Below are 50,635 nucleotides of genomic sequence, written 5' to 3'. Positions count from 1 at the left end.
TCTTCCGATCTGAGCAATCCGCTCCCCGAGGACCTTGCCGATCCCGTGTTCCTCTCGCCCGACGCCGGCGCAGTTGCACTCGCCGAGACGGTCCGTGATACCTACGGCGAGGGCGAGATCGACTACTTCGAGAAGGTGCGTCACTCCGGCACCGAGGTCGAGATTTCGCCGAGCGACGTGGACGTGACCGACCGGGATGTCGTCGTCACAGACGACATCATCGCGACGGGATCGACGATGAGCGAGGCCGTCGGCGTCCTGCAGGACCGTGGCGTCGGCCGGGTCTTTGTCACGTGTGTCCATCCGCTCCTTGCCAGTAACGCGGTCACGAAGCTCGCGCGGGCCGGCGTCGAAGCGATTTACGGCACGGATACGATCGAGCGCCAGCAGAGTACCGTCTCGGTCGCGCCGGCGATCGCAGAGCACCTGTAGTCAGCGTTTCTTGTGCGGATTCTTCGGAAGGAAAGCGTGAGAGAGATCGACAGCGGCGGCGACGAGCGATACTAGCGACGCTTCGAGCACAGAAGAACGGAAGGACGGAAGAACGGAAGAACAGAAAAACGGTCAGTCCGACGGTTCCGGCGCTGCTAGCGACTCGATCGCGATCTCCATCGCGACGCCGTCGACGTCCCACTCCTTGCGGTGGCCGTCCTCGACCGCGCCGAGTTCATCCGCACGAACCTCCTCGCGGATGAGGGCTTTGCGGTCGTCGACGAGCGAGGCGACGCGGTCGTCTTTGATTTCGAGGTCGAGCGCGATCCGTTCCTCGACATCGAGATCGAGATCCTTTCGCATCTCCTGCACCCGGCGGATAACCTCGCGGGCGTAGCCCTCGCTCTCGATGTCGTCGGTGAGCGAGGCGTCGACGTAGGCGACGCCGCGGTCGTCGCCGTTGAGGCCGAAGGCGGTGCCGGCGACACCCTCGGGCGTTTCGGTGACGAACGAGACCATCGATTCCTCGAGTTCGTCGTCCGCCTCGAGGGCGTCGTCGACGGCCGCCGCGAGCGCCTCGAGGGATGGGTCGTCGATCCGGGCCTCGTTGAGCGCGTTCATAACCTCTCCGGCGCGGTCGCCGAAGGCGGGGCCGAGTTCGCTCATGTCGGCCTCGGCGCTGTAGTTGAGTTCGCCCCAGCGGTCCTCGGGCGAGACGAGTTCGATCTCGCGGGCGTTGAGTCGCTCGGCGAGCAGGTCGGTGTGGCGTTCGACCGCGTCGACGACGCGCTGGTCGTCGGCGGCGACGACGACGCGCGGGACGGGCCAGCGGAGTTTGCGGCCGGCCTGTTGGCGGGCGTTCGCGCCGGCTTCCTCGATGGCGCGCAGGAACGCCACGTCCTCCTCGAGTTGCTCGTCGACGAACGCCTCGTCGACGGCGGGCCAGTCGCACATGTGGACGGTATCGTGCTCCGCGTCGCCGGTGAGGGTGCCGTAGATCGTCTCACTGATGAATGGCGCGTAGGGAGCAAGCAGCGCGACGGTCTCGCGGAGGACGCGGTAGATCGTCGCATAGGCCGCCTCCTTGGAGGCGCTGTCTTCCTCCTCCCACATACGCTCGCGGACCGCCTGAACGTAGAACCGGGAGACGTCCTCGACGACGAACTCGATGAGGGCGTCGATCGCCTTGTCCTGGCGGCGGTCCTCGAAGTGGTCGGTCATCGTCTGCTTCGTCGACTGCAGGCGGGCGAGGACCCACTCGTCGACGAGTTCGAGGTCATCCGCGACAGCATCGACGGTCGTCTCCTGCGGATCGAACTCGTCCAGCCGCATGTATGGCAACGGGAACCGGAAGACGTTCCACAGCGTTCGGAGGTGATTCTCCATCGTCTGCATGCCGTCCCAGGAGAAGCGCATGTCCTCGCCCTGCGGGTTGTTCGACAGCAGGAAGGAGCGCATCACGTCCCGTCCGTGGCGGTCGATGGCCTCGTGGGGGTCGATCAGGATGTCCTTGGACTTGGACATTGCGCGCCCGTCGGGCATGAGCGCGTGGCCGTGCATGAGCACCTCTTTGTAGGGGCTCTCGCCGAGTGCGGCGGTTCCCATGCCGAGCTGTGACCAGAACCAGCCCCGCGTCTGGTCGTGGGCCTCGAGAATGAAGTCCGCGGGCCAGAGGTCGTCGAACCGACTGTCGTCCGAGGGGTAGTTCAGGGTGCCCCAGGAGGCGACCGAGGAGTCGAGCCAGACGTCGAACACGTCCGGCACGCGCGTGTAGGTGGTGCCGTTCTCGGTGATGGTGAGGTCGTCGACCGTGTCCTTGTGGAGGTCGACGGTTGCGGCGTCGATGTCCTGATCGACGCGCTCGACGAGTTCATCACGGTCGCCGACGACGATCATGTCCTCGTCATCGTCGCGATCCTCGGGCGTCCAGACCGGCAGCGGAATGCCCCAGTAGCGCTGGCGCGAGACGTTCCAGTCGGGGGCCTCCTCGACGAAGTCACGGAAGCGGTTGTCCCGCGCCCAGTCGGGGTGCCAGTCGCTGTCCTCGATGTTGTCCAACAGTTCGTCCTTGACGTCGGTGATCGTGATGAACCACTGGTCGGTGACGATCTGGATGATGCCGGTATCGCAGCGCCAGCAGTGCCCGTAGCTGTGGGTGACCGTCTCGGAGGCGAGCAACGCGCCCGCCGCTTCGAGATCGCTCGTGATTTCGGGGTCGGCGTCCTTGACGAACTCGCCTTTGTACTTGCCTGCTTCCTCGGTGTAGACGCCGTCGCCGCCGACGGGACAGAAGATCGGGAAGCCGAGTTCGCGGCCGCGCTCGAAGTCCTCTTCACCGTGGCCGGGGGCGGAGTGGACGAGACCGGTGCCGTCGCCGTGGGTGTCGACGTAATCGGCGGGGTAGACCTCGTGGGTGCCCTCGGCGTCGACGCGGTCCGGGACTTCCTCGGCGAGCGGGTGGTCGTAGGCCCAGCCGAGCATCTCCTCGCCGGAGAGTTCTTCGACGACCTCGTAGTCGTCGTACCGACCCGCCTTCAGGACCGCCTCGTGTTTGGCGTCGGCGACGTACAGCAGTTCTTCCTCGCCGTCTTTCTCCGCGCGGACGCCGACGTAGTCGCCCTCCTCGTCGACCGCGACGAAGGTGTTCGCCGGGATGGTCCACGGGGTCGTCGTCCAGATGACGATCGAGCCCTCGCGGTCCTGTAGGTCGAATTTAACGTAGATCGAGGGGTCCTCGACATCCTCGTACTCGACCTCGTTGTTCGCGATTGCGGTCTCACACCGGGGACACTGCGAAATCGAGCGGTGCCCCTTCTCGACGAGCCCTCGTTCGGCGGCCTTCGAAAAGCCCCACCAGGCGGCTTCCATGTACTCGGGGGTGACGGTCCGGTAGGGGTCCTCCCAGTCCATCCAGACGCCGAAGTCCTGGAAGTCCGACTGCAGGCCTTCGAGTTGCTCGTCGGCGTACTCCTTACAGGCCTCGATGAAGTTTTCCTCGCCGTACTCCTCGATGTCCTTCTTGTTCTCGAAGCCAAGTTGCTCCTCGACGCGGGTTTCGATCGGAAGCCCGTGCATGTCGTAACCCGGGCGGTCGGTCACGTCGTACCCCTGCATCCGGAAGAAGCGAAGGTAGACGTCCTTGAGGGACTTGTTCCAGGTCGTCCCCATGTGCGCCGAGCCCGACGTGTACGGCGGGCCGTCGACGAAGAAGAACGATTCACCGTCCGATCGGTGCTCGACCGTTTGTTCGTAGGCGTCGACGTCGTCCCAGTACTCGAATACCCGTTGCTCGAGCGCGTGGGGATCGTACTGGTCGTCGACCTCGCCAAACCGGCTCATACGTGACGTGATTCGCTCCGACATTAAAGGGGAATCGGTCCTGCAGGCGTGACTGGACGCGGTGATCGATCGGTCGAACGACGACTATCCGCTCAGTTGGTCGGAGAAAACAATTTCTGGTAACCGATTCCGTAGACGCCCGCATAGAGCATCACACAGCCGATCGCGGCGAGCCAGAGGGCAACGGTCGCCTCACCGGCACCGAAGTGCTGCAGGCTCGCGTACTCTGCAGCAGCGCCGACGACGGTCAGTAGGCCACCGATAACGGTATAGAGAAGTAACGGGAGTACTTCGGCGAGTAATTCCAGGCTGAACGTAACCATATACCCCCCATAGAAAGGCCACCAAGGTAAATTTGTTCACTTACGCAGCGATATGACACACCACGAGACACACCCATTGGTAGCATCAACATCACCGCTGTGAACCGCGCATCCAAACCGACCGGGCTAACCGCCTGTAGACGTACACCCATCTGTGCCAGCAGCCAACCCTGATTCGAATTCGAGTTCGAATTCGGACGACGCCAATTCGGACGACCCCGAGTTCCCCGACTCGCGACACGTCTTCGAGGCGAACTGTACGCGCTGTCAAGCACTCAGCGAGAGCCGCGAGTGCATCTCGTGGGGCACCGGCTCCCTCGACGCCAGCGTCTTGGTCGTCGGCGAAGCCCCCGGCCACGGCCATCCCGACGCCGACCGCTGGCGCGGCGGCAACTGGACCGGCAAGGCCTACACCTCGAGACACTCCGGCCGACGCGTCCGCCGGATGGTCGAGCGGGTCGGCTACGGCGACGACGCGTACTACACGAACGCGGTGAAGTGTTTTCCCGCGAGCGAGGAGCCACGCTCCTCGACAGCGAGCGGTGAAACCGGGAGCGCCGACGACCGCGCCACGAACCGCGAACCCACCGCCGAGGAGCGCGCGAACTGCCGGCCCCATCTGCTGAGCGAACTCGAGACGGTCGATCCGACGGTCGTGCTCGCGACTGGCAAGCACGCGACGAAGACCGTGTTAGCGGCCGAAGGGCGGGACCTCGAGGGATTCATCGATAGCGTGCTCGAGCCGATTTACTGTGAGGAACTCGGGATCTGGTTGGTGCCGATACTACACCCGTCGTACCAAGATATCTGGATCGGCCGACTCGGCTACGAGCCTGCGGACTATCTCGAGGGGATTCGAGAGACGATCGAGGGCGTGCTCGAGTGAAGATGCGGACGTACCACCCGTGTTTATTCTGGCTGACCGCGGCACCGGCAACCGCGATGTGCCGCCAGCGGAAGCCGCCGACAGATCGATGATTCACTCCTTCTGGCCGACCGCAAAGAGAGTCGTTATCCGTCTACACCGACGTATTTCGGGTGTGTCAACAACTCCGACCTCAAGGGTCGGGGCTTGTCAGTGAACTCCTGCTCTGCCGCTAGGCAGCGGAGGCGTTGAAATCGCCGTTCGCATTCACGGTTCCTGACTTCAGGGCTAGTTGACTGTTGACATCCTCCCCGCCCTGAAGGGCGAGGATTCCCACGTTGGGATATTGTGGTTTACGACGTTACGTGTTCTTGAGGCGCGAACGCACCAGTTTCCTTGTCAAACAAGAACGTCGATGGCTGTGCCAACCAGCCGTTACTCCTATTCACCGACAGATTCGGTGAACTCGGAGATACTTTCTGTCGAATGTTCTCGGCACCGTTCACGTCCGCGTTCGCCGTCGTTTCACAGCCGTCACACACGTACAACCCGCGCTCGACACGGTTCGCATCCCGCTTGCGACCACAATACGAACACGACTTCGAGGTATCGCGTTCGGACACCTGCTCGACTGTAATGCCTTCCATCTCGGCCTTGTAGGTGAGCATCTCCGTGAATCGGTCGAAAGCCCACGAGTGCAAGTCGAGGTTGCCGTGCGTGCCCCAGTTCTTCGACTGGTCATTCTCCTCATCCTCACGGATGCCAGAGAGATCGCCGATCACGATGGTTCCAACATCTTCCTCAACACACCGCTGAACGATGTGTTTCGAGAGCGTGTGGAAGTAGTAGATGCGGCGCTCCGACTTCTTCTGGTTCAACCGCGTGGCTTGCTCAGAATCGGAGTCGTCACACCGCGCGATATGCTTGCTGAAGTAGTAGTCGTCCTGCTTCAGACAATTGAGTGGGTACAGTTCGCTGTGGCCGTCCTCGTAGGCGAGCGCGGCGAAGTTGTTGATTCCGAGATCAACACCGACGGTTTTCTCGCCGGGAGATTCGGCCACCTCTATCTCGACTTTGCACACGAAGTGCAACTCCCATTCCCCGCCAGTCCAGACGGCCCTGACTTGCTGAACGTTCTCTACGCTGGAGAGGTCAACATCGGGCCGCGTCTGGTATTCACAGAGGATGAAGTCCGACCAATACTCCTTGAGGTTTGAGCCTTGGGAGAGTCGGACACGATTGTATGTGGTGTCGAGTTTGAAGCCAGCGGCTTTGAACGTGACCGTTGAACGCGGGTGTTCGTCGCCTTGTTTGCGGTAGCCGGGCGGGTTTGCGTTCGTATCTCCGTTGCGTCGTTTGCCGTACCAGCCATTGAACGCTTCAGCGAGTTCTTGAAGGACTCGCTGACTTGACTGAGAATGTAGGTCATCGTAGCGTTCGTGAGACTTCAGGTAGGCGGTGAGTTCGTTGTGGTTTGGGATGTGACCGATTTCATCCCAGACCCGGCTGCATGTCCACCGTCCGACGTTCCAGAGTTTTGAGGCTGCGAACCCGAGGGCGTCAAGGTCGTCTTGCACCCGTGGCTGATTCCTGATGGAAGCAGTATAGGTGCGGATTACGACCTGTTTCGCCATACGTAACCTATGTAGACAAACCTACTTGTAGGTATGGATACGAACGTGGAATATCCTGCCGTGCCATCGAACAGTAGATTGTGTCAGAGGGGTCGGATTCATCCCCGCGCTAAAGCACGGGGCTTTCTCCTTGCACTTCCGTAACCCGTCCAGAACCAGACTTGCGCCAGTTCTGGACAAGACGCCACGCCACGTTCCGCGCAGCGTTGTAATCTGCGTGCAGTTCCTTCTCACAATCCAAGCACTCGAACTCGTCACCATCACGATTGTCTTCGTGCGTAAATCCACACTCACCGTGACTATACCGTTGCGACGAAGCGATAGAAAAAGGGGCAAAAACAATCCTCGAAACTGTGCGATGGTTCACTAACAATCTACGCCACAAGAGCGAAAAGAATAATATCCAGCGCCTAAATGTCAATTCATATATGGTATTTCCACCTTCACACCTGCTTTCCCTTCCCGTCCTCGATGTCGGGTCGCTGACCCTCTTCGTTCTCCCGTTGCTCGTCGAACTTGCGGTACTTGCCCGAGGGATGTACACCCGTGAGCCCACTGACATCGTGCTCGCTGCCGTCGCGGTGCCCTGCCTCTTTGTCTCAATGTGGGCCGCCGTGGAGGGCCTGAACTCGTCCGGTGGTGTCGACTGGAGCGGCTTGTTCGGCCTTTTATCTGCGGCCGTCGGTGGGCTTCTGCTGTTCCTCGTCGTGATAGATGCAGTCATGGGGTTCGCTGTCCGGGCACGCACGATGGAATGACGAGTTCATCCCAGAGTGACTCTCCCTGTACCGTTTATCTGCAGGGTGAAACGCACCTGCGTTCGTACGACGCTGTGAAGCGTTCGGTAACGACGCTATCTACGAACACACCGATAGACGCGTATTACCTCGAGTTACCGACCGAGAGACCGACGGTGATGCAATACGTCCTCGCTGCGATCCACCATCCACTCTACATAATCGGAACGTGCGTGGTCAGATGCTCTACGGTCCGATCTACGCGATTTGATCCAGGAGACAGTGTGCCGTCGAAGTGTCCGCTGTCACGGACTTCGCGTCGGAGACGTCGACACCGTCCGAACAAATCGACACCCACCCTTCAGTACTCGTCCCGAAACTCTCGTCTCTCTGGACAGTGCTCTCCTGGACCGGGATCGGGATGTTCGCGTTCTTCGCACCGATCGCTACCGGGCGCACCGTCGTGATACTCCTATTCATCACAGCGATCACGGTCGCAATATTCCGACGACAATCGACGTTCGAAAGAACGCTCTCCCCTCTCCTCGGCTGGGGAGGACTGATACTCCTAATCGTAACGGGGCTCGTTCCGACCGCAATTGTAATCGTCGGGTTGGCTACCCACGGACTTGTGCTCCGACAAACTCTCGAGCGACGAAACCAAGATATGGTGGCCAGGACGGTCGAGGACGTGGCCGAGCACGGCTACCGGAACGTCTGTGTCGTCGTGGGCGCGAAACACCTGCAGGGAATGGTCCCCGAGTTCGAAGTTCGCGGCCTCGAGGTGGCCGTCGCGGACTTCTCCTGACACCGTGACTGCGGGCAGCGCGAAGTTGATTCCCGCCGAACCAGTATCACAGACTCTGGGTTTTCTATAGTAGCCGAGTAACCCCGATGTCGAACGACCTCTGGATGCCCGGTCGGTAACCTTCATACGGCAAGCCGACACACACTCGAGCATGAGTACGATCTTCAGCCAGATCGTGGAGGGGGAGATCCCCGCGCGAATCGTGTACGAAGACGAGACGACGATCGCCTTCCTGGACGCCAACCCGCTGGCACCGGGCCACACGCTGGTGATCCCCAAAGACGAGTACGAGCGGCTGAACGACGTTCCCGAAGACGTCGCGACGGATCTCTACGCGACGGTTCATCGCATGGTCCCCGCCGTCGAGGAGAGCGTCGACGCCGACGCGACCACCGTCGCGTTCAACAACGGCGAGGAGGCCGGCCAGGAGGTCCCGCACGTCCACTGTCACATCGTCCCGCGCTTCCAGGGCGACGGCGGCGGCCCCATCCACGGACTGTTCGGCGGGCCAGCCGACCTCGCCGACGACAAACTTGACGACATCGCGGCGGATATCGAATCCCGAGCGTGAGTTTCGGATGGGCAATCCGCTTGGCAAAGCAGTTCGCTCGCTTCCCATCGCCGCGGCGCTCGAACTCGGGAGCGTCCTGGTCTGTGTTGGGTTGTTCGTGGGGACGTTCGTCGTTCTCGTGGGCGGGCCACCGGCAGTAACGGGTACCGCCAGCGGGGCAGGTGCGGGAAATCAGGTACCGCTGCCCTGGCTCGCGATCATCGGGACGGGTACCGCCTTCGTCGTCTTCTGGACCGCGCTCGTTCCGCTGTTTCAACGCGTACAGAGCGTCCGGNGCGGGAAATCAGGTACCGCTGCCCTGGCTCGCGATCATCGGGACGGGTACCGCCTTCGTCGTCTTCTGGACCGCGCTCGTTCCGCTGTTTCAACGCGTACAGAGCGTCCGGAGCTAGAAGACTAGAAGAAGCCGAGCAGGCCAAAGAGGAGGTCGCCGTAACCGAGTGCGATCACCAGCCCGGCAAATATCGGCACCAGGAACGGCGTTCCGGGCGAAATCCAGACCGTCTCGTTCGTCGTAATCGCCTCCAGTCCGGCGCGCAACTGTTCGGGAGCGGTCCCGTAGGCCGTGCCCTCGATATCGTCGAGGAAGGCGTCGGCACCCCACGGATCGTCGTAGTCGCCCGCCTGATCCGTCGACACAGTATCCCCGTCGCCGTGTTCTCGCGGCGATGCATCGTCGGTCGTCCGGTTCGCTGCAGAAGTCACGGTAGTCCCGCCGTCCGCTCGAACGGCGGCCGCCACGGCACCGTCAGTCGGCGGATTCGGCTCCTCGGGCAGCGTCGCCGGATCACGATACCGAGCCGGCGACTCGCGAATATCCGCGAGCGTCAGACCGCGCCAGCGCAAATACATCCGTAACGCATCGAGGTCGAGCCCGCTCGTCGAGCGCCCGGCCGGTCCCTCGAGCAACTGACCGTGTGTTTCGGGCAGGCGCTCCCAGGAAACCGGCCAGCCAAGCGCCATCACCGACGTAAACCGCCCCGCCGCGGCGTTTCGAATCGCGAGGAGAATCGGGATCGCGAGCGCGACCAGCACGGCGTTCGTCAGGATCGTAAACGAGAACGTCCCGATCGGCGTCGGTACCGTCGGCGTCGTCCACGATCCGATCACGTAGATCGGCTGCGTCGGAAACACCACCGCCAAAACGAGCAACGCCTTCGCATCGGCACCCCCGAAGCCGCCGGCCCACCAGAACAGATACGCAAGCGGCACGACCACCCCCAAACTCACCGTCGCCGGAACGATGAACTCGTGGATCCAGGCCGTCCCGCCGGCGCGCCAGGCGAGCACTCCCTCCCAGAGAAGCGTTCCCGCACCGAGCAGCGAGAGTGGAACCCAGACGTGACTCGAAACGCGCCTGGTCTTGATATCCCGAACGGCGGTCCAGGCGAAGACGGGAAGCGCGAGGAGCCGGAGGAGATCCGGCCCGGTCGCAGAGACGAACGCGAGTAACACACCAGGTGCTGGGAAGCGCGGTACCGTTATGGTTTCGGCCTCCGGCGACGATGAGTGCGATGTCGTGAACTCTTACTCGAAGGCCCGCTGCAGCGCTTCCCAGCGCGGCTGCGTACGTCGGTCGCCGCCTCGAGATCGGGAAACGGCGCTGTAAGCCGACGCATATCGGCGAAATCACGGATCACGTCGATAGTCGGAGTGCCTTGAAAATTGGAGTGACTAGAACAGTGATAGAAACTACCAAACAGCTATCGAGCGAACGGGAACATATGACACTCGATGTCGAAATTCCAGACCCACCGGCGCTCGATAATCCACTCGATCCGGGTGAGTACGACGCCGTCGTCGAACCGGAATCCCGATCAGGCGATAATGTACCGCACGAAGCGTTAGCGACGTTCCTCCGGGAGGGTGCGTGGGAGGACGGCTTCAACGAGTGGCGCGACGATACGTATCTGACAGTCGAGGAGTTCCGACTCGTGCGCGACCGCGGGCTGATAGACGAGTTCGATTTTTATTGGAACATGGCCACGGAAGACGTCGGCTACCAAGCCCCGACTGTCCCCACCGATCTGGCACCGCCGTCCGGTGACCCGCTCGAACGGGGCGAACGGCAAGGTATCGAAGAAGAACTCGACGACCTCGGACGGACCGTCAGCGACGTACTGGAAACCGAGTACATCGATCGGAGCGGCGAAGAGTTCGGATTCTTCAGCGATTACTGACCGCTCTCCGAGCCGGGTGCCGGAACTGCACGCGGCATCGACCGACTGCTCGACAGGCGATATCGGACTTGACAGGCGTCGTCTGTCAAAAATCGGACCCGACAAACGACACCGGACTCGGCAGGCGATACCACACCGAGAGCGACGGGCGGAAAGAATATCCGTCCAGCGCGGCCACTACACGACACAGTATGAGTCACGTTCGTATCGCCGTCCTGAACGCGGCCCACGAGGACGCGAACACGACGCGAAACTTCCGCCGCGAACTCGACGCCTCGCTGGCCGAGTTCGATGTCACCGACGGCGAGCTCCCCTCACACTACGAATTCGACGGGCTCGTCGTCACCGGCTCGCGGTCGTCCGTCTACTGGGACGAGGAGTGGATCGATGCTACCAAAGAATGGGTCACAGGGGCCCTGGAGCGAGGGGTTCCCGCGCTCGGCATCTGTTGGGGTCACCAACTCCTGGCCGACGTACTCGGCGGTACCGTCGAGGACATGGGAGCCTACGAGGTCGGCTACAGCGAAATCGACCACCACGGGAACTCCCGACTGTTCGACGGCATCGCCCAGTCGTTCACGGCCTTTACGAGCCACGCCGACGCGGTTGCCGAACTGCCACCCGGCGCAACCCCGCTCGCCGAAAACGAGTACTCGAATCACGGCTTCTGCAAGGGCCGGGTTTTCGGCGTCCAGTTCCACCCCGAGTACGATACGAAGACCGCCCGCGAACTCGTCCACCGCAAGGACCTCGACGCGGACCGCCGCGACGCCGTCCTCGCCGAAATCACCGACGAGAACTACGCTGCCGCCTGCGAGGCGAAACTCGTCTTCGAGAACTTCATCGAGTTCGTCCGCGAAACCGCAGCCGACACGGCGGCGGGTGCAATGGACGGACAATCGGAATCAGTCGGTCGTTCCGACTGAACTCGGGTTGCATACTCCGAATGCCCCGGCCAGGTTAGCGCCACCGGTCGAGTATTCGTTGAACGAGGCGTTTGGTCCGAGTTCGTCGCGATTGGCGTGACTGGTCTGCTTGTCCCGACTGCGCGACGGGAGAGTGATCTGTCCGATCGGACCGGGCAGACCGATCAGACCGATCGTCCTCATCGTCTCGACCGCGTTGTGCATGCGTATGCTCTCGATCTCGACTTCGGCCCCGATAATACTCCTGCTGGGCCTCGAGTTCACGTTCGTACTGCGTGATCAACTCCCGGCGCTGACGGTCACGGATCGTCAGTTCACGTTCGAGTGCGGCGACCCGGGCGCGGAGGTGAACTCGTTCGATTCGAGCGGGAAGCGGGTGTCTCGTGTTCGGGGACGATCGTATCGAGAGCGATGATGACTTCCGGTGAGGGGCGTGACTGGCGTGAGGGGCGTTGGCGATCTCTGAACGGGGATTTCGAGTGTATTCGTCGGGGTCGATAGCGGTGATGGCGGGCTGTTCGAGGGGCCGATACTCGACGGACATGGCAACTCAGACGGTACATCGCTCCCGCGGAAAAAGGTCAGTCAGTCGGGCGTCAGACGCGTCTACTGTAGATTGTGTGGCTGTGAGAAGTGAGAAAGTGCAGATTGAGGGTCAGTGCTCGAGATGCTCGAGCACGCCCGCCGTTTCGGCCGGCACCGGCTCCGGCTCGCTTCCCGCGGCGGCTGCCGCGTCGGGGTCTTTGAGTAGGTGACCCGTCGTCAAGCAGGCGACGCGTTCGTCTTCGGTGACGACCCCCTCGGCGCGGAGCTTTCGCAGTCCTGCAACGGATGCGGCGGAGGCCGGTTCGACGCCGATCCCTTCGCCGGCGAGGTCGCGCTGTGCGGCGGTGATCTCCTCGTCGGTGACCGAGATCGCGGTGCCGCCGGTCTCGCGAATGCCCGGCAACGCCTTCGGTGCGTTGACCGGGTTGCCGATTCTGATCGCCGTCGCGCGCGTCTCGATCTCGTCCCAGCGCCGGACCTCGTCCGCGCCGTTCTCGACGGCTTCGACCATCGGAGCCGCGCCCTCGGCCTGCACGCCGACGAGTTTCGGGACCTCGTCGCGGGAGAGCGCGCCCGCTTGCACGAGTTCACGAAAGGCTTTGTACAGCGCGGCGGTGTTGCCGGCGTTGCCGACCGGGAGGACGATCCGGTCGGGGACGGTGTCGTAGTCCGCGAGAAAGCCCTCCAGGATTTCGAGGCCGATCGTCTTCTGCCCCTCGAGTCGGAAGGGGTTCAGCGAGTTCAGCAGGTAGGCTTCGCCCTGGCCGGCGAGTTCCTGGACGATATCGAGGCAGGCGTCGAAGTTGCCGTCGACCTCCAGGATGCGGGCACCGTGGAGGCTGGCCTGGGCGATTTTGCCGGCGGCGACCTTGCCGGCGGGGAGGAGCACGAGCGTTTCCATGCCGCCGCGGGAGCCGTAGGCGGCGAGCGCGGCGCTCGTGTTGCCGGTCGAGGCGCAGGCGAGGCGGTCGACGCCGAGTTCGTTCGCGACGGCGACGCCGACGGTCATGCCGCGGTCCTTGAACGAGCCGGTGGGATTCATCCCTTCGTGTTTGATCCGCAGGGCTTCGAGCCCGATATCGTCCTCGAGGTCGGGGACATCGTACAGCGGCGTGGCACCCTCCTGAATCGAGACGCCCGCATCGAGCGGGAGGGTGTCGGCGTAGCGCCAGACGCCCTGGCCTTCGCCCGCGAAGTCTTCGAGCGTCGGCAGGTCGTCGTAGCGAACCTCGAGCAGGCTCTCGCACTCGTCGCAGGTGTAGCGGATGTCCGCGAACGGGGCGAACGTCTCGCCGCACGCGATGCACTCGAGCCAGACGCCGTCGTCGGCGTCGGCGGGTGCTGCCGGTTGGTCGGCAGAGAGACTGAGACTCATTATTGTTCTGTCCTCGGGGAGGGGAGCGACCGGCAAAAAGCACGTGGATTCGGCAGATACCCCCATCCCGTTTTCCCGTTTCCATGTCCGCGCGTGCTCGTTCCCGCGAGCGCCGGTGTGATCGCTCACCCGTTGCAAGGTGTGATCGGCAAAAAGCGTCCCGGAAAGCCGAGTGGTGTGTCATCGGGACTGGGTGGTGTGCCCGGATTCGCTCGCGATTCCACCGTCCTACATCACGATGAGCCCCACCAGCACCGCAGGGCCCAGGAGCATGATGAACAGGGCAAACAGCAGTCTGAACGACATGCCACTCCGGGGAGATCACGCACACATATATAACTGTTCTAGATTGTTCTTCTCGTTGACTTCTTTCGGGGATGGGACAACGGCATATTGACTCACGAAAACGGCGATTTACCGGGACGAAATGACCGGCAGCGTCGGCCTCAATCGAGCAGCCACTGGAGTAACGCCTTCTGGGCGTGGAGACGGTTTTCGGCCTGGTCGAAGACGATCGAGCGGTCGCTTTCGATGACCTCGTCGGTGATTTCCTCGCCGCGGTGAGCTGGCAGACAGTGCATGACCGACGCCTCGGGGGCGTGTTCGAGCAGGTCCGAACAGACCTGGAAGCCCTCGAAGGCCTCCATGCGCACGTCGCGTTCGTCCTCCTGGCCCATACTGATCCAGACATCGGTGTAGATAATGTCAGCATCAGTGGCCGCCTCGATCGGATCGGTCGTGATCGTCGGATCGCCGCCGAGTTCCTGCGCACGGTCGATGACGCCGTCGTCGATACCGTAGCCCTCGGGTGTCGCCACCGTCAGGTCCATATCGGTCATCGCGGCACCGATCACGAACGACTGCCCGACGTTGTTGCCGTCGCCGATCCAGGCGACGGAAACGTCGTCGAAGCCCCCCTCCTGTTCGCGGATCGTCAGCAGATCGGCGAGCGTCTGGCAGGGGTGAGCGTCGTCGGTGAGTCCGTTGACTATCGGCACCGACGAGTTCGCCGCGAGCACCTCGACGTTGTCGTGTTTGAACAGCCGCGCCATCACGACGTCGACGTACCGTGAGAGGGTCCGCGAAGTATCCTTTAGGGGTTCGCCGCGGCCCAGTTGGATGTCGTCCGCACCGAGGAAGATTGCGTGACCGCCGAGTTGGGTCATTCCCGTTTCGAACGAGACGCGGGTACGCGTGCTCGGCTTCTGAAAGATCATTCCGAGCGTCCGTCCGTCGAGCGCTTCGTGTGGCTCGCCGGTTTGCTGTGCGTGCTTGAGGTCGTCCGCCAGATCGAGGATTTCGAGCAACTCCTCGTGTGAGACGTCGTCGATCTCGAGGAAGTGCCGCGGTTCCGGGTCGGACGGAGACGGGGACTGGGATTGGGATTGAGACATTAGTCGTTACCTCCTGTAAGCGTCGTCGCGACGCGGGTGAGCACCGCGACGGACTGGTCGAACTCGTCGAGCGAGAGGCGTTCGTCGGGAGCGTGATCGAGTTCTGAGTTGCCGGGGCCGTAGGTCGCCATCGGGCAGTCCCACGCGCCGGCGAAGAGGTTCATGTCGCTGGTGCCGGTCTTGCGCAGCAACCGCGGCTCGCCGTCTTCGTTCCGGATCGCCGCGCGGAACGCGCGGGCGACCTCGGTGCGCGGACTTTCCATCACCGGCGGGATCGGGTCGGCCCAGGTGACGGTGCCGATTTCGAGCGGTGCCTCGGCGGTCTCGCGAACCGTCTCGACGTCGAGCGTCGGTGGCACGCGCAGTTGCACGTCGAGCGTGGCTTCGACGGAGAGGCCGTCGTCGGTGATGCCGCCGTCGATGGCGACGGGTTTGGTCGTCACGCGCTCGAAGACTGGCTGGTACTCGTCTTGTTCGAACGATTCCTCGACGCTCGTCCACCAGCTCGTCGCGTGCTGGATCGCGTTGGGTTCGGGGCGGGAGGTGTGGCCGGACTCGCTGGTCGCGACGTACGTTCCCGAGAGGAAGCCGCGGTAGCCGAGGGTGATCCCCGTCGCGCCGCTGGGTTCGCCGTTGACGACGGCGTCCGGTTCCTCACGGTCGTCGACCAGGTGGCGCGCGCCACGGGAGTTCGTCTCCTCGCCGACGACGCCGACGAACGAGACGCCGGTGCGGACCGCGGCCGCGGCCATCGCGGCCAGCGGCCCGGTCGCGTCGACGCTACCGCGTCCGCGGAGCACGTCATCCCCCTCGGCAGCGATGTCGTCTTCCTCGTCCGCTTCGTCCGCCGGTTCGACTTCGACCGGAATCTCACCGGGGACGGTATCGATGTGCGAGGTCAACAGCACCGAATCGTCCGCCGGCGCGCGGACGTTGCCGACCTCGTCGATCCGGACCTCGCGGTCGTGGGCCTTGAAGAATGCGGCGAGGCGCTCTGCCGCGTCGCGTTCCTCACCCGACGGCGAGGGGATCGAGACGAGGTCGACCAGCAGTTCGCGAGCGTCCGCAAGCGATATCGCGTCGGGATCGGTCATCGTCGTACTCATGATTGTGATTCGGCTTTGGGCGCGAGTACGTCCGCGAGCGCCGTCACGACCTGATCGGCGTGCTCCTCCTCGAGCACCAGCGGCGGCAGCAGGCGGACGACGCTCCGGCCGGCCGGCAGGGCGAGCACCTGGTGTTCGAGTGCGAGGTCCCGCAGCACCCGATTAGCTCCGCGCTTCACTTCGACGCCGATCATCAACCCCTCGCCGCGAACGTCGCGAATCGGCACGTCGAGCGCGGTCAGTTCGTCCTGCAAGTAGCCGCCGACGTCGGCGGCGTTACCCGGCAGGTCCTCGTCGACGACCGCGTCGAGCGTGGCGTTCGCTGCAGCCGAAACGAGGGGGTTGCCGGAGAACGTCGAGCCATGCGGCCCCGCCGCCTCGGCGACCCAGTCCCGACAGAGCGTCGCCCCCATCGGCAGACCGCTCGCGATCCCCTTCGCGGTCGTCAGGATGTCGGGCGTCACGCCGTAGCCTTCGCAAGCCCACAGATTCCCTGTGCGGCCGATCCCGGTCTGGATCTCGTCGAAGATCAGCGCGGTGTCGGTCGCCTCGGTACACTCGCGGGCCGCCTCGAGATAGCCCGCCGGCGCGGGGTGAATGCCACCCTCGCCCTGGATGGGTTCGAGGATAACGGCCGCCGTTTCGTCGTCGACCGCGTCCTCGAGTTCAGCCGTGTCGCCGTAGGTGACGAACTCGATCTGGTCCTCGAGCAGCGGCTCGAAGGGTTTCTTGTACTTTGGTTTCCAGGTCGCCGACAGGGTGCCGGCGGTGCGGCCGTGGAAGGCGCGCTTGGCGGCGACGATCTTCGTCCCGTCGGTCGCGCTCCGGGCGAACTTCAGGGCGGCCTCGTTGGCCTCGGTTCCGGAGTTACAGAGCCAGACGTTCTCGATCCCGCCAGGAGCGAGCGTCCCCAGTTTCTCGTGGAGATCGGTCCGCGACTGGACCGGGTACGAGCCCTGGACGTACAGCAACTCGGCGGCCTGTTCCTGAATCGCGTCGACCACGTCGGGATGACAGTGGCCGGTCGGCGTGCAGGCGTAGCTCGCGCCGAAGTCGAGGTATTCGGTGCCGTTCTCGGCGGTGAGCGTCGCACCCTCGCCGGATTCGATGCTGATCGGTTTCTCGGAGAAGACGAATCCGCTCATTGTGTGACCTCCGTATTCGCTGTTTCCTCTGCTTCCGCATCGGCGAGCGCGCCGGGTTCGAGCGTCGTGCCCGCACCCGCGAGCGCACTCGTAATCGGCTCGTCCGCGTTCGCCGACGCGACGGTGACCGAGGCTGCCCCTCCCTCCAGGGCCTCTTCGGCCGCCATGACCTTCTTCGTCATGAAGCCCTCCGCCGCGTCTTCGACCGCGCTGAACTCGGCGGGCGTCGCGGCCGAGTCGATCTTCGTCGACTCGTCGTCGGGATCCTCATAGATTCCCGACACGTCGGTGAGCACGACCAGGTCGGCCTCGAGAGCACCCGCAATCGCAGCGGCGGCGCGGTCGGCGTCGGCGTTGACGGCGGTGTAGCCGCCCTCTTTTTCCCGTCCGAGTACCGGGACGGAGACGACCGGCGTGTAGCCGCCCGCGAGGACCGTCTCGAGCAGGTCCGCGTTGACCGAGTCGATCGTTCCCGAGTGGTCGCCGCGCAAAATCTTCTTCTTGCCGTCCTCTTTGACGCGGACGGCGGACTTGCGCTTGCCCTCCAGCAGCTTGCCGTCGGTGCCCGAGAGACCGACCGCGTTCACGCCCTCGTTCTGGAGCGACTCCACGAGGTCCGTGTTGAGCTTGCCGGGCATCACCATCTTAAAGACGTCCATCGTGTCCTCATCGGTGAACCGACCGACGACGCCGCCGGGCGTCTCGACGTAGGTAGGTTCCTCGCCGAGTTCCGCAAGGGTCTCGTCGACGGCCGTCGAACCGCCGTGGGTGAGTACCACGTTTTCGTCCGCTTCGACGAGGCTCGCGACATCCGCGAGCGCGCCTTCCGGATTAACGGCACGTGCGCCGCCGACCTTGACGACGGTCGTCATTATGGTGCCCCCACGGGATGTAGCCCCGTGAACTCGAGTCCGGCCGTCTCCTCGAAGCCGAGCGCCACGTTAGCGGCGTGGACCGCCTGGCCGGCCGACCCCTTCATCATGTTGTCGATCGCTGAAAAGACGACGACACGCTTGTTACTCGGGTCAAGTTCGAAGCCGACCTCGGCGAGGTTCGTTCCCGCAACCGACTTCGGCTCGGGATAGCGGTAGACGCCGGAGCCGCCCGCGGCCATGCGGACGAACGGCTCGTCCTCGTAGCAGCCGCGATACGCCTGCCAGAGGTCGCCCTTCGAGACGGGACTCGAGGGGAAGACGTGGCTCGTCGCGCTCGCGCCGCGAACCATGTCCACGGCGTGGCAGGTGAACGCCACGGAGGTACCGAGGAACTGCTCGATCTCGGCCTCGTGGCGGTGGCCCGTCGGCGCGTAGGGGCGAACGACGCCCGAGCGCTCCGGATGGGAGGAGGCTTCGCCGCCGCCCGCGCCGCCCTCGGAAGAGCCGACCTTCACGTCGACCACGACTTGCTCGCTGCCGTCGAGAATGTCGTGCTCGAACAGCGGATACAGGCCGAGAATGGTGGCGGTAGCGTTGCAGCCGCCGCCCGCAATGAGGTCGGCCCCGTCGAGGTTCTCGCGGTTGATCTCGGGCAGAGCGTACTCGGCCTTCTCTAAGTACTCGGGCGCGTCGTGGCCGTCGTACCACTCGACGTACTGCTCCTCGGTGTCGAGGCGGAAATCCGCCGAGAGATCCACGACGGTGTCGGCAATCTCGAAGAACTCGTCTACCTGTCCCATCGAAACGCCGTGTGGCGTCGCGGCAAACAGCACGTCGACGCTCTCTAAGTCGTCGGGCTCGGTAAAGCGCAGGTCCGCCCCCCGAAGCGGCGGGTGCACGGAGCCAACGCTCTTGCCGGCTTTCGACCGGCTGGTGACCTCCGCGAGTTCAACGTTCGGATGGCCGGCGAGCAACCGCAGGAGTTCGCCGCCGGTGAACCCGCTGCCGCCGATGACGGTCGCGGTGACGGTCTCGGCGGATTCGTCTGTGCTCGCTGTGTTCGCGTCCGCGTCGGTACCGACCGCCATCAGAGGGTCACCTCGACCTCTTGCATGTCGTTCTCGGCGGCCTTCTCCTCGAGCCAGTCGACGACGGTGCCGGCAACGTCGGTCTCGACGGCGTCGTTGAGCGCCTTGAACTCGACGGTGTGGTTGACCTCGTGGACGGTGTAGGAGTCGCCGGTTTCCATCAGGTCGACACCGAGGAGTCCGCCGCCGACGGCGTCGCTGGCCGTCTGGACGAGATCCTCGGCCTCATCGTCGAGTTCGAAGACATCGGTCTCCGCTCCCTTCGCGGCGTTCGTGATCCAGTGGTCCGACGAGCGGACCATGCCGGCGATCGGCTCGCCGTCGATGGCGAGCACGCGGATATCGCGGCCGGGTTTCTCGACGAACTCCTGGACGTAGAACACCTTGTGCTCGTAGTGTCCGAGTGTCGCTTTGTGCTCTAAGATCGCCTCCGCGGCGTCGGGCGAATCGATCTTGGCCATCAAGCGCCCCCACGAGCCGACGACGGGCTTGAGAACGCAGGGGTAGCCGAAGTCCTCGATGGCCTCCATCGCCGTCTCCTTCGTGAAGGCGACTTTCGTTTCGGGCGTGGGGACGCCCGCCCGTTCGAGCGCGAGGCTGTTCTTCGCCTTGTCCGCACAGATATCGGCCGTCTCGTGGCTGTTGACCACGGGAATCCCGTACGCCTCGAAGAACTGCGTGGCGTACAGGCTCCGACTCGTGGCGAGACAGCGATCGACGACGAGATCGAGGTCGGCGAACGCGTCGGGTACCTCGCCAACGGTGAACTCGTGCTTGCGGACGTCGATCTTCGTGATCTCGTGGTCGCGCTCGCGAAGCTCTGCGAGGAGGAGCTTCTCGTCCTTGCGGATCCGGGAGTAGAGGATTCCTATCTGCAAGGTCACTCACCCCAGTCCTCTTCGAGCTCGGGGGCTCGCTCGAGGACTGGCGGCTCAGTGTCGACGACTTCCAGCTCGGCTCCGCAGGTCGTACAGTCAACGATCTCTCCGACTTCCAGAGTGTCGTGCAGGGACACTTCGGCCCCACATTCGACGCATTCTGTCATTGTACTCCCACCTGGGAGCCACATCACCTTAAGTCCACCGGATCTATAATAGAAATTATATGATGATACTTCCCACTAACGGTATAAAAGAGCTACAATACGACCAGTTTCGTTTTTGTATGTCACGTATAGTGTATATTGTCCCCTCAAGGGGACGGCGGTCGCGGGGGCGAAACTGGCGACGACGGGTGTGACTCAGACATAGTCGTTCACCTCCTCACGCAGCGCCGTGTGTGCCGTCTCGAGTTCGGCGGCGAGTTCCGAGTGGGTCGACTCGTCAGCACCGAGCGCATCGTGGCCCGATTCGAGCTGTGGTGTCGTCGCTTCGGGGGCCGGCCCACCCTGTGAGTTGCGGCTCGCAACGCTTTCGGCGGGATCGAGCGCGTCCACGACGGCATCAGGGTCGACGTGGGACTCGAGCGGTTCGCCGAGAATGTCTTCGGCGGCAGCGTCGAGTGCATCGTAGTCCGCGGAACCGTGTTCCGCGCTATTTTCGGCAGCGGTAGCGACCAGTTCGTGAGCTGTCCTGAACGGCAGGCCGTTCGCAGCGAGCAGGTCCGCGACGCCGGTAGCCGTCGAGAAGCCCGCACCGGCCTCGGCTGCGAGGGCATCCGCGTTCCACTCGGCCGTTGCGATCGCGCCGGCTGCGATCTCGCTCGCCTCGACCGCTGCATCGACGGTTTCCCACGCGTGGGTCGTCGCGCGCTGCAGGTCGCGATTGTAGGCGCGAGGCAGTCCCTTCAGCGTCGTCGTCAGCCCCTGAACGTTCCCGGCCGCATCGCCCGCGACCGCGCGGACGAGTTCGAGCGTGTCGGGATTTTTCTTCTGTGGCATGATCGACGAGGTCGAGGAATAATCGTCCGCGAGGGAAACGAAACCGCGGTTCGCGAAGATAATCAGATCCTCCGCGAGGCCGGATAGCGTCGTCGCATGGGTCGACAACGCCTGCGTCGTCTCGAGCAGGAAATCCCGGCTCGAGGCAGCGTCCATCGAGTTCACAACCACGCCGTCGAACCCGAGCAGGGACGCGGTGAACTCGCGGTCGATGTCGAAGGTCGTCCCCGCGAAGGCCGCGCCGCCGAGGGGGGACTCGTTGATCCGGGCGTAGGCCTCGAGTAGCCGTTCGGTGTCGCGGCGGACAGCTCCCTCGTAGGAGAGCGCCCAGTGAGCGACGGTGGTCGGCTGGGCCGGCTGCAGATGGGTGTATCCCGGCATGATCGTTTCCGCGTGCGTGTCCGCAACGTCGAGGAGCGACCCGCGGAGCGCAAGCGTCGTCTCGATCGCATCGAGCACGTCCTCGCGCAGGCGGTAGCGAATGCAGGTCGCGACCTCGTCGTTGCGCGAGCGCGCGGTGTGCATCTTGCCGCCGTCAGCACCGACGCGTTCGATGACGGCCGTTTCGATGGCCTCGTGAACGTCCTCGCCGTCGGGCAGCGAGTCGTGGCCGGCGACTTCGATCGCATCGAGCGCGGTCAGAATCGATCCCGCCGTCTCCTCGTCGATAATCCCTTGCTCCGCGAGCATGAGGGTGTGTGCGCGATCGACCTCGAGATCGGCCTCGAAGATCCGTTCGTCGGCCGCAAGCGAGGAGAGGAAACTCCGGGCGGGGCCGCCGCTAAAGCGGTCTCGCCGGACGACGCCCGACTCGTCGCCGTCGGCTCCGCCGCGAGCGCTCTCCTCGGTCATGACTACTCCTCGCCTCCGTCGGTGGCGAGTTCGACCGTCTCGGTGTCCGCGTCAGCGTCGTCGGTCACCGCGTTCGCGAGGCGGCGCTGGAAGCCGTGGTACTTCGCGACGCCGGTGGCGTCCTCCTGTGTGATCTTGCCGACCGTTTCCGTGTCGAAGGACGCGTGTTCGGCCGAGTAGGCCGCGAACTCGCTATCGCGGGCGACCGGGCGAGCCGTGCCGCCCTCGAAGCGAACCGTGACGGTACCGGTGACGCGCTGTTGGGTCTGGGCGATGAAGCCCTCGAGCGCACCGACGAGCGGCGCGTCGACCAGCCCTTCGTAGCCCTTCTTCGACCAGCGCTGATCGATCAGCTGCTTGAACTCGCGTTCTTCCTGGGTGAGCACGAGCCCCTCCAGGGCTTCGTGGGCGTTGAGCAGCGTCGTGGCGGCGGGGTGCTCGTAGTTCTCGCGGACTTTCAGCCCGAGCATGCGGTCTTCCATCGAGTCCGTGCGACCGACGCCGTGGGAGCCGGCGAGTTCGTTCAGGTGCTCGATGAGCGAGACGGAATCGTACTCCTCGCCGTCGACGGCGACGGGGTAGCCCTTCTCGAAAGTGATCTCGATTTCCTCGCTCTCGCCGGACGGTTCGTCCGTCCAGTCGTAGATGTCCGTGGGCGGGACGTAGCTCGGGTCCTCGAGTTCGTCGCCCTCGACGGAGCGACTCCAGAGGTTAGTGTCGATCGACCAGTCGCCGCCGCTGCCGCCCTCGACGGGGAGGTCCTTGTCGTCGGCGTACTCCTGTTCCCACTCGCGTGTGAGTCCGAGTTCGCGAACGGGGGCGATGACCTCGAGGTCGGAGTCGCGCCAGACGGCTTCGAACCGAAGTTGGTCGTTCCCTTTGCCCGTACAGCCGTGAGCGATGCCGTCACAGTCCTGTTCTTCGGCGACCTGCAGGATCGCCTCGGCGATGACGGGGCGAGCGAGCGCCGTCCCGAGCGGGTAGCCCTGGTAGGTCGCGTTCGCGCGAACGCTGTCGAAACAGAGGTCGGCGAACTCGGCTTTGGCGTCGACGACGTAGTGATCTAGATCGAGCGCTTCTGCGGTCTCTTCTGCTTCATCGAACTCTGAGGCCGGCTGACCGACGTCGACGGTGACGCCGATGACCTCGTCGTATCCGTACTCTTCCTCGAGCAACGGGACACAGACGGTCGTGTCCAGTCCACCCGAGAACGCGAGTGCAACGCGTGTCATATCCGAACAGAACCGAGGGACATACTTAAATTCGTTGTTTTAGATATCGTAATTTATGGAGAGAGCGGACGCTAACCGGGAAAATAGGAATTACCTATTAATTTGGGAAACAGCATGGAACGTGGGGGAAGGGATAGTACGGGCTCAAAGGCCCGGTCGCGGTCGTCGCGGTCGCGGGGAGACAGCCCCGCCGGTCACGAAGGAAGCGAACGCAGTTGCAAGACCGGCGGACTGCGTCATTGCACCCACCTACGAGACTTGACCCTATTAAATCCTCGTGTCGGGCAAATGTTGCACCGGGTTGCACGCAGAGGCAAAAGCGATCGTGGCTTGGGGGATCGGGCGCAAGAATACGGAGCGAAATCGTCGCCAGCTACTAACTACGAGGGTGTCATAGAACGACCCGCATGGCGTTCTTTTCACCCAATCTAGAGGGAACTATCCGTTCACTACACTTGCAAACTGAACACTGGCTAGATGAGAGAAAAAATATTTATACTAACTTGTTTATTCTATAATTATGAACAAAACCCTTCTTTATCACGGGTCGATGACCGTTTCTGGCAGTATTCTGGGGTTCTGGGGACTGTCTAGTGTCGTTTCAGGGAAAGTTCCCTCTTTCCAGTACTCATGTCAATTAGTGGAATAGGGATGGTATTCAGTGTAGTCTATGAAGCCTTTTTCTCATCCAATTCGTCTGATTCTATTCCTGATGACCGAATAGTGTGGTCTATGGTAGTGCTGTCTCTAATTGCAGTTATTTCTGGAATTTGGTCTGTGATTATATAGTACCGAGCGACTAGTGAGTTCCTTATACTGAGCGATATGTTCTTGCCCTGTACTTACCGTTTGTCGGGTAGTCACAGAGAGAGGATATGGGAACTGTTCTATGACACCCTGAACTACAACTACTGTTCTGACTCGGCTTCGTCCGGCAGCGCCAGCACGTTTTCGCGCCCGATTCGGAAGACATCGATCTCGTCGTCCTCTCGCAATCCACCGACGACCTGACTCGTCTTGGCTTCGGTCCACTCGAGTTCAGAGACGACCTGTTGTTGTTTGATCCGGCCACCGGAGCTCTCGAGGAGGTTGAGCACGCGCTCTTCGTTGCTCAAGAGTTCCGGCGGTGGACTGTTCGATCCGGAATCACTACCGTTACCGTTGCCGCGAGGAGACGGCCCCGAAGCCGCGGTCGACGACTCCTCCATCGGCGCTCCCGCCGCCCCGCTTGTCGGTGGCTGGGACTGTGAGCCAGTACTGGAACCACTCCCGCTTCCGGGACCACGCCGAATCCACCACGCGGCGGCTCCGATACCGACGCCAACCGCCGCCAATACGACGAGCGTTGCGACGATAACCAGCCACGACAGCGACGGCCCCTCACCCGCTCCGTCCGACGTATTGGCAGTCTCGCTATCCTCGGTCATGACGATCATCGGCTGGTCCTCGAGAAATTCCGTTTCGGCCCCGTTCCAGAGAACGGACTCCTCCGAGGACCCCGACGGCTCCGGATCAGCCTCTTCGATCACGTATCCGTCCGGCGGGATTATCTGCAACGTCGTCCCCTCGGTGGGTGTAAACCATCCCGCGAGCGCATCACCCGCCTCGATCTGGTTCAACACGACGTTGGCGAACGACGACCACTCGAACGTGAACGTGACGTGACCGAGATCCTGTGGCGTCGCCGAACTCGTCGACGTCGTCACCGTAGTGTTCGAGACGTTCATCTCCCGGTCTGTCCTGTTCTGTGCCTCCTCGACATCTTGTTCCCAATCCGCTTGCTCGCGTGCAGCATACGCGTCCGGATTTTCCTCGACGTCCGACTCGAGTTCGTTCCAGTCATCCGACCCCGCCTCGAAGCGATAGTCAACCTCGACCGTCGCAGAGCCATCCTCCTCGAGGAAGATGCTGATGCGGGTTTCAGTCGAGTTATTGAGATGTGAACTCGCAGCCGGAGCGTCGTCTTGCACCTGCGGCTGAAGTTGTTGTGACTGTAACAGTGACTGTGACTGTGATTGTGACGATGTCACAAACTGACCCGTAGCCTGACCCTGTTCGTGCACTGGCACTTGTGTCGACGTGAGCGACTGACCGGCCGTCGTGTCGGTCGCCACCACAGCACCCGACATGGACCAGCCCACCGCAACCGTACACCAGACGACGACGAGTGCACATACCAGGGCTCGGAGCCCCTTCCCGTCCATTACGTACAACTGCCGGGGCCGACTAAATAGGTCTTTCCGACTCCAGTAGCGGAGTATTTTTCAATTTGCCTGACAAAGCATGAGCTATGATCGGCACTCGTGGTTCACTCGCGGTCGAAACCCTCCTGAAACTCGTCCTCGTGTTAGTCGCCATCTTGCTCATCATCGAGGTCATGCAGGCGATCGTCGGCACCATCGTCGGATTGCTCCAGCCGCTGCTCATGCTCGCGATCCTCGGCCTGATCGTCCTGTGGCTGCTCGACCAGTTGTAAGCGGCGCTGAATCGGCGAGCCAGCGAACGTGGTGCGATTTGCCCGCTCGCACGCGTAACAAGAAGTAACCAAGGCGAGAATGGGAACAGGAACAGAACGCTCAAACACACTCCGCCACAATCAGTAGCCGACTCGACGCGTGTACAGCGTTATCGCCCCCGTCCCTGGCCGCGTCCGCAAACTCGCTACAGACCTCCATCCCGAACTCGTCGCCTTCGAGCACGTCCGCCAGACCCACTCGTGTCTCCTCAAACGGCTCGGAGACGCCTCACAGGCACACCTCACCCACCTCCAGCGTCGGACCCACCGTGCACTCGAAAACACGGCCGCCGTCGACGCGACGATCACCGGTATCGACTACTTCGACGACCCGCCGATCGGCTCCGCACCCGTTGTCTACCTCAGCGTCGACAGCCCCGGTCTCGAGGCCATTCACACCGAACTTATCGAGACGTTCGACCCCATCGACGACCTCGAAGGCGACGACTACGTCCCCCACATCACGCTCGCCCGCGGCGGCGACACCGCAACCGCACGGCGACTGGCCGACCGCGAGATCGACCCGATCACCTGGACCGTCACTGAACTCGAGTTCTGGAACGGCACGGAAAAGGTACCGGCGAGTCGCGTGCCGTTGTCGTCACGGTCGTTGTAGTCGTTGTAATTGTCGTAGTCGTAGTCGTCAGTTCGCTCTCGCAATCGACGGTACGCGGTAGGTGCAAATGCTGCTGGTAGCTAGTAGTCACAGAGACGCCAGTCCACGACGTTCGGCACCGGGAGCAGCCGTTACCGGCCGGGTTCGGCGACTCGAGTTCGTCCGGAGTGCGGGAATAGTCATCCGGCTGGACGCGAGTTAAGGCCGGCGAGCCGTTGCCTTTCGATGGTGCTTTCGACACTACTCGTTGCAGCGCTCGTCGGGACCGCGCTGGGGGCGTTCCTCCAGAAGGGGCGGTTCTGCTTCGTGAACGCCTTTCGGGACTTCTTCGCGTACAAGGACTCCCGCGTCACGAAGGGCGTTCTCGCCGCGACGCTCTTGACGATGGTCTTCTGGGGGATCGCCTACCAGTTCGGGTACTATCAGACGTTCTGGACGCCACAGTGGGGCCTCACCGGACTCGTCGGCGGCTTCATCTTCGGAATCGGGATGACCTACGCCGGCGGCTGTGCCAGCGGCACGCTCTATCGTGCCGGTGAGGGCTACCTACAGTTCTGGCTGACGCTGCTCTGTATGGGTATCGGCTACGCGGCGTTTACCGTCGCCTTCCCGACGCTCGATAGCACGTACTTCGCGGCGCTGACGGTGGGCGAGGGCGTCAGCCTGTTTACCGTCACGTCGATCCCGGCGGGACTGCTCGGCGTCGGCGTCGCGATCGTCGCGCTGATCGGGTACGCCACCCTCGTCGGACGGGCCTCGACGACCGCCGAGTTCGGCGAGCGCGCGGACGTGGCCCAGTTGCACCTCGGGGCGCTTCGTGCGCCGGTCATCGGGTTACGACAGTTCGCCCGCGGGACGGCCACCTACGCGCGCGGTCTCGCTCGCGCGTGGCGAACCCCGATCGCCGCGAGCAAGCAGCCCTGGGACCCGCGGACCGCCGCCCTCGGAATCACCGCCGCCGCCGTGCTCTGGTTCACCCAGCACTCGATCGTCGGCGTGACCGGTCCCGAAGCCCGCTGGACCGGCTATCTCCTTTCGCAGGTCGGCGTCGAGGCGAACTCGTTCGAGTACTGGGGCTCCGTGCTCTTCCAGGGCCAGGGCGTCGACGTGACCGTCGACATGGTGATGATCGCGTTCGTCATCGTCGGCGCGTTTCTCGCCGCCGTCTGGAGCGGGGACTTCGCGGTCCGCGTGCCGAAGCGGCGGCGACTCCCGAACGCGGTCGTCGGCGGACTCCTCATGGGAGCCGGCTCCCGACTCGCGCCCGGCTGTAACATCGGGAACATCTACTCGGGTATCGCCGAGCTGTCGGTCCACTCGTTCATCGCCGCGGTCGGCATCGTCGCCGGCGTCTACGTGATGACCCACTGGATCTACCGCGAGGTCGGCTGTGCCATCTGATGCGCCACCTCCGGTCCGATACCTGACCGAATCGATCGCCAACCACTACTGACCCCGAATCAACACGCACAGACACATGCCATCCATCGACGACGTAACGAACACCCCGGACGAACTGAGCGACGACGACGCAACCGAACTCTTCGAGGAGGCCGACCTCGTCCAGGACATGATGGGCGAGGTCTGTCCGTACCCGCAAGTCGAGGCCAAGAAGGGCCTCCAGCAGCTCGAGTCGGGCGACCTCCTCGTCCAGGAGACGGACCACGTCCCCTGCACCGAAAACGTCCCCCGAGCCGTCGGCGACGACGCCGACGCGAAGGTGTGGCGAAGCGGCGACGCAACCTATCGGATCTACCTCCGGAAACGGTAATCCACCCTGTACACGACAATGATCGACGAACTCTCCCCCGAAACGGTCCGCGACCGCATCGGCGACGATGGCGATGACGATGACGATGAACTCGACCTGATCGACGTCCGCGAGGACACGGCCTACGACGACGGCCATCTCCCCGGTGCCGAACACGTCACGATCGACGAACTCGAGGAGACGGTCGTCGACCGCGACTGGGCCGACGAGGTCATCGTCTACTGCTACATCGGAAAGACCTCGATCCAGGCCGCTCGACTCATCGACGAGTACGGCGACGCAGAGTCCGTTGCGAGTATGGACGGCGGCTACGAGGCCTGGGAGTCGGCTACGTCCGAATCAAGCCTCCAGCCGCAGTAACGGAAGACGCACAAGACACAGCAGTTCGGCCAGAAACTATTCGTGGCTACTATCGTGTCTCTGTTCTATGAACCGACGTTCTGTCATGGCACTCGCTGCAACGGTGCCGTTTGCAGGCTGTACTGGACTCCTCGCCGGCGGTGGCGTCGATACGACGATCGGCGAGGACGAAGTCGTCGAGTTCAGTGCCGACGCGGGATCGGAACTGGAAATCACGGTGGAGGTCGAAGAGATATTTCCGCTCGGTGACGGCGAGAACGGGAGCTCGGATCTCGAACGCGAGGGGATCGGATTTCGACTGGATCACGAAGAAAACGGCATCGTCGACACCCGGACGATCACGGCGGACGAGGAGACGTTCGAGGTGTCGGTCGAGGACGGCGGAACGCACGTCGTGATGCTGATCGGCGGCGTCGGGCACGTGACGATCGAGTGAGCAGGGCGGGCGTCGAAAGCGCCCGTGCCGAATCAGGGTGCCGGTGGGTCGCCACCGTAGCAGTCGTGGTCGCCGTAGAAGTTTCGCATCGCGAACTTGAGTTTGTCCGAGCCGATATCGAGTAGCTCCTGTCGTTGTTCGTGCGGAAAGGTACTGTTGACGCTGTACTTGCCGAGATCAGACTTCGCCTGCTTCGAGTAACGCCGGTCGAGGAGCGCGCGGACGCCGATGTCTTCGGGCGAGCGGATGACCCGGCCGAGCGCCTGTCTGGTCTTGCGGACGGTCGGAATCTCGACCGCGTAGCGCCAGCCGGTCTCGGTGCCCTCGAAGGCCGCGTCGTAGGCCTCCTGGACCGCCTCGGCCCGGTCGTCGAGGTGCGGGTACGGAACCCCGACGACGAGCACGGTTCGGGCGTCCTCGCCGTCGAAGCTCACCCCCTCCGCGAGCGTCCCCCACAGCGAGGTACAGAGGACGGCGTCGTCGTCCGCGATGAACTCTTGTCGAAGGTCCTCGACCGCGACGCCCGGTTCATCGAGGTAGACAGTCCTCTCTGACCGGTTTTCGAGTCGTTCGGCGTACCGACTCGCTTCCCCGTAGTTCGGGAAAAAGGCGAGCGTGTTCCCGGGCGTCATGCGAACGGCGTCGTGGATCGTCTCCGTGACATCCGTCTGGACCGCCGGGTCGTCCCGGTCCGAAGAGAAAAGCGGCGGCGTCTCGACGGCGTAGGTCCGGCGGTTGTCCGCGGGAAACTGCAGTCCGTAGGCCATCGTCACCGGCTTCTCCAGCCCCAGCACGTCCTCGGTCACGTCGAACGGCTGCAGCGTTGCACTCATCAGCACGGTTGCGGACACCTCCTCGAACAACTGGCCGGTGACCTGTCGAGGCAGACAGGAGTACAGCTCCGCGCGGCCGTAAATCTCGTCGGTCCCCGCGTCGCGGGTGACGGAGACGACCGGATAGAGCCCTTCCTTTGCCCCTTCGTTCATCCACGCGCTGACGAACGCCGCCGCCTGGAGCGTCTGACACTCCGTCCGCGTCGCCGTCTCGCCCTCGCGGTAAGCCTCCTCGTACTCCTCGTCTAACTCCTGGCCGAGTTTCATCGCCGCCTCGAGGTCCGCCTCGATCCCCCGCCCCGAGTAGCGCTGCAAGAACTCGAGTGTGAGGTCGTCGCGTCGGCCCTCGTTGGCGATCGGGACGTCCTCCCAGTTCTCGCCGATCCGTTCGCGCGCTCGCGGCCCGCGGCCGCTCGCGTTATCCGCGGCGCGTTGCACCGCGCTCTCGCCGAAGCCGAAGGAGTCCTCGTAGGTTTCGACGAGCGCCCGGTGGAAGGCAGAGAGCGCGTTCACGGCGTCCTCTGCGCGCGGATCGTCCGTCTCCGCGAGTTCATCCAGCGCGGACTCGAACGTGCGTTCGGAGCAGGTCCGGGTGGCGTGCTCGCGGGCGGCATCCTCGACGTTGTGGGCCTCGTCGAAGACGGCGATCACGTCATCGGGGTCGCGGCCGAGCCAGCGGAAGAACTGCTCGCGGATCGTGGCGTCGAGCAGGTGGTGGTAGTTGCAGACGACGAGGTCGACGCCCTCGATGCCCTCCTTCAGGAGTTCGTAGCCGCAAAGCTGGCGTTGCTCTGCGTAGTCGTAAATTTCGTCCGGGGTGCGAACGTCCTCGAAGAGCCAGCCGAAGAATTCCTCGGTGTCTTCGGTCAGGTTGTTCCGGTAGTACTCACAGACGTTCTGGTCTTCGAGGTCGTCGAGGCGGTCCTCGATGGACTCGAGTTCGTCCATGACGGCGCTGCGGGCGTCGGCCGCGCCGCCGTCGCCGTCCTGGCTCTCTTCGAGGAGTTCGCGCTGGCGGCGTTCGAGTTGCTGTTTGTCCTGTTCGGCGTCGACGACGGCGCGGGTGTTGTCCCGGAGCGTTTGGCACTCCTCGTAGCCGACGTCGATGTGACACATCGAGCCTTTGCCCTTGAAGACGACGGCGCGGATCGACTCCTCGCGGGTGATCGCGCGGGCTTCCGCGACGAACTGGCGCATCTGCTGGTGGACGTTCGTCGTGATGACGACGGTCTTGTCCTGTTCGCGGGCGACTTCGAGAGCGGGGACCAGCGAAGAGAGGGTTTTGCCGGTCCCGCAGGCTCCCTCGAAGAGTACGTTTTGCCCGCGTGTGAGCGCGTTGTGGATGCGGTCCATCGCCTCGCGCTGATTCTCGTACGGCTGATCGTACGGGAAAAAGCGCATGTACCCGGCTGTCTCGGACACGATAGGTGATTGGTTCCCGCTCCGATAAAAGGGTTCGTCTCGGATGAGTACCTGCGGTCGCGATGCGCTCAGAGGCGATCGGACTGCGACGTTTCGGGTTCGATGTAGACGCGCTGGATCTGGTCGTCGTGCTCTTTCAGCGCCCGTTCGATAGCGGTGATCCGCTCGTCGATCGTCGCCGCATCGAGTTCGGATTCGAACGCGACATCTGCGGTGACGAGTAATTCCTCTGCGCCGAAGTAGACGGTGCGAAAGTCGACGAGTTCGGTGACGCCGTCCCAGTCGGCGACGATGGCGCGGAGTTCGTTTTCGGCGGGGGCGGGTAAGCTCTCGCCGAGGAGGAGGCGCTTGTTCTGCCAGGCCAGGGCGATGGCGAATCCCATGAGCAGGATGCCGATAACGAGCGCAGCGCCGGCGTCGTAGATCGGGTTCTCGTACGTTCGAGAGAGGTAGACGCCGAGGAGGGCGATGCCGGCACCGGCGAGCGCGATGGCGTCCTCGGTGAGTGCGGTCAGCGTCGTCACGTCGCTGGTCTTTCGGAACGCCTCGCGGAACGACTCCCAGCCGTACTCGTCCATCTGGGCGGTAATTCCCTGGTAGGCCTTCCAGAACGCGTAGGATTCGAAGGCGATGGCTCCGAGCAACACCGCGTAGTTGACGTAGATCGGATCGAACGTCGCGCCGAGCAGCGTCACCGGCTCGTTCGCCCGGTGGACTTCGCCGGCTTGCAGTGCGCTGTAGCCGTGTGTCGCGCTCTCCCAGCCGGCGATGCCAAACAGCATGACGCTCACGAGGAAGCTGTAGAAGAACTGGGCCTTGCCGTGGCCGAACGGGTGACTTCGCGTGGGCTCCTGTGCGCCGTAGCGGATGCCGATCAGCAGGAAGACCTGATTGCCCGTATCCGAGATCGAGTGATAGGTCTCCGAAAGCATCGCAGGGCTGCCGGTGAGCACGAAGCCGCCGAATTTGAGAACTGCGATCGCAGCGTTTGCAAACAGCGCAGCGATGACGACGGCGGTACTGGTGGCCATTGGGTTCACTATCGAGACAGGTTCCTAAAGAAGTATGCCGGACGCGGGCAGGGTCGCGGCTGCTGAGTGCCCATCCTCGATGCGGGACCGACGACACCGGCAGTAACAACACTACCACCATCACCACACCGAAACCCATGCCACGGACGGCGGTCGTAGACGAAGCCATGACCGACTCAGACACCAACACCGACTTCGACTCCGACTCATCGGCGACGACGATTACCGTCCTCTCTGACACCCACAGCGCCGACGGACACGAACTCGACGGCGACGTGCTGCGTGCGGTCCGAAACGCGGATGTCGTTATTCACGCGGGCGATTTCACGAGTTCAGCGGCGCTCGATGCGTTGCAGGATGAGTGTGCGGTCCTGTTTGCAGTCCACGGCAACGCGGACAGCGCGGCGGTTCGCGACCGGTTGCCGACGGCCCGCGTCGTCGAGGCGGGTGGCGTTCGCTTCGCGGTTACGCACCGCCGCGACGGCGGCGAGACGGGACTGGCGATGTTCGGCCGCTCGCGGGACGCCGACGTCGTCGTCTCGGGACACACCCACTGCCCGACGGTCGTTCGGACGGACGATTGTCTCCTGTTGAATCCCGGTAGCTACGCCCAGCCGCGCGGGAATCGGCCGGGGTACGCCGTTCTCGAAACCAGAACCGACGGCGGCGACGATACCAGCGAACTCACCGGCGAAATCCGCGAGCCGACCGGTGAACTCGTCGAGTCGTTCGTCGTCTGAAGACATGAGTCGACTGCCGCAGGAGCGGGCAGTCGAAGCGGCGAACGGTGGAGGAGAGACGAGGACGCCAGCGGGTGGCGAACAGCGGAGACGGCTGCGGTGGGTGGGCGGCGAGCGGGAGGGGAGAGGATGATCGGGGGGTGATCGGATTGGGGAGTGGGGGTGATCAGGGCATGGCGATGGTGGATGGGGGGATGGGGGGGATGGGGGGATGTGGGGGGATGCTACCTGACAGCCCTCGAGTTCACCGGCCGAGTCCCACCACGGTGGGCCGGTGATCGAGGCGCATTTTGACCAACGGTGGCAAACACATTATAGTCAGCGCAAGGTGAAAAATCAGTTTTAGTCTCCGTTGAGTCGCTGTCGCTCACTCGAGGTCCCACCAGTCGGCGTAGTAGTCGACGATTTCGGAGAGTCTATCGGCCGCGGAGTCGAAATCTTCGTCGAGCCACGGGAACGGATCGGCGACTGCTGACTCGAGGTCGAGCGCACCCTCGAGCGTGCCGAGCATGGCGTACCCGAGGTGGCTCGGGTGGTAGCCCCCTTCCTGCAGGATGACGAGTCGGCCGTCAGCGGTGCGCGCCGCGAGTTCGCGAGCGCGCCTGCCGAGCGATTCGAAGCCGGCTTTCGTCACGACGTTTCGCCCGAGTGGATCGACGACGCCGGGGTCGCCGCCCGCGCTGACGACGAACAGGTCGGGGTCGTACTGTTCGAAGACGGGGGTGACGAGCCGATCCATCGTCGTCCGGTATCCCTCGTCGCCGGTTCCGGGCGGCAGCGGGACGTTCAGGTTGTAGCCTTCACCCGGGCCGACGCCGTGTTCGTCCACGGTGCCGCGCTGGGGGTGCGCATCGGGATTCCAGGAGTAGTGATCGTTGTGAACGCTGATCGTCAGGACGTCCGCGCGGTCGTAGAAGATTTCCTGCGTGCCGTTGCCGTGGTGAACGTCCCAGTCGAGCACGGCGACCCGGTCGACGGTCGCGTCGGCGAGCGCCTGTTCGACCGCGACGGCGGCGTTGTTGAAGAAGCAGAACCCGTCCACCTGCGCCGGCTGGGCGTGGTGGCCGCTCGGCCGAACGCAGGCGTAGGGCACGTTTTCCAGCCCGTGTTCGAGGGCGTGCTCGGCGGCGGCCGCTGCTGCACCCGCGGCGTGGCGGGCCGCCCGGGCGGTCGCTTCGTTGCCTCCCGTTCCACCGGTGATGCGTCCGCCGCCGGCGGCACAGAACGCCTCAATCGAATCGACGTGAGCCGGCTCATGGACGCGATGGAGTTGATCGTCCGTCGCGCTCGGTGCCGATTTCCACTCGATCTCGTCGCTGAACTCGTGGCGGAGGATGTGCCTGACGTTCTGTACGCGCTCGGGCCGGTCCGGGTGGGGTTGTTTCACTGCGAGACGGCCGCTCCACTCGGCTTCCCCCTCGCCGGCGGGCGGTTCGTGCGCGAGGAAACTGTCGTGCCAGAAGGCGGTTCCAGAGACCATAGAGACCCCAGGAATCTCAACCGTGGTGTATGTGTGCATTGCGGAAGGCCGAATCGATCCGTCGCCCCACAAATAAATACTATTTGATAGAAAGACCTATTGCTGGCCGTTACAAGATACCCTAGAACCGGAAGGATACTTCCGGGATTCGATGACTGATACCCACTCGCCACACGTCACGTCAACGGACGAATTGCTCGCACAGGCGTACGATCAGTACCAGAAACGGACATCGAACTCGGAAGCGATGGCCGACGAACTGCAGGACCTCGTTCCGGCAGGCGTCTGTAGCACGTTCCGGGCGTACGATCCCTATCCCGTCCACGCACAGCGGGCAGAAGGAACGTCCATCATCGACGTCGACGGCAACGAATACCTCGATTTCGCGCTGAACAACGGCACCCAGCTCGTCGGGCACACACACCCGACGCTCTCTGCGGCCGTGAAAGAGCAAATCGACGACGGAACGCTCTACACGCGACCGAGCTCCCTCCTCGAGTTCGCGGCGCAGCCGCTGATCGACCGCTGGGAGGCGATCGACCAGGTGCGGTTTACGAACAGCGGCACCGAGTCGGTGATGCACGCGATGCGGCTGGCGCGGGCGGCGACCGGCCGCGAGAAGATCATCCGGATGGAAGGAGCCTACCACGGCGCGCACGATCCGGCGCTCGTGAGCAAGATGCCGCCGGTCGACCGCGCCGGGCCGGCGGCCGATCCGACGCCGGTCAAAGAATCGCAGGGAATCCCCGAATCGGTGCCGGAGAACATCCTGCTCGGGCAGTACAACGACGCCGACAGCGTCGAACGACTGCTTCGCGCACACGAGGGCGAGGTCGCCGGCATCCTCGTCGAACCGGCCTGTTTCAATCTCGGCGTCGTCGAACCGGAAGATGGTTTCCTCCAACAGCTGCGTGAACTCGCCAACGAGTTCGACGCGGTGTTGATCTTCGACGAGGTCAAAACCGGCGTCAAACTCGCGCCCGGCGGTGGGGCCGAGTACTACGGCGTCCAGCCGGATCTGGTCGCGCTCGCCAAGGCGATCGGTGGCGGCTACCCGGTCGGTGCCTTCGGCGGCCGGCGCGAGTTCATGTCCCAGATCGCGGCGGATCTGGACGAGGGCGTCGCCACCGGTGCCGCCCATTACGGTACGTACAACGGCAACCCGCTCTCGCTCCGGGCGGTCGGGGTCACGCTGCGGGAGATCCTGACCGACGACGCCTACGATCACGTGACCGAACTCGCCGACCGACTCGCCGCGGGCTATCGCGACGTCATCGACGATGCTGGTCTCGAGGGCCACGTCGTGACCGCGGGCTCGCAGGGCATGGTGTACTTCACCGACGAGCGGATTCGGACGTTCCGTGACTGGGAGCACGTCGACGAGGAGTTCCACGAGGCCTACTGGTTCGGCATGCTCAATCGCGGCGTCATCCCGCACCCGCACGACGCCTCACAGCAGTGGACCATCAGCGTCCAGCACACGGCGGACGACATCGACGCCCACGTCGACGCCTTCGCGGATCTCGCCACGCATTTATCCGCCGCACAGCAGTAGTCAGGCATGACGAGCGATCCGGACCGGCGGACGTACGACATTCTTCGCCTGCTCGACGCACACGAGCCGATCGGAAGCGTCCACCTCACCGAGCACCTCCGGGAGCGGGGCTACTCGCTCACCGAACGAACGGTTCGGCTCACGCTCGCCGACCTCGACGAAGCCGGCCTGACGGAGAAGGTCGGCGGGAAGGGTCGGCGACTGACCGCGGCCGGCCGCGCCGAACTCGAACGCGGCGGCGTGAGCGGCCGGGTCGAACAGGTTCGCGAACGGCTCGCCGATCTGACGAGCCGCGTCACTTACGATCCGCTCGCGGACGAGGGGGCCGTCGTCGTCGGCACCGTCACCGTTCCCGCAACGGCGCACGAGCAGGTCGACTCCCTTCTCACTGCGATCGACGACTCGCCGCTCGGACCCGTCGTCGCGTCCCTCGAGTTCAGCGAGCGGAATGGAGCCGAGTACATCGAGATTGCGACGCCCTCGAGCGTGACGATCGACGGCGTCTTGCTCGCGGAGGGGATCGACAGCGACCTCGATACGACCGGCGTCGTCGAGTACCATCCCGATCCGGAGACGGTGCCCTACGAGGACCCCGATCCGACGGCACACGGCGGCGCAATCCGGCGGTTTACCGACGTGATCGGGAACGAGCGCGCAACGGTCGACATGGTGTCGTTGTTGATCGAAGCCCGGCGGACGTCGGTCGGGGCCGCACTTGACGGCGAGGCCGGCCTGTTGGTCGCCGACAATCGCGAGTTCCCGCTTGCTCACTACGACCGGGCGCACGAACTCGCGGCGGCGGCCCGCGACCGCCTGGGCGGGGTCATCGATGCTCGCCGACCCCGCGAACCGGGGCCGTTTCCGTGGGACGAACCGGGCTGGGCGTTCGCCTCGCTCACCTGCGTCGGCGCGTCCGAATGTCTCATCGCCCGCTGCGTGGAAGCCGATGTGGCAACCGAGTGGACGACGCTCGCCCGCGTCCAGTCGCGGGATGAACTCGACGACTGGTCGTGAACCATCGACAGCGAACTCGACACCGACGCTCTCCTGTTCCGGAATAGCCAGATAGTACACGTCTGGAGCACCAAAATTGGTGTTTCAGAAGTTCGCAACCGTGACAATCTCATTCAACCACCTTCCGGGAGAAAGAATAGTGGTACGTCATACCGTACTGTGGGAACACTTATGTAGGGATAGCCTGGATACTGTGGGTAGGTGGCAATAGTATGCCAGCACAAGACACGAACGGGCGGCGGGAGTTCCTTCGCACGAGCGCGGCGGTGGGAGGCGTCGCAGCTCTCGGTGGGCTTGCCGGTTGTACAGGAATGCTCGATAGCGGCGACGATACGCTGACCGTCGCCGTCTACGGCGGCGTGTTTCAGGAGGTCATGGACGAAGAGCTGTTCCCGGCCTTTTCGGACGAACACGATATCGAGGTCGAGTCCGAGGCGCAGCCGACCTCCGAAGAGGCACTGACGCAGTACGAAAACGCCGTCAGCGCCGGGCAGGCACCGGTCGACGTTGCCATCATGGCACAGACCGGCGTGCTGAAGGGATTGAACTCGAACCTGTGGCACATCTGGGACACGGACGACTTCGAGAATCTGGAGTACATCAGCGACGATCTCGTCATGGAGGCCGACGGCGGCGTTCCGGCCGTCGGCGCGCTCTCGTGGTACATCAACCTCGTCCAGAACACGGACGTCATCGAGGACCCGGTCGATAGCTGGGAGGCGCTGTGGGACGACCAGTACGAGGATACGCTCGGGCTGCTCGGCTACGCGTCGAACTCGTTTCTGCTCGACATCACCGCGGAACTGCGGTTCGACGACCCCGAGATCTTAGAGGACCGCGACGGCGTCGAAGAGGTGTTTCAGGAACTGCAAGGCGTTACCAGCCAGGCGAACATGTGGTACGAGAACGAGGCGGACTTCCAGCAGCGACTCATTGATGGCGAGGTGCCCGCTGGAATGCTCTACAGTGACATCACGCTCGTCTTGCAGGACGAGGGCGAACCCGTCCAGTCGAACTTCGTCGAAGAGGGTTCCGTACTCGACTCCGGGCTCTGGGTCACCCTCGAAAGCACCGATCTGTCGGAGGAAGCCCGGCAGTTCATCGACTACGCGAGCCAGCCTGCGGTCCAGGACCGACTCGCCGAAAACCTCTATACGAGTCCGACGATCGACCGCGAACACTCCGAAATCGACGACGAACTCTACGAACAGATCGCCGGCCCGGGTCCCGACGAAGCGATCACGCCGAACTACGATCTCTACGTCGAGGAGGAGGACTGGGTCAATCAACGCTGGGAAGAGTTCATCACCAACTAATCGGGTATGAGTGGAATTTCACTCGCGGGCGTGACGAAGCGGTATCCGGGCGGCGTCCTCGCGGTCAAGGGTGTCGACATCGACATCGAGAGCGGCGAGTTCGTCACGCTCGTCGGGCCCTCCGGCTGCGGGAAGACGACGACGCTTCGGACGATTGCGGGCTTCGAAACGCCGACTGACGGCAACATTCGCATCGACGACGAAAACGTGACCGACGCGCCGCCGTACGAGCGCGACACGGGGATGGTCTTCCAGGACTTCGCGCTGTTTCCCCACATGACCATCCACGAGAACATCGCCTACGGGATGGAGGCGGCGGGCGAGTACACCGACGAGGAGATCGATGCGCGCGTCGAGGAGATGCTCGAACTCGTCGAGTTGCCCGGCGTCGGCGATCGAACCCCGGACCAGCTCTCGGGCGGCCAACAACAGCGAATCGCCCTGGCGCGAGCACTTGCACCGCGGCCGAAGGCGCTGTTGTTAGACGAGCCGCTGGCGAGTCTGGACAAGCAACTGCGCGAGCAGATGCAGGTCGAACTCCGCCGTATCCAACAGGAGATCGGTATTACGACCGTCTTCGTCACGCACAACCAGGAGGAGGCGCTGACGATGTCGGACCGGCTGGCCGTCATGAACGACGGGAAATTCGAACAGGTCGGCCCGCCGGAGGACGTGTACAACGACCCCGATTCCCGATTCGTCGCAGATTTCCTCGGAACAGCGAACATCTTCGACGGGTCGGTAACGGCGATAGAAGACGGCTACGCGACCGTCGAGTGTGCCGATGTGACGGTGCAGGCGACGGCTCAGAACGGCATCTCGACCGGCGACGACGTCTCGGTCATCGTGCGACCGGAACGGATTCGGTTCGCCGCGGCGTCCGAATCGGATGCGGACGCGGATGCGACCGCAAACGCCACCGCCAACGCGAGCGCGAGTTCGAGTACGAACCCGAGCGCCGACGGCGGCACACAGCCCGCACCCGAAACCGTCTTCAAGGGCGAGATTACCTTCAAACGCCACCTGGGCAGCAGCGTCGAGTTCCGCGTCGAAACCGACGCCGGTCGCGAACTCGTCGTCGTGCGACGGAGCGGGCTGGACGAACGAGGGCCCGGGGACCGGGTGACGGTGTCCATCGGAGCCGCCGACTGCCGTCTCGTGGAGGAATAGATGACGAATCGTACAGACACTTCCTCCGAGACCGGAACTGGAACCGGAGCTGCCACCACCGCCGACGCAGCGACTACTGCGAGCGATACAGAGGCATCCACTGCAGAACCGTCCAGTTCGGACGAATCCGGCCGTGCGGGCCTGAAATCGCGAGCGAAGTGGTACGTACTGTCGTATCCGTTGTTCTGGCTGGTCGCCGTCTTCTTCGTCCCGCTGTGTATGCTGGTCGTCTTTAGCTTCTGGGAGAACATTCCGGGCGGACAGTACCAGATCGGGTTCACGTTGGAGAACTACGCCCGGTTCCTCGACATCGGCTTCACGTCGACGTGGCCGTTCATCGAACCCGGCCTGTATCTCGGGCAGCTCTGGCTGACGGTCGAACTCGCGCTCGTCACGGCCGGGCTCTCGCTGTTGCTCGGCTATCCGATGGCGTACTATCTCGCGCGGATGAATCGCCCGTGGCTGCGGAGCGTGCTGCTCATTACGATCATCTCCTCGCTGTGGGTGACCTACGTCATCCGGGCCTACGCCTGGCAGGTGATCCTGGCTTCGGGCGGCATCCTGAGTTCGGTCGGCACCGCGCTCGGGTTCCTCGCCGAACCGCAGTCGTTCTATCCGGGCTACTGGGGGCTGGTCGTCGGCATGGTCTACGTCTTCCTGCCGTTCATGATCCTCACCCTCTACAGTAGCCTTCGGAATCTCGACGGCGAACTGCTCGAGGCATCGAAGAACCTCGGCGCAGGGCCGGCAAAGACGTTCCGGCGAGTGACGCTGCCGCTATCGAAAAACGGCGTCATGAGCGGTACTGCGCTCGTCTTTATCCTGGCGCTCGGCTCGTACGTCCTGCCGCGACTCCTCGGCAGTCCCGGTCAGCGGACGCTGCCGGTGTTGATCGAGCAACAGATCATGAGCGAGAGCAACTATCCGTTCGGCGCGGCGATGAGCATCGGGCTCATCGTCGTCGTGCTGGTGTTCCTCTGGGTGCTGATCCGCGTGACGAACGTGACGACGGCGAGCCTCGGCGGCACCGAAGAGATAGCGACGGACGGCGGGTCGCAGCCGGCACGTTCGTCCGCTCCCGGACCGCTGACCCGATTCCGGAGCGGACTCGGAACTGCGGCGGCGACGGTCGGACTGACCGCCGCAGGGAACCGGCTTGGATCCGCACTCGACTCGCTTGTCACGCGGATCGACGCGAACACGCGCGAATCCATTATCTGGGTGGCGTTCCGGACGTACGTCGCAGCGGTGATGGTGTACATCGCCCTCCCGCTCGCGATCATCATCGCGGTTTCGTTCACACCCGAAGAGTTCCTCACGTTCCCGCCCGGCGGGTTCTCCCTGCAGTGGTACGCCGAGTTCTTCGGGACCGAGGCGTGGCGAACCGCGCTGCTCAACAGCCTCACGATCGCCGGGGCCGCCGCGCTACTGAGCACGACGATCGGTGGGGGACTCGCGTTCGCACTCGACCGCTTTGACTACCGGTGGGGGACGATCTACGGGACGCTCGGCGTGTTACCCATTCTGCTTCCCCCGGTCATCATTGGGGTCGCGTTCCTCGTGTTCTTCCTCGAACTCGAGATTGGCGGCTTCGCGCTCGCCGGCTCGCGACTGGGCATCATCATCGCCCACGGGATCTTCTACGCCCCGTTCCCGTTCATCCTGATCTCGCAGGGGTTAGACGAGATCGACCGCACCTACGAGGAAGCCGCGATGAACCTCGGCGCGTCCTCGCTCCGGACGATCCGGACGATCACGTACCCGCTGATTCGGGCGAACGTGGTCTCGGGCGCGCTGTTCGCGTTCATCCTCTCGCTGAACGAGTACATCATCTCGTGGCTGCTGTCGCTGTTCCTCGTTCAGACGATTCCGATCCAGATCTTCAACCAGCTGCGGTACTCCTACCCGCCGACCATCGCGGCCGCCAGCGTGGTCTTCATCTTCCTGACGGTCGTCGTGATGACGGCTATTGACAGACTCTCCGGAGGGATCTGGGAGTGACGGCGGAACCGGGTTCCGGAGCGGAGACGGACGCGGACGTGGAGGCGTCCGCAGGCACGGACATGGGCACTGACACGGCCACAGATACACCCCCAGCCGCAACCGACGCCCGAATCGTCACCGTCCAGCTCACCCCCGAGTTCGGTGCCGTCGAACGCAATCGCAACCGCACAGTTGAACTCGTCCGCGAGCACGTCGACGCCGACCTGATCGTCTTCCCCGAACTCGTGACCTCAGGGTACGTCTTCGAGTCGAAAACGGAGGTCGCGTCGATGGCGGAGCCGCATGACGGCGAGACGTCCCGGGCGTGGAGCGACGTCGCCGCCGATACCGACACCTGGATCGTCGGCGGCGTACCGGAAGCCGACGGGGACGCGTACTACAACAGCGCGCTCGTCGTCTCGCCGTCCGGCGTCGAGGCCGTGTACCGGAAAGTCCACCGCTGGAACGAGGAACACCGCTGGTTCGAACCCGGAACCGACCTCGCGGTCGTCGACACGCCGTTCGGCCGCCTCGGCGTCCAGATCTGTAACGACCTCTGGTTTCCGGAACTCACGATCGCACAGGCCCACGCCGGCGTCGATATTATCGCCGTGCCGACCAACTGGGTCCCGGGGACGCCGGACGACGCCCCGACTCGGCCCGGCGGCTGGACTGTCGGCGTCCACCAGGCGCTCGCCCACGCGAACTCGAATCACGTGTTCGTCGCGTGTGCGGACCGCACCGGCACCGAACGCAGCGTCACCTTCGAAGGACAGAGCGTTATTCTCGACCCTGACGGGGTTCCCCTCGCGGGACCGGCACCGGCGACCGGCGAACACGAACTCAGCGCCGAGTGCGCGCTCGAACGGGCACGGGAGAAGAACCTGACGGCTTACGACGACGTGCTCGCGTCTCGACGGCCGGCGATCTACGGGACAGCGCAGCGAGACGAACAGGGAACGGACGCAAACACCGAGTAGCGCGACGCGAGTTCAATCGTCGCCCGCTGGCCGAGCGGGCGTGATTGGTTGCCACCGGAACTCGTCCTCATTCTCGTCGAATTGTCGTCGCGAGCTGCGATACCGGCCTCAATCGTCGAGCGCTGCCGTCGGCGCAACCGCCGCGACCGGTTCGAACGAGTTCCGTTCGACCGTGCCGTACAGCGTGTCCCACTCGTCGGTCAGGCCGGCCTCGCTGAGCGCCGCGAGCACGAGTTCACCGACGCCGACGTAGGTGAGCGAGCCGAACGCCCAGGCCGAACTGCCGTTGGGGAGTTTGTCCTGTTCGCGCGGGCGGCGAAAGTCGAGGACGCCGCCGATCGCGTCCCGACTCGCGACCGCGAGGTCGCGGGCCTCCTCGTACCGGTTGATCGGGAACTGTCGGCCGTCGCCGACGAGAAGCCCCGACCCCTCGCTCTCGGTTTCGAGCAGCGTCAACACGTCGGTTCGCCCGGCCTCGATCAGCAGCGAAATCACGTCGATCGACGACCCCTCGCCGTTGATCACGTCGACGTAGCGCGTGATCCGACCGCCGCTCTGGAGTTGTCGGTCGCCGTCGCTGAACTCGTCGACGGGGACGGGTTCGTACTCGAGGATGCCCGCGGTCGTGAGGTCGGCGTTGACGCCGTGGGCGAGCAAGACGCCGTCGAGCGTGATGCTCGAGGGGACGAGCAACCGCGTATCGCCGGGTTCGCCGGGTGCGCTGTCCTCGAGAGAGATCGGAATGGGACCGAGCGGGAGCGATTCGAGGCGGGAAACGAGTTCGAGTGCGTCGTCGACGGCGTCGGCCTCGAGGGAGGCGGCCGAGGGAACCGACGCGGTGTACGTCTCCTTCGACATCGACGGCGTCGACCCGAGCGTCGCACCGGGAACTGGCACGCCGGTTCCGGGTGGGCTGACGGCCCACCAGGCGCTCAAGACGATGGAAGTACTCGGTGCGACCGACGCGGTCAGCGCCGTCGATATGATGGAGGTCGCACCCCGGTACGACACCGACGAGGGCACCCAGAAACTCGCCGCATATCTGCTGGTCACGCTGCTCGAACGGCAGTTCGCGGAGTAAGCGATGGAACGAGACCCACCCGCCGAAACACCTGAAACGGCCGACGCGGTCGGCAGCGCCCGAACGGCAGGCGTCGCCGAGTCCGTGATCCGCGAGATGACCAGGGAGGCGATCGACCGCGGCGCGATCAATCTCTCGCAGGGCATCCCCGACGAGGACGAGACGCCCCCCGAAATCAAGGCCGCCGCTCAGGAAGCCATCGAAACCGACAGCCAGTACACCATCACCTGGGGCCTGCCCGAACTCCGCGAGGCCGTCGCCGAGCGCTACGCCGAGTGGAAAGGCGTCTCGTACGACCCCGAAACCGAGGTCACGATCACCAGCGGCACCAGCGAGGCCCTCATGTCGACCATGCTCGCGCTCGCCGGCCCCGGCGACGAAGTCGTCTACTTCGAACCCGTCTACGAGAGCTACATCCCGGCGAGCCAGTTCGCCGGCGCGACTGCCGTTCCCATCGACATCACCGACGACCTCACCATCGACGTCGACGAACTCGCCGCGGCCGCCGCGGACGCCCGCATCCTCGTGCTCAACACCCCGATGAACCCGACCGGGAAGGTGTTCTCGCGCGACGAACTCGAGCGCATCGAGGAGATCGTCTTCGAGCACGACCTCATCGTCCTCACCGACGAAATCTACGAGCACATCGTCTACACGGACGACTACGTCAGCCCCGTCGAAGTCGGCGACCTCGCCGACCGAACCGTCGTCTGTACCGGCATGTCCAAGACGTTCAGCGTCACCGGCTGGCGCGTCGGCTTCTGTCTCGCGCCCGAGTACCTCTCGAAAGAACTCCGAAAGATCCACGACTACACGAGTATCTGCGCGCCAACGCCGTTTCAGCGCGCCGGCGTCGAGGCGCTGTCGCTCCCCGACTCCTACTACACTGAACTCGCCGACTCCTACGAGCGGCGTCGCGACCTGCTCTACGAGGGTCTGCAAGAAGCAGGGCTCGATCCCGTCAAACCTGACGGCGCGTACTACATTCTGACGCGATACCCGACCGACGAGGACGACATCGAGTTCTGTTATCGATTGATCCGGGAGGCCGGCGTCGCCGCCGTGCCGGGGAGTAGCTTCTACACCGATGCCGACGGGGAATCCGACTGGATCCGGTTTACGTTCTCGCGGAATGAGGCGACGATTCGGGAGGCGATCGACCGATTGGTCGAAAACCGCTGGTGGTAGTCACCGATCCCGAATTCACGCCGACTCACGTCGAAACGATTTTGCGCACTGACACTGTACCCGGCGCGTATGCTCGAGTTCATTCCCGACGACCCGGTCATCATCGCAATCGTCGTGATCTTGTTATCGCTGATTCTCTTCTCGTATCTGCTGCTCCGGCGGACGGTCCTCGAGTTCCGTGACGGAATGCGCTAAGACAGAGCGGTCTCAATCGCGATAGCCGGCCGTGACAGTCTGTCGGCGATGGCTCAGAACGCGTCGTCGATTCGCTCGAGTACCGCGTCGATATCGGACCGCGAGACATCTCGATGCGTACAGAACCGGATCGTCGTCGGACCGAACGCCGTGGCCAGCACGTCTCGTTCTGCGAGTCGATCGAGAACGGTCTCGGTGTCGAGTCCGGTGCTCTTGATGTCTGCAAGCACGATGTTCGTTTCCGGCTCTTGTACGTCGAAACCGTCGATAGCCGACAGACCCTTCGCGAGCACGCGCGCGTGCTCGTGATCGCTTTCGAGGCCGTCGACGTTCTCCAGCGCACGGAGTGCCGGAGCGGCGATGATTCCGGCCTGGCGCATGCCGCCGCCGAACAGTTTTCGAGTGCGACGGGCGTCCTCGACGAAGGACTCGGGGCCGGCGACCATGGATCCGACGGGTGCGCCGAGGCCCTTCGAGAGCGAGACCATGACGGTATCGACAGGATCGATAATCTCGGTTACGGGTACGTCGAGCGCCGTCGCGGCGTTGAACACACGCGCGCCGTCGAGATGCACTGGAACGTCGCGGTCGTGGGCCGCCTCGGCCGCCGCGGCAATCCGCTTCGGGTCGATCGCGAGTCCGCCGCGAGCGTTGTGAGTGTTCTCGAGACAGAGCAGGCCGGTCCCCGGACGGTGGAGTTCCTCCTCGACGAAACCGGCGGCGACCTGCTCGGGCGTCGGCGCGCCGCGGTCGGTGTCGAGCATGCGCACCTGCAGGCCGGAGAGATCAGCGAGACCGCCGAGTTCGTATTTGACGACGTGGCTCTTGCGGTCCGCCAGGACTTCCTGGCCGCGCTCGGTATGCACTCTGACGGCGACCTGGTTCGCCATCGTCCCGGAAGGGAAGTAAAGCGCCGAGTCGGTGCCGAGTCGGTCGGCGACGGTCGTTTCGAGTTCGGCGACGGTGGGGTCCTCGCGGTAGACATCGTCGCCGACGGCGGCCGACTGGGCGGCATTGCGCATGCGATCGTCGGGTGTCGTTACGGTATCTGAGCGAAGATCGATCATGGAGCGAGATAGCCCGTCGCCGAAGAAATACCCTGTCATGTCCCGTGTGCGGTCGAATCACTGTCATACGACAGCTAGATGCCACAGTCTTCGACAGCGAAGGGTTCAACTACCCATCATTTGTTGTGAGCGTATGGACCCCGCATCTCATTCCAGTTCGACCGACGGTGATTCGTACTCCGGAACGATCGACCGGGCGGGGACGAGTGGGGTCAGGGCAGATGGTGGTCGCGATCCGAACGGCTCACAGTCACCGGCATCGAGTTCACCATCAGCGCCCGCGTCGTCCCCATCCCAATCGTCATCCCCCTTCTGGAACCACGTCTCGCGCGTTCTCGATCAGTTCGGCGACCTCCGTCCGTTCGCGCTCGTTCCGCTCTGTCTCTCGCTCGCTGAACTCAGCAAACTCAGACGGGCGATGGGACCGACTAACGGCTTTACCATCTCGGCGAAATTCGTGCTTCCGGAGCCGTTGCTCGAACTCTGGTCGTTCGTCGACGCACCCAGTCCGGGGACAACGGGCGCATCGAGTGCACTCGATTCGGCGACCGGCACAGCCGGCTCGTCGGCACCGGCAGTTACGCCGACGGAGACGCCACCCGCGTCGACACCCGCCGGTGGTGGTAGCTACGGCGGGACCGGGACCGGGACCGACGTAACGATCAACACGCCGTTCGAAACGATCGTACTCTCCCCGGACTCGATCGGCGGGACGATGCTCGGCACGATCGGCGTGCTCCTCGTGGTCTATACCGTGATCGCGTCGATGGTCGCCGCGGTCTACATCGGCGGACTCGATCGGCGGCTCCGCGACGAACCGATCGCGGTCGCTGCGTCCCTGGTCAGGTACACGCCGCGATTCATCCTGTATCACGCGGCGCTGTTCGGACTCGTACTGCTGGCTGCCCCATTCATGCTGGTCAGTCCACTCCTACTCGTGCTCGCGATTCCCGTTGTGCTCGTCCTTTCCTATCTCTTCTACGCGGCTCCGTTCCTGTTCGTCGTCGCCGACGCACCGTTCGTCGACGCGCTCCACTGGTCGTACGAGTACGCGACAGATGGCGGCGCATACCTTCAGTTCGCGCTCTGGCACGCCGGCATCGGAATCGCTATTTCCCTCGTCCTGTCGGTACTCGTGAGCACGATACCAGTCCTCGGAGTCGTGATCGCCCTCGCGGTGACGGTCCCGCTGTCGCTCATCCTGACCGCCGCAACCGTCTCGTTCTGTCAGGAACTCGCCGATAGCGAGGGGATTGGTGCGTCCACCGTGGGAACCCAGCCCGGCAATGGCCACGGCCGTCCGTCCGACGCGCCCGACTACACGACGGGGACCGACGATGCCATCTGAATCGAATCGAACCGAGGCGAACGGGGAGGAGGCCGAGACTGAACTCGAAACCGGCCCCAAAGAGAGAGCCGCAGTCGAAACCGAACCAAACGGCGATCAGCGCACGACCCAGCGATCAACCCGACGCGCACGTGAAAGCGGGCGCAGACAGCCGCCCGTAGACGCCCAATCGCGAACCGATGGTGGCCGCCGTGGCCACCAGCTCGTCTCGGTGCTCCGGCTTGTCTCGCTAGCGCTGCTCATCGTCGGGTTCAGCGGCTGGCTATTCGACGAGCAGACGCACACACTCGATTCGCCGTTTACCCTCTCGTTCGCCGCGGGAATCGTCTGCGCGCTGACCGCGATTTACCTCGGCATTTTCCTGGCAGACGGCGACGCGGGGCGATAAGTGGGACCAGCGAAGGCTTTCGATTCGAAAATGGTATCCCAACACTACAAATACATCTCCAGTATGGACCCGCGAATCCGAAACCATGCCGAGATTATCGCGAATCATTCGGTCGATCTCCAAGAAGGGGACAACGTCATCATCGACGCCCATCCCGTCGCCGAGGACCTCGTCGTCGCACTCTACGAAGTCATCGGGGAGAAAGGGGCGAATCCGGTCTCGACGAGCCAGCGCACCGGCAAGCGCCAGCAGCGTGCGTTCCTGCGCGCCAGCGACGGCGAGTTTGAGACGCCCCAACACGAACTCGCGCTCATCGAGAACACGGACGTCTACATCGCTATCCGAGCGAGCGACAACGTCACCCAGACGAGCGACGTCGACCCCGAAACCAGCTCGGCCTACCAGCAAGCCCACGGGCCGATTCTCGAGGAACGACTCTCGACGCGCTGGTGTCTGACCCAGTACCCCGCGCCCGCGAACGCCCAGCTCGCCGAGATGAGCACCGAGGGCTACGAGAACTTCGTCTGGGACGCCGTCAACAAGGACTGGGACGAACAGCGCGCCCACCAGGCGAACATGGTCGAGATCCTCGATCCCGCCGACGAAGTCCGCATCGTCAGCGGCGACACGACGGATGTGACGATGTCCGTCAACGACAACCCGACGATCAACGACCACGGCGAGCACAACCTCCCCGGCGGCGAGGTCTTCACCGCCCCACAACCCGACAGCGTGGAGGGCGAGGTCCTGTTCGATATGCCGCTCTACCATCAGGGCCGGGAAATCACCGACGTGTACCTCGAGTTCAGCGAGGGCGAAGTCGTCTCGCACTCGGCGGCGAAAAACGAAGAAATCCTGACCGAGGTGCTGAACACCGACGCGGGCTCGCGCCGGCTCGGTGAACTCGGCATCGGCATGAATCGAGACATCGACCGGTTCACGTACAACATGCTCTTTGACGAGAAGATGGGCGATACGGTCCACATGGCCGTCGGACGGGCCTACGACGACACCGTCGGCGAGGGCAACGAGCAAAACGACAGCGCCGCCCACGTCGACATGATCGTCGACATGAGCGAGAACTCGTTCATCGAGGTCGACGGCGAAGTCGTCCAGCGCGACGGGACCTTCCGGTTCGAAGACGACTTCGAGAAGTAGTCGCCGAACGGAAGAGCCGAACCGTTTTTCATCGACGGGTTCGCGTGAGCGCTTGCAAAGCGACCCGATCGGAACCCGTCGGGAGTGATTCGACCACCGGTGTTGACGGTTGTTTTACCGCCCCAGACATAGTAAGATATGATATATGTTGTCGACTTTTCCCCGCAGCCGAACCTGTTCGGTTGCTGCGACCGGATTTGGCGACAGGTTTGAATAACCCGAATGAGGAGTGAATATTTCAGAAACAGTCGTGGTTTCGTCGTAAATATAGTATTTTTCGACTATTTCAACAAGTAATAGAATATTACCCCAGATCTCCCCCGTGGTGTGAAATCGCATGACACTGTGGGGGAAGAAGATGGTGATTTTTATGTATCCGTCTGTAATGCTCAGTTGATGAGTCGAAACAACCCGATTTCACGGCGGACTGCGATGAAGATCACGGGTGCCGCGGCTACGACCGCACTTGTCGCTGGTTGCAGCGACGATACGGACGAAGAAAACGGCGGCGAGAACGGCGGCGAAAACGGCGGCGAAGTCGACCCGGCCGAGTGGGAAGACGTCGAAACGATCGAGTTCACCGGCGACACCGGTGGCTGGCACGGTGACGCCCCGAGCCCGATCGAAGGCGAGACTAACCCGACCATCGTGCTCTACGAGGGCCAGTCCTACGAGATCACGTGGCTGAACGACGACGGTGCGAATCACAATATGGAAATCGTCGACGATAGCGACGAACCCGTCAACGACGACCTCTCGACCGACCAGATGAACGAGCAAGGCGAGACGCAGACGCTCGAAATCGACGAAGTAACGAGCGAGATGAAAGAGTACGTCTGCCGGCCACACGAAGATTCGATGCGCGGTACGATTCAGGTAGAACCCTCGAGTGGCGGCAACGGTGACGAATCCGGTAACGGTAACGAGAGTACCGGTAACGGCAACGAAAGCGAAGAGTAACGCTGCTGTCGTCTTTTCATTCCCTATTCTTTTAACGCCTCTTGACCGAATAGCGTCCGCTCTCTACGCGCGTCGATACCGTGATTTGTGATACCACATGTCGGCGAATTTGGCACCGAGAGACACTAACGCGCCGAAATACGAATACAAAAGTAGTCCCGGCACCTTTCTTTCGAAAATGATTCTCCATCGAACCGGGGTTCTCTTCGTTGCCCTCGCATTCGCCTGGGGCAGCGCGTTCAGTGCGATCGAAATCGGACTGACGACGCTTCCCCCGATCCTGTTCGCTGCACTTCGCTTCGATATCGCCGCCGTGCTCTTTGCCGGCCTGGTCGTCGTTCGCGAACTCGAGTGGCGACCCGAGACGAAAACCGATTGGCTCGCTATCGCCGTCTCCGGCGGCCTGCTCGTCGGCGGGCACTTCGCGTTCCTGTTTCTCGGGCAGTCGTACGTCTCGAGTGCCGTCTCCGCGATCGTGCTGAGTCTCACCCCGATCGTTACACCGCCGCTTGCGCTCCTCTTGCTCCCGAATCAGCGGTTCCGCGCACCTGCTGTCGCCGGTCTCCTCGTCGGCCTCGTCGGTATCGTCGTTATCGCTGTTCCCGGCGGCTCCCTTGACGGACAAATCCTCGGCGTCGCACTGCTGTTCATCGCGGCCACGGTGTTTGCACTCGGGTCCGTTCTGTTCGAACGACTCGAGGAAACGCTCCCGACGATCTCG

At 63.5% G+C, this 50,635-nt stretch carries 48 protein-coding genes and 5 pseudogenes (1 of these 53 only partly in view); 30 read left to right on the top strand and 23 right to left on the bottom strand.

All coding sequences use genetic code 11. From position 1 onward, the window contains the following. On the top strand, positions 1-432 hold a 432-nt coding region (gene prs / locus C484_RS16585), incomplete at its 5' end, for a ribose-phosphate diphosphokinase (protein WP_006827048.1). A 132-nt stretch (positions 433-564) separates the two neighbouring features. On the opposite strand, the gene ileS is transcribed toward prs, so the two are convergent. Both ileS and C484_RS16575 read right to left on the bottom strand, forming a co-directional pair. Then, positions 565-3,771 (bottom strand): isoleucine--tRNA ligase, encoded by a 3,207-nt coding sequence (ileS, locus tag C484_RS16580; RefSeq protein ID WP_049915560.1) that lies wholly within the window; start codon positions 3,769-3,771, stop codon positions 565-567. Positions 3,772-3,863: 92 nt separating this feature from the next. After that, on the bottom strand, positions 3,864-4,094 hold the full coding sequence (locus tag C484_RS16575) for a hypothetical protein (protein WP_006827046.1): 231 nt from the start codon (positions 4,092-4,094) through the stop codon (positions 3,864-3,866). Between the two features lie 154 nt (positions 4,095-4,248). Between C484_RS16575 and C484_RS16570 the strand changes: the two genes are divergently transcribed. Together C484_RS16570 and C484_RS22705 are read left to right on the top strand one after the other, a co-directional pair. Next, positions 4,249-4,980, top strand: a complete 732-nt coding sequence (locus C484_RS16570) for a uracil-DNA glycosylase (RefSeq protein ID WP_006827045.1) — start codon at positions 4,249-4,251, stop codon at positions 4,978-4,980. Next, positions 4,940-5,147: pseudogene (locus C484_RS22705) on the top strand (IS1595 family transposase); the annotation flags it as partial. The gene C484_RS16570 and the pseudogene C484_RS22705, both read left to right, overlap by 41 nt. A gap of 165 nt (positions 5,148-5,312) precedes the next feature. On the opposite strand, the gene C484_RS16565 reads toward C484_RS22705, so the two are convergent. Continuing rightward, positions 5,313-6,593 (bottom strand): RNA-guided endonuclease InsQ/TnpB family protein, encoded by a 1,281-nt coding sequence (locus tag C484_RS16565; protein WP_006827044.1) that lies wholly within the window; start codon positions 6,591-6,593, stop codon positions 5,313-5,315. 139 nt (positions 6,594-6,732) lie between these two features. Next, positions 6,733-6,909: pseudogene (locus tag C484_RS22460) on the bottom strand (zinc ribbon domain-containing protein); the annotation flags it as partial. Positions 6,910-7,021: 112 nt separating this feature from the next. Here C484_RS22460 and C484_RS16560 point away from each other — a divergent pair. After that, entirely contained in the window at positions 7,022-7,351 is a 330-nt protein-coding gene (locus tag C484_RS16560; protein WP_006827043.1) for a hypothetical protein, read from the top strand. 237 nt (positions 7,352-7,588) lie between these two features. On the opposite strand, the gene C484_RS23145 is transcribed toward C484_RS16560, so the two are convergent. Then, positions 7,589-7,810, bottom strand: a complete 222-nt coding sequence (locus tag C484_RS23145) for a hypothetical protein (RefSeq protein ID WP_152422730.1) — start codon at positions 7,808-7,810, stop codon at positions 7,589-7,591. A 187-nt stretch (positions 7,811-7,997) separates the two neighbouring features. Here C484_RS23145 and C484_RS23485 point away from each other — a divergent pair, with 187 nt between their 5' ends. The 3 genes and pseudogenes from C484_RS23485 to C484_RS16545 form a co-directional block, all read left to right on the top strand. Further along, complete coding sequence (locus C484_RS23485; RefSeq protein WP_160164251.1) at positions 7,998-8,138, top strand: hypothetical protein; 141 nt, start codon at positions 7,998-8,000, stop codon at positions 8,136-8,138. A gap of 151 nt (positions 8,139-8,289) precedes the next feature. Next, positions 8,290-8,709 (top strand): HIT family protein, encoded by a 420-nt coding sequence (locus C484_RS16550; protein ID WP_006827041.1) that lies wholly within the window; start codon positions 8,290-8,292, stop codon positions 8,707-8,709. Between the two features lie 7 nt (positions 8,710-8,716). After that, positions 8,717-8,968 (top strand): annotated as a pseudogene (locus C484_RS16545) (hypothetical protein); the annotation flags it as partial. A gap of 137 nt (positions 8,969-9,105) precedes the next feature. Here the strand turns inward: C484_RS16545 and C484_RS16540 are convergent. Beyond that, positions 9,106-10,164, bottom strand: coding sequence for an A24 family peptidase (locus tag C484_RS16540; RefSeq protein ID WP_006827039.1), 1,059 nt, complete (start codon positions 10,162-10,164; stop codon positions 9,106-9,108). A 269-nt stretch (positions 10,165-10,433) separates the two neighbouring features. Between C484_RS16540 and C484_RS16535 the strand changes: the two genes are divergently transcribed. Next, positions 10,434-10,889, top strand: coding sequence for a hypothetical protein (locus C484_RS16535; protein WP_006827038.1), 456 nt, complete (start codon positions 10,434-10,436; stop codon positions 10,887-10,889). A 191-nt stretch (positions 10,890-11,080) separates the two neighbouring features. Beyond that, a complete protein-coding gene (locus C484_RS16530; protein ID WP_006827037.1) occupies positions 11,081-11,815 on the top strand; it encodes a type 1 glutamine amidotransferase in 735 nt (244 codons plus the stop codon). A 34-nt stretch (positions 11,816-11,849) separates the two neighbouring features. On the opposite strand, the gene C484_RS22455 is transcribed toward C484_RS16530, so the two are convergent. The 12 genes from C484_RS22455 to C484_RS16465 all read right to left on the bottom strand — a co-directional run bounded on the left by C484_RS22455 (position 11,850) and on the right by C484_RS16465 (position 25,511). Continuing rightward, complete coding sequence (locus tag C484_RS22455; RefSeq protein ID WP_083867363.1) at positions 11,850-12,359, bottom strand: hypothetical protein; 510 nt, start codon at positions 12,357-12,359, stop codon at positions 11,850-11,852. Positions 12,360-12,470: 111 nt separating this feature from the next. After that, entirely contained in the window at positions 12,471-13,736 is a 1,266-nt protein-coding gene (gene thrC, locus C484_RS16515) for a threonine synthase (protein WP_006827034.1), read from the bottom strand. 446 nt (positions 13,737-14,182) lie between these two features. Further along, entirely contained in the window at positions 14,183-15,130 is a 948-nt protein-coding gene (argF, locus tag C484_RS16510; protein ID WP_006827033.1) for an ornithine carbamoyltransferase, read from the bottom strand. Then, the gene (locus tag C484_RS16505; protein WP_006827032.1) at positions 15,130-16,236 is read right to left on the bottom strand and encodes a [LysW]-lysine hydrolase; all 1,107 of its coding nucleotides are present in this window, start codon (positions 16,234-16,236) and stop codon (positions 15,130-15,132) included. The genes argF and C484_RS16505 overlap by 1 nt, the downstream gene beginning before the upstream one ends. Then, positions 16,233-17,381, bottom strand: coding sequence for an aspartate aminotransferase family protein (locus C484_RS16500; RefSeq protein ID WP_006827031.1), 1,149 nt, complete (start codon positions 17,379-17,381; stop codon positions 16,233-16,235). Before C484_RS16500 ends, C484_RS16505 begins: the two co-directional genes overlap by 4 nt. Beyond that, a complete protein-coding gene (locus C484_RS16495; protein WP_006827030.1) occupies positions 17,378-18,253 on the bottom strand; it encodes an acetylglutamate/acetylaminoadipate kinase in 876 nt (291 codons plus the stop codon). Before C484_RS16495 ends, C484_RS16500 begins: the two co-directional genes overlap by 4 nt. Beyond that, a complete protein-coding gene (argC, locus tag C484_RS16490) occupies positions 18,253-19,344 on the bottom strand; it encodes an N-acetyl-gamma-glutamyl-phosphate reductase (protein WP_006827029.1) in 1,092 nt (363 codons plus the stop codon). The genes C484_RS16495 and argC overlap by 1 nt, the downstream gene beginning before the upstream one ends. Then, positions 19,344-20,228: a lysine biosynthesis protein LysX gene (lysX, locus tag C484_RS16485; RefSeq protein WP_006827028.1), complete on the bottom strand. Its 885-nt coding sequence runs from the start codon at positions 20,226-20,228 to the stop codon at positions 19,344-19,346. The genes argC and lysX overlap by 1 nt, the downstream gene beginning before the upstream one ends. Continuing rightward, a complete protein-coding gene (gene lysW, locus C484_RS16480) occupies positions 20,225-20,389 on the bottom strand; it encodes a lysine biosynthesis protein LysW (RefSeq protein WP_006110956.1) in 165 nt (54 codons plus the stop codon). Before lysW ends, lysX begins: the two co-directional genes overlap by 4 nt. Positions 20,390-20,584: 195 nt before the next feature. Continuing rightward, positions 20,585-22,075, bottom strand: a complete 1,491-nt coding sequence (argH, locus tag C484_RS16475; RefSeq protein WP_006827027.1) for an argininosuccinate lyase — start codon at positions 22,073-22,075, stop codon at positions 20,585-20,587. A 2-nt stretch (positions 22,076-22,077) separates the two neighbouring features. After that, entirely contained in the window at positions 22,078-23,307 is a 1,230-nt protein-coding gene (locus tag C484_RS16470; protein ID WP_006827026.1) for an argininosuccinate synthase, read from the bottom strand. 908 nt (positions 23,308-24,215) lie between these two features. Further along, positions 24,216-25,511, bottom strand: coding sequence for a helix-turn-helix transcriptional regulator (locus C484_RS16465; RefSeq protein ID WP_049915556.1), 1,296 nt, complete (start codon positions 25,509-25,511; stop codon positions 24,216-24,218). Positions 25,512-25,597: 86 nt separating this feature from the next. Between C484_RS16465 and C484_RS16460 the strand changes: the two genes are divergently transcribed. From C484_RS16460 to C484_RS16435, 6 genes are all read left to right on the top strand, one after another. Next, positions 25,598-25,783, top strand: a complete 186-nt coding sequence (locus tag C484_RS16460) for a DUF7554 family protein (RefSeq protein ID WP_006827024.1) — start codon at positions 25,598-25,600, stop codon at positions 25,781-25,783. A gap of 139 nt (positions 25,784-25,922) precedes the next feature. After that, complete coding sequence (locus tag C484_RS16455) at positions 25,923-26,438, top strand: 2'-5' RNA ligase family protein (RefSeq protein WP_006827023.1); 516 nt, start codon at positions 25,923-25,925, stop codon at positions 26,436-26,438. 228 nt (positions 26,439-26,666) lie between these two features. Beyond that, on the top strand, positions 26,667-27,839 hold the full coding sequence (locus tag C484_RS16450) for a YeeE/YedE thiosulfate transporter family protein (protein WP_049915579.1): 1,173 nt from the start codon (positions 26,667-26,669) through the stop codon (positions 27,837-27,839). Positions 27,840-27,915: 76 nt separating this feature from the next. Then, positions 27,916-28,209, top strand: a complete 294-nt coding sequence (locus C484_RS16445; RefSeq protein WP_006665352.1) for a sulfurtransferase TusA family protein — start codon at positions 27,916-27,918, stop codon at positions 28,207-28,209. Between the two features lie 18 nt (positions 28,210-28,227). After that, positions 28,228-28,569, top strand: coding sequence for a rhodanese-like domain-containing protein (locus C484_RS16440; protein ID WP_006665351.1), 342 nt, complete (start codon positions 28,228-28,230; stop codon positions 28,567-28,569). A gap of 67 nt (positions 28,570-28,636) precedes the next feature. Further along, positions 28,637-29,005 (top strand): hypothetical protein, encoded by a 369-nt coding sequence (locus C484_RS16435; protein ID WP_049903500.1) that lies wholly within the window; start codon positions 28,637-28,639, stop codon positions 29,003-29,005. 32 nt (positions 29,006-29,037) lie between these two features. On the opposite strand, the gene C484_RS16430 is transcribed toward C484_RS16435, so the two are convergent. Continuing rightward, a complete protein-coding gene (locus tag C484_RS16430; protein ID WP_006827021.1) occupies positions 29,038-31,239 on the bottom strand; it encodes an ATP-dependent DNA helicase in 2,202 nt (733 codons plus the stop codon). 89 nt (positions 31,240-31,328) lie between these two features. Next, the gene (locus tag C484_RS16425) at positions 31,329-32,291 is read right to left on the bottom strand and encodes a cation diffusion facilitator family transporter (RefSeq protein WP_006827020.1); all 963 of its coding nucleotides are present in this window, start codon (positions 32,289-32,291) and stop codon (positions 31,329-31,331) included. A 167-nt stretch (positions 32,292-32,458) separates the two neighbouring features. Here C484_RS16425 and C484_RS16420 point away from each other — a divergent pair, with 167 nt between their 5' ends. Next, positions 32,459-33,031 carry a metallophosphoesterase gene (locus tag C484_RS16420; RefSeq protein ID WP_049903510.1) on the top strand — a complete coding sequence of 191 codons (573 nt, stop codon included), beginning with the start codon at positions 32,459-32,461 and terminating at the stop codon, positions 33,029-33,031. A 367-nt stretch (positions 33,032-33,398) separates the two neighbouring features. Here C484_RS16420 and C484_RS16415 read toward each other — a convergent pair whose 3' ends face one another. After that, positions 33,399-34,511: a histone deacetylase gene (locus C484_RS16415; protein ID WP_006827019.1), complete on the bottom strand. Its 1,113-nt coding sequence runs from the start codon at positions 34,509-34,511 to the stop codon at positions 33,399-33,401. A gap of 151 nt (positions 34,512-34,662) precedes the next feature. On the opposite strand from C484_RS16415, the gene C484_RS16410 reads away from it, so the two are divergent. From C484_RS16410 to C484_RS16385, 6 genes are all read left to right on the top strand, one after another. Then, positions 34,663-36,066 carry an aspartate aminotransferase family protein gene (locus C484_RS16410; RefSeq protein WP_006827018.1) on the top strand — a complete coding sequence of 468 codons (1,404 nt, stop codon included), beginning with the start codon at positions 34,663-34,665 and terminating at the stop codon, positions 36,064-36,066. Between the two features lie 6 nt (positions 36,067-36,072). Next, complete coding sequence (locus tag C484_RS16405) at positions 36,073-37,080, top strand: NrpR regulatory domain-containing protein (RefSeq protein ID WP_006827017.1); 1,008 nt, start codon at positions 36,073-36,075, stop codon at positions 37,078-37,080. Positions 37,081-37,292: 212 nt separating this feature from the next. Next, positions 37,293-38,396 (top strand): ABC transporter substrate-binding protein, encoded by a 1,104-nt coding sequence (locus C484_RS16400; RefSeq protein ID WP_049915554.1) that lies wholly within the window; start codon positions 37,293-37,295, stop codon positions 38,394-38,396. Positions 38,397-38,402: 6 nt separating this feature from the next. Next, positions 38,403-39,566 (top strand): ABC transporter ATP-binding protein, encoded by a 1,164-nt coding sequence (locus C484_RS16395; RefSeq protein WP_006827015.1) that lies wholly within the window; start codon positions 38,403-38,405, stop codon positions 39,564-39,566. Next, complete coding sequence (locus C484_RS16390; RefSeq protein ID WP_006827014.1) at positions 39,567-41,567, top strand: ABC transporter permease subunit; 2,001 nt, start codon at positions 39,567-39,569, stop codon at positions 41,565-41,567. Beyond that, positions 41,564-42,529 carry a nitrilase-related carbon-nitrogen hydrolase gene (locus tag C484_RS16385; RefSeq protein ID WP_006827013.1) on the top strand — a complete coding sequence of 322 codons (966 nt, stop codon included), beginning with the start codon at positions 41,564-41,566 and terminating at the stop codon, positions 42,527-42,529. Before C484_RS16390 ends, C484_RS16385 begins: the two co-directional genes overlap by 4 nt. 108 nt (positions 42,530-42,637) lie before the next feature. Here the strand turns inward: C484_RS16385 and C484_RS16380 are convergent. Beyond that, a pseudogene (locus C484_RS16380) lies at positions 42,638-43,366 on the bottom strand (NrpR regulatory domain-containing protein); the annotation flags it as partial. On the opposite strand from C484_RS16380, the pseudogene C484_RS22450 reads away from it, so the two are divergent. The 3 genes and pseudogenes from C484_RS22450 to C484_RS24665 all read left to right on the top strand — a co-directional run. Next, a pseudogene (locus tag C484_RS22450) lies at positions 43,335-43,610 on the top strand (arginase family protein); the annotation flags it as partial. The pseudogenes C484_RS16380 and C484_RS22450 overlap by 32 nt on opposite strands. A gap of 3 nt (positions 43,611-43,613) precedes the next feature. Then, entirely contained in the window at positions 43,614-44,798 is a 1,185-nt protein-coding gene (locus C484_RS16375; RefSeq protein ID WP_006827010.1) for a pyridoxal phosphate-dependent aminotransferase, read from the top strand. Between the two features lie 69 nt (positions 44,799-44,867). Further along, on the top strand, positions 44,868-44,993 hold the full coding sequence (locus C484_RS24665; protein WP_006110933.1) for a DUF7859 family protein: 126 nt from the start codon (positions 44,868-44,870) through the stop codon (positions 44,991-44,993). Positions 44,994-45,046: 53 nt separating this feature from the next. Here the strand turns inward: C484_RS24665 and C484_RS16370 are convergent, their stop codons facing one another. Beyond that, positions 45,047-46,060 (bottom strand): threonine aldolase family protein, encoded by a 1,014-nt coding sequence (locus tag C484_RS16370; protein ID WP_006827009.1) that lies wholly within the window; start codon positions 46,058-46,060, stop codon positions 45,047-45,049. A gap of 133 nt (positions 46,061-46,193) precedes the next feature. Between C484_RS16370 and C484_RS16365 the strand changes: the two genes are divergently transcribed. The 5 genes from C484_RS16365 to C484_RS16345 form a co-directional block, all read left to right on the top strand. Beyond that, positions 46,194-47,408 carry a hypothetical protein gene (locus tag C484_RS16365; RefSeq protein WP_006827008.1) on the top strand — a complete coding sequence of 405 codons (1,215 nt, stop codon included), beginning with the start codon at positions 46,194-46,196 and terminating at the stop codon, positions 47,406-47,408. After that, a complete protein-coding gene (locus tag C484_RS16360) occupies positions 47,398-47,796 on the top strand; it encodes a hypothetical protein (protein ID WP_006827007.1) in 399 nt (132 codons plus the stop codon). The genes C484_RS16365 and C484_RS16360 overlap by 11 nt, the downstream gene beginning before the upstream one ends. 63 nt (positions 47,797-47,859) lie before the next feature. After that, the gene (locus tag C484_RS16355) at positions 47,860-48,954 is read left to right on the top strand and encodes an aminopeptidase (protein ID WP_006827006.1); all 1,095 of its coding nucleotides are present in this window, start codon (positions 47,860-47,862) and stop codon (positions 48,952-48,954) included. A 396-nt stretch (positions 48,955-49,350) separates the two neighbouring features. Beyond that, complete coding sequence (locus tag C484_RS16350) at positions 49,351-49,914, top strand: plastocyanin/azurin family copper-binding protein (protein WP_049915551.1); 564 nt, start codon at positions 49,351-49,353, stop codon at positions 49,912-49,914. 178 nt (positions 49,915-50,092) lie between these two features. Further along, positions 50,093-50,635, top strand: partial view of a DMT family transporter gene (locus C484_RS16345; RefSeq protein WP_006827004.1) — the 5' portion only. It continues 519 nt past the right edge of the window; the window shows 543 of its 1,062 coding nt (coding positions 1-543); its start codon is at positions 50,093-50,095; the stop codon falls past the right edge of the window.

The sequence above is a fragment of the Natrialba taiwanensis DSM 12281 genome, assembly GCF_000337595.1.
Taxonomy (GTDB): Archaea; Halobacteriota; Halobacteria; order Halobacteriales; family Natrialbaceae; genus Natrialba; species Natrialba taiwanensis.
The sequence above is the reverse complement of the archived record's forward strand: the minus strand, read 5'-3'. Positions and strand labels throughout refer to the sequence as shown.

Bases quoted from the DNA above. Each gene is read 5' to 3' on its own strand.
- ileS (WP_049915560.1), bottom strand. From the start codon at position 3,771: ATGAGCCGGTTTGGCGAGGTCGACGACCAGTACGATCCCCACGCGCTC.
- C484_RS16575 (WP_006827046.1), bottom strand. From the start codon at position 4,094: ATGGTTACGTTCAGCCTGGAATTACTCGCCGAAGTACTCCCGTTACTT.
- C484_RS16565 (WP_006827044.1), bottom strand. From the start codon at position 6,593: ATGGCGAAACAGGTCGTAATCCGCACCTATACTGCTTCCATCAGGAAT.
- C484_RS16560 (WP_006827043.1), top strand. From the start codon at position 7,022: ATGGTATTTCCACCTTCACACCTGCTTTCCCTTCCCGTCCTCGATGTC.
- C484_RS23145 (WP_152422730.1), bottom strand. From the start codon at position 7,810: ATGAATAGGAGTATCACGACGGTGCGCCCGGTAGCGATCGGTGCGAAG.
- C484_RS23485 (WP_160164251.1), top strand. From the start codon at position 7,998: ATGGTGGCCAGGACGGTCGAGGACGTGGCCGAGCACGGCTACCGGAAC.
- C484_RS16550 (WP_006827041.1), top strand. From the start codon at position 8,290: ATGAGTACGATCTTCAGCCAGATCGTGGAGGGGGAGATCCCCGCGCGA.
- C484_RS16535 (WP_006827038.1), top strand. From the start codon at position 10,434: ATGACACTCGATGTCGAAATTCCAGACCCACCGGCGCTCGATAATCCA.
- C484_RS16530 (WP_006827037.1), top strand. From the start codon at position 11,081: ATGAGTCACGTTCGTATCGCCGTCCTGAACGCGGCCCACGAGGACGCG.
- C484_RS22455 (WP_083867363.1), bottom strand. From the start codon at position 12,359: ATGTCCGTCGAGTATCGGCCCCTCGAACAGCCCGCCATCACCGCTATC.
- thrC (WP_006827034.1), bottom strand. From the start codon at position 13,736: ATGAGTCTCAGTCTCTCTGCCGACCAACCGGCAGCACCCGCCGACGCC.
- argF (WP_006827033.1), bottom strand. From the start codon at position 15,130: ATGTCTCAATCCCAATCCCAGTCCCCGTCTCCGTCCGACCCGGAACCG.
- C484_RS16505 (WP_006827032.1), bottom strand. From the start codon at position 16,236: ATGAGTACGACGATGACCGATCCCGACGCGATATCGCTTGCGGACGCT.
- C484_RS16500 (WP_006827031.1), bottom strand. From the start codon at position 17,381: ATGAGCGGATTCGTCTTCTCCGAGAAACCGATCAGCATCGAATCCGGC.
- C484_RS16495 (WP_006827030.1), bottom strand. From the start codon at position 18,253: ATGACGACCGTCGTCAAGGTCGGCGGCGCACGTGCCGTTAATCCGGAA.
- argC (WP_006827029.1), bottom strand. From the start codon at position 19,344: ATGGCGGTCGGTACCGACGCGGACGCGAACACAGCGAGCACAGACGAA.
- lysW (WP_006110956.1), bottom strand. From the start codon at position 20,389: ATGACAGAATGCGTCGAATGTGGGGCCGAAGTGTCCCTGCACGACACT.
- argH (WP_006827027.1), bottom strand. From the start codon at position 22,075: ATGACCGAGGAGAGCGCTCGCGGCGGAGCCGACGGCGACGAGTCGGGC.
- C484_RS16470 (WP_006827026.1), bottom strand. From the start codon at position 23,307: ATGACACGCGTTGCACTCGCGTTCTCGGGTGGACTGGACACGACCGTC.
- C484_RS16465 (WP_049915556.1), bottom strand. From the start codon at position 25,511: ATGGACGGGAAGGGGCTCCGAGCCCTGGTATGTGCACTCGTCGTCGTC.
- C484_RS16460 (WP_006827024.1), top strand. From the start codon at position 25,598: ATGATCGGCACTCGTGGTTCACTCGCGGTCGAAACCCTCCTGAAACTC.
- C484_RS16445 (WP_006665352.1), top strand. From the start codon at position 27,916: ATGCCATCCATCGACGACGTAACGAACACCCCGGACGAACTGAGCGAC.
- C484_RS16440 (WP_006665351.1), top strand. From the start codon at position 28,228: ATGATCGACGAACTCTCCCCCGAAACGGTCCGCGACCGCATCGGCGAC.
- C484_RS16435 (WP_049903500.1), top strand. From the start codon at position 28,637: ATGAACCGACGTTCTGTCATGGCACTCGCTGCAACGGTGCCGTTTGCA.
- C484_RS16430 (WP_006827021.1), bottom strand. From the start codon at position 31,239: ATGCGCTTTTTCCCGTACGATCAGCCGTACGAGAATCAGCGCGAGGCG.
- C484_RS16425 (WP_006827020.1), bottom strand. From the start codon at position 32,291: ATGGCCACCAGTACCGCCGTCGTCATCGCTGCGCTGTTTGCAAACGCT.
- C484_RS16420 (WP_049903510.1), top strand. From the start codon at position 32,459: ATGACCGACTCAGACACCAACACCGACTTCGACTCCGACTCATCGGCG.
- C484_RS16415 (WP_006827019.1), bottom strand. From the start codon at position 34,511: ATGGTCTCTGGAACCGCCTTCTGGCACGACAGTTTCCTCGCGCACGAA.
- C484_RS16410 (WP_006827018.1), top strand. From the start codon at position 34,663: ATGACTGATACCCACTCGCCACACGTCACGTCAACGGACGAATTGCTC.
- C484_RS16405 (WP_006827017.1), top strand. From the start codon at position 36,073: ATGACGAGCGATCCGGACCGGCGGACGTACGACATTCTTCGCCTGCTC.
- C484_RS16400 (WP_049915554.1), top strand. From the start codon at position 37,293: ATGCCAGCACAAGACACGAACGGGCGGCGGGAGTTCCTTCGCACGAGC.
- C484_RS16395 (WP_006827015.1), top strand. From the start codon at position 38,403: ATGAGTGGAATTTCACTCGCGGGCGTGACGAAGCGGTATCCGGGCGGC.
- C484_RS16390 (WP_006827014.1), top strand. From the start codon at position 39,567: ATGACGAATCGTACAGACACTTCCTCCGAGACCGGAACTGGAACCGGA.
- C484_RS16375 (WP_006827010.1), top strand. From the start codon at position 43,614: ATGGAACGAGACCCACCCGCCGAAACACCTGAAACGGCCGACGCGGTC.
- C484_RS24665 (WP_006110933.1), top strand. From the start codon at position 44,868: ATGCTCGAGTTCATTCCCGACGACCCGGTCATCATCGCAATCGTCGTG.
- C484_RS16370 (WP_006827009.1), bottom strand. From the start codon at position 46,060: ATGATCGATCTTCGCTCAGATACCGTAACGACACCCGACGATCGCATG.
- C484_RS16365 (WP_006827008.1), top strand. From the start codon at position 46,194: ATGGACCCCGCATCTCATTCCAGTTCGACCGACGGTGATTCGTACTCC.
- C484_RS16360 (WP_006827007.1), top strand. From the start codon at position 47,398: ATGCCATCTGAATCGAATCGAACCGAGGCGAACGGGGAGGAGGCCGAG.
- C484_RS16355 (WP_006827006.1), top strand. From the start codon at position 47,860: ATGGACCCGCGAATCCGAAACCATGCCGAGATTATCGCGAATCATTCG.
- C484_RS16350 (WP_049915551.1), top strand. From the start codon at position 49,351: ATGAGTCGAAACAACCCGATTTCACGGCGGACTGCGATGAAGATCACG.